47 protein-coding genes and 1 pseudogene (1 of these 48 only partly in view) are annotated in these 57,671 nt (G+C 70.0%); 23 read left to right on the top strand and 25 right to left on the bottom strand.

Annotated features, from left to right (window positions below; translation table 11 throughout):
* Nucleotides 1-231: pseudogene (locus BMW85_RS05730) on the top strand (ATP-binding protein); its annotated part reaches 303 nt to the left of the window's first position; the annotation flags it as partial.
* Nucleotides 232-408: 177 nt separating this feature from the next.
* Here BMW85_RS05730 and lysA read toward each other — a convergent pair.
* Nucleotides 409-1,626: a diaminopimelate decarboxylase gene (gene lysA / locus BMW85_RS05725; protein WP_091077806.1), complete on the bottom strand. Its 1,218-nt coding sequence runs from the start codon at nt 1,624-1,626 to the stop codon at nt 409-411.
* A 122-nt stretch (nt 1,627-1,748) separates the two neighbouring features.
* Between lysA and BMW85_RS05720 the strand changes: the two genes are divergently transcribed.
* The 5 genes from BMW85_RS05720 to BMW85_RS05700 are packed head-to-tail and all read left to right on the top strand — an operon-like array spanning nt 1,749 to nt 6,535.
* Complete coding sequence (locus tag BMW85_RS05720) at nt 1,749-2,618, top strand: ABC transporter substrate-binding protein (protein ID WP_177240507.1); 870 nt, start codon at nt 1,749-1,751, stop codon at nt 2,616-2,618.
* On the top strand, nt 2,615-3,451 hold the full coding sequence (locus BMW85_RS05715; RefSeq protein WP_091077804.1) for an amino acid ABC transporter permease: 837 nt from the start codon (nt 2,615-2,617) through the stop codon (nt 3,449-3,451). The genes BMW85_RS05720 and BMW85_RS05715 overlap by 4 nt, the downstream gene beginning before the upstream one ends.
* 2 nt (nt 3,452-3,453) lie before the next feature.
* Complete coding sequence (locus tag BMW85_RS05710; protein WP_091077801.1) at nt 3,454-4,206, top strand: amino acid ABC transporter ATP-binding protein; 753 nt, start codon at nt 3,454-3,456, stop codon at nt 4,204-4,206.
* Nucleotides 4,203-5,780, top strand: coding sequence for an N-acyl-D-amino-acid deacylase family protein (locus BMW85_RS05705; protein ID WP_091077799.1), 1,578 nt, complete (start codon nt 4,203-4,205; stop codon nt 5,778-5,780). Before BMW85_RS05710 ends, BMW85_RS05705 begins: the two co-directional genes overlap by 4 nt.
* Nucleotides 5,777-6,535: a serine hydrolase gene (locus BMW85_RS05700; protein ID WP_091077797.1), complete on the top strand. Its 759-nt coding sequence runs from the start codon at nt 5,777-5,779 to the stop codon at nt 6,533-6,535. The genes BMW85_RS05705 and BMW85_RS05700 overlap by 4 nt, the downstream gene beginning before the upstream one ends.
* A 70-nt stretch (nt 6,536-6,605) precedes the next feature.
* Here the strand turns inward: BMW85_RS05700 and BMW85_RS05695 are convergent, their stop codons facing one another.
* From BMW85_RS05695 to BMW85_RS49290, 4 genes are all read right to left on the bottom strand, one after another.
* Nucleotides 6,606-7,529: a LysR family transcriptional regulator gene (locus tag BMW85_RS05695; protein ID WP_091077794.1), complete on the bottom strand. Its 924-nt coding sequence runs from the start codon at nt 7,527-7,529 to the stop codon at nt 6,606-6,608.
* A gap of 158 nt (nt 7,530-7,687) precedes the next feature.
* Nucleotides 7,688-8,488, bottom strand: a complete 801-nt coding sequence (locus BMW85_RS05690; RefSeq protein ID WP_143082104.1) for a hypothetical protein — start codon at nt 8,486-8,488, stop codon at nt 7,688-7,690.
* 46 nt (nt 8,489-8,534) lie between these two features.
* Nucleotides 8,535-9,473, bottom strand: coding sequence for a WD40 repeat domain-containing protein (locus tag BMW85_RS05685; protein WP_091077789.1), 939 nt, complete (start codon nt 9,471-9,473; stop codon nt 8,535-8,537).
* Nucleotides 9,474-9,801: 328 nt separating this feature from the next.
* Entirely contained in the window at nt 9,802-9,963 is a 162-nt protein-coding gene (locus BMW85_RS49290; protein ID WP_177240506.1) for a hypothetical protein, read from the bottom strand.
* 680 nt (nt 9,964-10,643) lie between these two features.
* Here BMW85_RS49290 and BMW85_RS05680 point away from each other — a divergent pair.
* Entirely contained in the window at nt 10,644-12,305 is a 1,662-nt protein-coding gene (locus BMW85_RS05680) for an endonuclease/exonuclease/phosphatase family protein (protein ID WP_177240505.1), read from the top strand.
* A gap of 369 nt (nt 12,306-12,674) precedes the next feature.
* Here BMW85_RS05680 and BMW85_RS05675 read toward each other — a convergent pair whose 3' ends face one another.
* Nucleotides 12,675-12,968, bottom strand: coding sequence for a hypothetical protein (locus BMW85_RS05675; protein ID WP_143082103.1), 294 nt, complete (start codon nt 12,966-12,968; stop codon nt 12,675-12,677).
* A 51-nt stretch (nt 12,969-13,019) separates the two neighbouring features.
* Entirely contained in the window at nt 13,020-13,184 is a 165-nt protein-coding gene (locus BMW85_RS49285) for a hypothetical protein (protein WP_177240504.1), read from the bottom strand.
* 193 nt (nt 13,185-13,377) lie between these two features.
* Between BMW85_RS49285 and BMW85_RS05670 the strand changes: the two genes are divergently transcribed.
* Entirely contained in the window at nt 13,378-13,935 is a 558-nt protein-coding gene (locus tag BMW85_RS05670; RefSeq protein WP_091077783.1) for an AAA family ATPase, read from the top strand.
* A gap of 31 nt (nt 13,936-13,966) precedes the next feature.
* Here BMW85_RS05670 and BMW85_RS48115 read toward each other — a convergent pair whose 3' ends face one another.
* The gene (locus tag BMW85_RS48115; RefSeq protein ID WP_143082102.1) at nt 13,967-14,305 is read right to left on the bottom strand and encodes a hypothetical protein; all 339 of its coding nucleotides are present in this window, start codon (nt 14,303-14,305) and stop codon (nt 13,967-13,969) included.
* A gap of 183 nt (nt 14,306-14,488) precedes the next feature.
* On the opposite strand from BMW85_RS48115, the gene BMW85_RS05665 reads away from it, so the two are divergent.
* Nucleotides 14,489-15,085 carry a hypothetical protein gene (locus tag BMW85_RS05665; RefSeq protein WP_143082101.1) on the top strand — a complete coding sequence of 199 codons (597 nt, stop codon included), beginning with the start codon at nt 14,489-14,491 and terminating at the stop codon, nt 15,083-15,085.
* On the top strand, nt 15,078-15,404 hold the full coding sequence (locus tag BMW85_RS05660) for a transcriptional regulator (RefSeq protein WP_091077777.1): 327 nt from the start codon (nt 15,078-15,080) through the stop codon (nt 15,402-15,404). The genes BMW85_RS05665 and BMW85_RS05660 overlap by 8 nt, the downstream gene beginning before the upstream one ends.
* A 144-nt stretch (nt 15,405-15,548) precedes the next feature.
* On the opposite strand, the gene BMW85_RS05655 is transcribed toward BMW85_RS05660, so the two are convergent.
* The 3 genes from BMW85_RS05655 to BMW85_RS49280 form a co-directional block, all read right to left on the bottom strand.
* A complete protein-coding gene (locus BMW85_RS05655; protein ID WP_218155680.1) occupies nt 15,549-15,983 on the bottom strand; it encodes a YdeI/OmpD-associated family protein in 435 nt (144 codons plus the stop codon).
* Between the two features lie 11 nt (nt 15,984-15,994).
* A complete protein-coding gene (locus BMW85_RS05650) occupies nt 15,995-16,408 on the bottom strand; it encodes a VOC family protein (protein WP_091077775.1) in 414 nt (137 codons plus the stop codon).
* A gap of 105 nt (nt 16,409-16,513) precedes the next feature.
* Nucleotides 16,514-16,759, bottom strand: a complete 246-nt coding sequence (locus BMW85_RS49280; RefSeq protein ID WP_091077772.1) for a carboxymuconolactone decarboxylase family protein — start codon at nt 16,757-16,759, stop codon at nt 16,514-16,516.
* Between the two features lie 422 nt (nt 16,760-17,181).
* Between BMW85_RS49280 and BMW85_RS05635 the strand changes: the two genes are divergently transcribed.
* On the top strand, nt 17,182-18,072 hold the full coding sequence (locus tag BMW85_RS05635) for a LysR family transcriptional regulator (protein WP_091077768.1): 891 nt from the start codon (nt 17,182-17,184) through the stop codon (nt 18,070-18,072).
* Between the two features lie 551 nt (nt 18,073-18,623).
* On the opposite strand, the gene BMW85_RS05630 is transcribed toward BMW85_RS05635, so the two are convergent.
* The 7 genes from BMW85_RS05630 to BMW85_RS05600 form a co-directional block, all read right to left on the bottom strand.
* On the bottom strand, nt 18,624-19,262 hold the full coding sequence (locus tag BMW85_RS05630) for a hypothetical protein (protein ID WP_143082100.1): 639 nt from the start codon (nt 19,260-19,262) through the stop codon (nt 18,624-18,626).
* A gap of 5 nt (nt 19,263-19,267) precedes the next feature.
* Nucleotides 19,268-21,211 (bottom strand): M48 family metalloprotease, encoded by a 1,944-nt coding sequence (locus BMW85_RS05625; RefSeq protein WP_091077764.1) that lies wholly within the window; start codon nt 21,209-21,211, stop codon nt 19,268-19,270.
* Entirely contained in the window at nt 21,208-21,663 is a 456-nt protein-coding gene (locus tag BMW85_RS05620) for a hypothetical protein (protein ID WP_143082099.1), read from the bottom strand. The genes BMW85_RS05625 and BMW85_RS05620 overlap by 4 nt, the downstream gene beginning before the upstream one ends.
* Nucleotides 21,664-22,004: 341 nt before the next feature.
* The gene (locus BMW85_RS05615; protein WP_091077760.1) at nt 22,005-23,036 is read right to left on the bottom strand and encodes a LacI family DNA-binding transcriptional regulator; all 1,032 of its coding nucleotides are present in this window, start codon (nt 23,034-23,036) and stop codon (nt 22,005-22,007) included.
* Between the two features lie 36 nt (nt 23,037-23,072).
* Nucleotides 23,073-25,586, bottom strand: coding sequence for a glycoside hydrolase family 3 C-terminal domain-containing protein (locus BMW85_RS05610; protein ID WP_091077757.1), 2,514 nt, complete (start codon nt 25,584-25,586; stop codon nt 23,073-23,075).
* Between the two features lie 12 nt (nt 25,587-25,598).
* On the bottom strand, nt 25,599-26,321 hold the full coding sequence (locus tag BMW85_RS05605) for a DUF305 domain-containing protein (RefSeq protein ID WP_177240503.1): 723 nt from the start codon (nt 26,319-26,321) through the stop codon (nt 25,599-25,601).
* Nucleotides 26,322-26,503: 182 nt separating this feature from the next.
* The gene (locus tag BMW85_RS05600; protein ID WP_091077753.1) at nt 26,504-27,844 is read right to left on the bottom strand and encodes a DUF1996 domain-containing protein; all 1,341 of its coding nucleotides are present in this window, start codon (nt 27,842-27,844) and stop codon (nt 26,504-26,506) included.
* A gap of 240 nt (nt 27,845-28,084) precedes the next feature.
* Here BMW85_RS05600 and BMW85_RS51810 point away from each other — a divergent pair, with 240 nt between their 5' ends.
* Together BMW85_RS51810 and BMW85_RS05590 are read left to right on the top strand one after the other, a co-directional pair.
* A complete protein-coding gene (locus tag BMW85_RS51810) occupies nt 28,085-31,783 on the top strand; it encodes a discoidin domain-containing protein (RefSeq protein WP_281249548.1) in 3,699 nt (1,232 codons plus the stop codon).
* 28 nt (nt 31,784-31,811) lie between these two features.
* The gene (locus tag BMW85_RS05590; RefSeq protein WP_091077750.1) at nt 31,812-34,370 is read left to right on the top strand and encodes a discoidin domain-containing protein; all 2,559 of its coding nucleotides are present in this window, start codon (nt 31,812-31,814) and stop codon (nt 34,368-34,370) included.
* Nucleotides 34,371-34,411: 41 nt separating this feature from the next.
* Here BMW85_RS05590 and BMW85_RS05585 read toward each other — a convergent pair whose 3' ends face one another.
* Nucleotides 34,412-35,632 carry an ROK family protein gene (locus BMW85_RS05585; protein WP_245774644.1) on the bottom strand — a complete coding sequence of 407 codons (1,221 nt, stop codon included), beginning with the start codon at nt 35,630-35,632 and terminating at the stop codon, nt 34,412-34,414.
* 249 nt (nt 35,633-35,881) lie between these two features.
* Between BMW85_RS05585 and BMW85_RS05580 the strand changes: the two genes are divergently transcribed.
* The 4 genes from BMW85_RS05580 to BMW85_RS05565 are packed head-to-tail and all read left to right on the top strand — an operon-like array spanning nt 35,882 to nt 40,476.
* Nucleotides 35,882-37,189, top strand: coding sequence for an ABC transporter substrate-binding protein (locus tag BMW85_RS05580; RefSeq protein ID WP_091077746.1), 1,308 nt, complete (start codon nt 35,882-35,884; stop codon nt 37,187-37,189).
* On the top strand, nt 37,186-38,202 hold the full coding sequence (locus BMW85_RS05575) for a carbohydrate ABC transporter permease (RefSeq protein ID WP_245774643.1): 1,017 nt from the start codon (nt 37,186-37,188) through the stop codon (nt 38,200-38,202). The genes BMW85_RS05580 and BMW85_RS05575 overlap by 4 nt, the downstream gene beginning before the upstream one ends.
* Complete coding sequence (locus tag BMW85_RS05570; RefSeq protein WP_091077742.1) at nt 38,195-39,049, top strand: carbohydrate ABC transporter permease; 855 nt, start codon at nt 38,195-38,197, stop codon at nt 39,047-39,049. The genes BMW85_RS05575 and BMW85_RS05570 overlap by 8 nt, the downstream gene beginning before the upstream one ends.
* Nucleotides 39,050-39,078: 29 nt before the next feature.
* Nucleotides 39,079-40,476 (top strand): GH1 family beta-glucosidase, encoded by a 1,398-nt coding sequence (locus tag BMW85_RS05565; protein ID WP_091077739.1) that lies wholly within the window; start codon nt 39,079-39,081, stop codon nt 40,474-40,476.
* 13 nt (nt 40,477-40,489) lie between these two features.
* Here BMW85_RS05565 and rox read toward each other — a convergent pair whose 3' ends face one another.
* A complete protein-coding gene (gene rox / locus BMW85_RS05560) occupies nt 40,490-41,917 on the bottom strand; it encodes a rifampin monooxygenase (protein ID WP_091077737.1) in 1,428 nt (475 codons plus the stop codon).
* A 364-nt stretch (nt 41,918-42,281) separates the two neighbouring features.
* Between rox and BMW85_RS05555 the strand changes: the two genes are divergently transcribed.
* On the top strand, nt 42,282-42,974 hold the full coding sequence (locus BMW85_RS05555; protein WP_091077734.1) for a DUF998 domain-containing protein: 693 nt from the start codon (nt 42,282-42,284) through the stop codon (nt 42,972-42,974).
* A gap of 69 nt (nt 42,975-43,043) precedes the next feature.
* Here the strand turns inward: BMW85_RS05555 and BMW85_RS05550 are convergent, their stop codons facing one another.
* The 3 genes from BMW85_RS05550 to BMW85_RS05540 form a co-directional block, all read right to left on the bottom strand.
* Entirely contained in the window at nt 43,044-45,869 is a 2,826-nt protein-coding gene (locus BMW85_RS05550) for a glycosyl hydrolase family 95 catalytic domain-containing protein (protein ID WP_218155679.1), read from the bottom strand.
* Between the two features lie 121 nt (nt 45,870-45,990).
* On the bottom strand, nt 45,991-47,400 hold the full coding sequence (locus BMW85_RS05545) for a lectin (protein ID WP_245774642.1): 1,410 nt from the start codon (nt 47,398-47,400) through the stop codon (nt 45,991-45,993).
* 267 nt (nt 47,401-47,667) lie between these two features.
* The gene (locus BMW85_RS05540; RefSeq protein WP_218155678.1) at nt 47,668-48,357 is read right to left on the bottom strand and encodes a FadR/GntR family transcriptional regulator; all 690 of its coding nucleotides are present in this window, start codon (nt 48,355-48,357) and stop codon (nt 47,668-47,670) included.
* Between the two features lie 238 nt (nt 48,358-48,595).
* Between BMW85_RS05540 and BMW85_RS05535 the strand changes: the two genes are divergently transcribed.
* Genes BMW85_RS05535 through BMW85_RS05520 form a run of 4 tightly spaced genes read left to right on the top strand, consistent with a single transcriptional unit; the run spans nt 48,596 to nt 52,823 of the window.
* The gene (locus BMW85_RS05535) at nt 48,596-49,843 is read left to right on the top strand and encodes an ABC transporter substrate-binding protein (RefSeq protein ID WP_218155677.1); all 1,248 of its coding nucleotides are present in this window, start codon (nt 48,596-48,598) and stop codon (nt 49,841-49,843) included.
* 4 nt (nt 49,844-49,847) lie between these two features.
* Nucleotides 49,848-50,810, top strand: a complete 963-nt coding sequence (locus BMW85_RS05530) for a carbohydrate ABC transporter permease (RefSeq protein WP_218155676.1) — start codon at nt 49,848-49,850, stop codon at nt 50,808-50,810.
* Nucleotides 50,810-51,637 (top strand): carbohydrate ABC transporter permease, encoded by an 828-nt coding sequence (locus BMW85_RS05525; RefSeq protein ID WP_091077720.1) that lies wholly within the window; start codon nt 50,810-50,812, stop codon nt 51,635-51,637. Before BMW85_RS05530 ends, BMW85_RS05525 begins: the two co-directional genes overlap by 1 nt.
* A gap of 1 nt (nt 51,638) precedes the next feature.
* A complete protein-coding gene (locus BMW85_RS05520) occupies nt 51,639-52,823 on the top strand; it encodes a mandelate racemase/muconate lactonizing enzyme family protein (RefSeq protein WP_091077717.1) in 1,185 nt (394 codons plus the stop codon).
* Here BMW85_RS05520 and BMW85_RS05515 read toward each other — a convergent pair.
* Both BMW85_RS05515 and BMW85_RS05510 read right to left on the bottom strand, forming a co-directional pair.
* Nucleotides 52,814-54,316: an arabinofuranosidase catalytic domain-containing protein gene (locus BMW85_RS05515; protein WP_091077714.1), complete on the bottom strand. Its 1,503-nt coding sequence runs from the start codon at nt 54,314-54,316 to the stop codon at nt 52,814-52,816. The genes BMW85_RS05520 and BMW85_RS05515 overlap by 10 nt on opposite strands.
* Before the next feature lie 183 nt (nt 54,317-54,499).
* On the bottom strand, nt 54,500-55,237 hold the full coding sequence (locus BMW85_RS05510; RefSeq protein ID WP_218155675.1) for a FadR/GntR family transcriptional regulator: 738 nt from the start codon (nt 55,235-55,237) through the stop codon (nt 54,500-54,502).
* Between the two features lie 331 nt (nt 55,238-55,568).
* Between BMW85_RS05510 and BMW85_RS05505 the strand changes: the two genes are divergently transcribed.
* On the top strand, nt 55,569-57,671 hold a 2,103-nt coding region (locus BMW85_RS05505; RefSeq protein WP_483869903.1), incomplete at its 3' end, for a right-handed parallel beta-helix repeat-containing protein.

The raw sequence follows: 57,671 nt of genomic DNA, 5'->3' as shown, positions 1-57,671 counted from the left end.
ATCTGCCGCTCCGACATCATCGTGGTCGACGACATCGGCCTGCTCCCGGTCGGCCACGAGACCGCCGAAGCGTTCTATCGGCTGGTGGACGCCGCCTACGAACGCCGCAGTCTGGCCGTCACCAGCAACATCCATCCCTCCGGTTTCGACACGATCATGCCCAAGACCATGGCCACAGCAACCGTCGACCGGCTCATGCGCCACGCCCACATGGTCGAGACCAGCGGCTGAACTGTTGGATGAGCTTCCGAGTTGCCGGGACGGCCTGCGGCACGTGCGCCCGGCGAGCGATCCTCGATCGTGAAGCCGGTTCGGGTCGGCGTCCGCCGGATCGCCGGCGGGAGACGGCTGCGCGCGAGGACGACAGCGGCGGCGAGGGAGCCCTCAAGCTGCCCCCAGTCACATCTGTCACACATACAACCTGAGCAGGTCCTCCTCGGTCTCCCTGCGGACGATCACCCGGTCCGTCCCCTCGAACACGGCGATCACGGGCGGCCTCGTCACGTGGTTGTAGTTGCTGGCCATCGAGCGCTGGTAGGCCCCCGACACGGGCACGGCGAGCAGGTCTCCCGGGCGCAGGTCGGCGGGCAGCGGGATGTCGCGCACGAGGTGGTCGCCGCTCTCGCAGTGCTTGCCGACCACGTCCACCCGTTCGAGCGGCGCGTCCGAGGCGCGGGAGGCGAGCGCGGCGGTGTACGGGGAGCCGTACATGGCGGGCCGCGGGTTGTCGCTCATGCCGCCGTCGACGCTGACGTAGGTCCCCTTGACGGTGCCGACCCGGTAAAGGGCGACTGTGGTGGGCCCGGCGATGGAGCGGCCGGGTTCGACGGCCAGGTCGAGCCCGCCGACCTCCTTGCGCAGGGCCGCGACCACGTCGGACGGGGTGGGCGGCTCCGGGTCGCCCGGCCGGTAGGCGACGCCCAGCCCGCCGCCGAGGTCGAGGCGGGTGACGCCGACGCTGCCGGCGAAGTCGGCCATGCGCCGGGCCGCCAGGGCGAAGCCCTCGGTGTCGAAGAGCTGGGATCCGATGTGGGAGTGCAGGCCGTACAGCTCGAGTCCCGGCGTGTCCCTGACGGCGCGTACGGCGCGCAGCGCATCGCCGTTGGACAGGGAGAAGCCGAACTTGGAGTCCTCACCGCCGGTGGCGATGGCCTTGTGGGTGGCGGCGTCCACGCCGGGGGTGACGCGGATCATGACCCGCTGGCGGGCGCCGAGCGAGGTGAGCCGTTCGAGCTCGGTGAAGGAGTCGACGACGATGCAGCCGACGCCCCACTCCACGGCGCGGCGCAGCTCGTCGAGGGACTTGTTGTTCCCGTGGAAGACCACCCGCTCGGGCGGCATGCCGCCGGCCATGGCGACCGCGAGCTCGCCGCCGGTGCACACGTCCAGGGACAGCCCCAGGTCGGCGAGCCAGCGGACCACCTCGGGGCACAGGAACGCCTTGCCGCCGTAGTGGACGTCGCCGTCGGGCAGCGCGTCGAGCCAGGCGCGGCAGCGGGCCTCGAAGTCGGCCCGGTCCAGCAGGTAAGCGGGAGTTCCGTGGCGTTGTGCGAGCTCCGTGGCGGACAGGCCGCCCAGGTGAAGCTCGCCGCTGGTCCAGGTGGCGGTGCGGGGCCAGATGGTCATGGCCGCACACCCTAAGGACTGAGTCGTCCAGATCTTCATGAGCATCGAAGAATGTGAGGCTCAGGGCCAGAACCCTGCACGTTCGTTGGGCTCCCCCCGCGCTGGCCGTCACCATGTCCGCCATGCGAAAACACCTGGTCATCGCGATGATCGCAGTCTGCGCCCTGTCCGCGGGCTGCGGCAGGTCCACCTCCGACACGGCGGCGCGCACGGATCCCTCGGCCGCGGGCAAGAGCGCCAAGGAACTCGTGCCCGACCAGGTCCGGAAGTCGGGCGAGCTGCGGATGGCGACCTCTGAGGGCTATCCGCCGATGGAGATGTACAAGCCGGGCACGCAGGAGCTGACCGGCGTGGACATCGACCTGGCGGCGGCGATCGCCGGACGGCTCGGCCTGAAGGTGACGACGACGAACGCCGCCTTCGACGGGCTCATCCCCGGCCTCCAGGCGGGCCGCTGGGACATCGCCATGTCCTCGCTGAGCGACACCGAGCAGCGCCGCAAGGCGGTCGACTTCGTCGACTACTTCAACGCCGGCGGCTCGATCATGGTCAAGAAGGGGAACCCCGAGGGCATCAAGACGCTCGAGGACCTGTGCGGCAAGAAGGTCGTGCTGGCCAAGGGCAGCTCGAACCTGGACATCGGCCTGCGGCAGAACGACAAGTGCGCGCAGAAGATGCAGATCATGCAGAGCGAGGACGCCCCCACCGGCCTGCTGACGATCGACTCCGGCCGCAGCGTGGCCACGATCGTCGACTCACCCGTCGGCCACATGTACGCCAAGGAGACCGGCAAGTACGACGTGCTGCCCGAGCAGTACGACGCCGGCCCGTGGGGCATCGCGATCGACAAGCGCAACCCCGCGCTGCGCGACGCGGTGGCCAAGGCGCTGCAGGAACTGGTCGACAGCGGCGAGTACAAGCAGATCCTGGACAAGTACGGCACGGCCGCCAACGCGCTGCCGAAGATCACCATCAACACCGGCGCGTCATGACCGAACTCCCCGTCAATGCCGTCGCGCCGCGGCGGCCCGGCCGGATGGTGGCCGGGGCCGCCGCGGGCCTGGTGCTGATCTGGCTCGCCTACACGATCACCGTGAACGAGAACCTGCACTGGGACGTGGTCGTCGAGTACCTGTTCGACGGCCGGGTGCTGGGCGGGCTCGGCGTGACGATCGCGCTGACGCTCCTGTCGATGGTCCTCGGCGTGGCGCTGGGCGTGCTCGCGGCGGTGATGCAGCTGTCGGACAGCCCGGTGCTGCGCGGCGCGGCGGGGCTGTACACGTGGTTCTTCCGCGGCACGCCCCTGCTGGTGCAGCTGATCTTCTGGTTCAACATCGGGCTGGTGTTCCCGGTGATCGGGGTCGGGATCCCCTTCGGCGGGCCGATGTTCGTGGAATGGCAGGCCAACACGCTGGTGACGCCGTTCGTGGCGGCGGCGTTGGGTCTGACGATCAACGAGGGCGCCTACATGGCCGAGATCGTGCGGGCGGGCATCCGCTCGGTGGATCCCGGGCAGCGGGAGGCGGCCGAGGCGCTCGGCATGTCGCACAGGCAGATCCTGCGCCGGGTGGTGCTGCCGCAGGCGATGCGGGTGATCATCCCGCCGACGGGCAACCAGTTCGTCTCGATGCTGAAGACGACCTCCATGGTGTCGGTGATCGCGGGCGCGGAGCTGCTGACCGTGGCCCAGCGCATCTACCTGGGCAACTTCGAGGTGATCGCGCTGCTGATCGTGGCGTCGATGTGGTACCTGGTGCTGACCAGCGTGGCCAGCGTCGGCCAGCACTTCCTGGAGAAGCGGTTCGCGCGGGGTGAGCGGTCGTGAGCATGGTGCGCATTCAGTCCGTCCGCAAGCGGTACGGCTCACTGGAAGTACTCAAGGGCGTCAGCCTGGACGTGCCGGAGGGCGGCGTCGTCTGCGTCGTCGGCCCCTCGGGATCCGGCAAGTCCACCCTGCTGCGCTGCGTGAACCGGCTGGAGACGATCGACTCCGGCCGCATCTGGGTGGACGGCCGGCTGATCGGCTTCCGCGAGCACGGCGACCGGCTGCACCTTCTGCGGCCCGACGAGCTCTGCGAGCAGCGGCAGAAGATCGGCATGGTGTTCCAGCGCTTCCACCTCTTCCCGCACATGACGGCGCTGCAGAACGTCATGGAGGGCCCCCGCACGGTCCTGCGCGCCTCGCGCGCCGCCGCTGCCAGGCAGGCGGGCGAGCTGCTGGAGCGGGTGGGGCTGGCCGACCGCGCCCACCACTACCCCGCCCAGCTGTCGGGCGGGCAGCAGCAGCGGGTCGCGATCGCCAGGAGCCTGGCGATGAACCCGAAGGTGATGCTCTTCGACGAGCCGACCAGCGCGCTGGACCCCGAACTGGTGCAGGAGGTGCTGGCCGTGATGCGGGACCTGGCCGCCAGCGGCATGACAATGATCGTGGTGACGCACGAGATGGGTTTCGCCCGGGAGGCAGGTGATCACTTGGTGTTCATCGACGACGGCGTGATCGTGGAGGAGGGACCTCCGCGCGAGGTGCTTTCCCGCCCGCGCCACGAGCGCACCCGCGCGTTCCTGGGGCAGGTGCTTTGAACCTCGACCTGTTGATCCGCGGCGGCCAGGTCGCCGACGGCACCGGCACTCCCTTGCGCCCGGCCGACGTGGGCGTGCGCGAGGGCCGCGTCGTCCTGCTGCCCCCCACGGGGGAGGCCGCGGCGCGGGAGGTCCTCGACGCCGCCGGCCTGGTGGTCGCCCCCGGCTTCATCGACGTGCACACGCACTCCGACGCCGCCACCCTGCTGGGTCCCGAGGCATGGGAACTGGCCGCCGCGCCTGTCCGGATGGGGGTGACGGTCGAGATCAGCGGCAACTGCGGGTCGGGGCTCTTCCCCGCGCTGCCCGAGCGGATCCCGGAGATGCGGGCCTCAAGCCGCGTCGGCTTCGGCGGCAACGTACCCATATTCGAGGACTTCGAGGGCTTCGCGGCGGCCCATGCGGATGCTCCCCGGTCGAACCACCTGGCCTCATTGGTGGGGCACGGCACCCTCCGGGCCGGGGTCGTGGGCTACGCGGACCGGGCGGCCACACCGTACGAGCTCGACGTCATGTGCGACCTGCTGGACCGGGCGCTCGCCCAGGGCGCGGCCGGCCTGTCGACCGGCCTGATCTACACGCCGGGCACGTACGGCGGCACCGACGAGGTGGTGGCGCTGGCCAGGGTCGCGGCGCGGTACGGCAGGCCGTACGTGACGCACCTGCGCGACGAGATGGCGCGCGTCGAGGAGGCGCTGGAGGAGGCGGTGAGGATCGCCCGCAGGAGCGGCGCGGCGCTGCACGTCTCCCACCACAAGACGGCGGGCAAGTACGCCTGGGGCCGCACCGAGCGCACGCTGGCCTACCTGTCCGAGCTGCGCGCCGGCGGGATGGACGTCACCTGCGACGTCTACCCCTACACCGAGGCGTCGACGTCGCTGTCGGCGATGCTGCCGCCGTGGGCCAACGACGGCGGAACCGGGGCCCTGCTGGAGCGACTGCGGAACCCGGCGCAGCGGGAGCGGATGCGGCGGGCGATCGCCGAGGGCGTGCCCGGCTGGGAGAACACGGTCGGCAACGGCGGCTGGGACCGCATCTCGGTGGCGTGCGCCGTGCGCAACCCGGAGGTCGAGGGGCGCACGATCGCCTCGCTCGGCGGCGATCCGGTGGACGCGGCGGCGGAGCTGCTGCTGGCAGAGGAGGGCGAGGTGACGATCATCAGCCACTCGATGCGGGAGGACGACGTGCGGCGGGTGCTCGCGTGCGACTTCTCGATGATCGGCTCGGACGGAGTGCCCAAGCCGGGACATCCGCACCCACGGCTGGCGGGCACGTTCCCGCGGGTGCTCGGACGGTACGTCAGGGAGCAGGGGCTGCTGTCGCTGGAGTCGGCCGTGGCGAAGATGACCGGCATGGCGGCGGCGCGTTTCGGGCTGCGGGACCGGGGCGCGGTCCGTGACGGGGCGCGCGCCGATCTCGTGCTGTTCGATCCGGCCACGGTGGCCGACGGGGCGACCTACCAGGATCCGCTGCAGCCGCCGGACGGATTGCGCGCCGTGGTGGTGGCCGGGCAGGTCGCGGTCCGCGACGGCGGCCTGACGGCGGCCCGCCCCGGAGGGGTGGTCACGCCGTGAGCGCCCCCAAGACCCTGGAGGAGATCGCCGCGGCCTGCCCGGGGACGCTGGCGGTGGCCGTCCGCGGCCCCGGCGCGCCGGGGCCGGCCGTCAACGCCGACGTGGAGCTGCCGCTGGCCAGCGTGGGGAAGCTGCTGCTGCTGGCGGAGGTGGCGATGTCCCTCGAAGGCGGCATCCTCGACGCCGAGGAGCCGGTGGAGCTGGTCGACGACGACTACTGCGGCGGGTCCGGCCTGCTGCTCGGGCTGTCGCAGCGGCGGTGGACGGTCGGCGACCTGGCGCTGCTGACCGCGGCGGTCAGCGACAACACCGCGACGAACGCGCTGCTGCGCCGCGTCGGCCTGGACCGGGTCAACGCGGCCGCCGCGGCGCTCGGGCTGACCAGGACGCGGCTGCTCGACCGCATCCGCGAGCCGCGCACGCCCGCGGACCCGCCGACGTTCGCGCTGGGGACGGCCCGGGAACTGGCTGGGCTGGCTTCGCTGGTCGGGGGCGGCGCGGGGTGGCAGGTGCAGCTGCGCGAGTGGATGCTGGCCAACACCGACCACGGCCTGGTCCCCGCGCTGCTGCGGCACGACCTGGAGGCGGCGTGGCTGGCCAACAAGACCGGCACCGATGAGGGGATCCGCACGGACGTGGGGCTGATGGGCGGGGTCGCGTACGCGGTCCTCGCACACGGTCCCGCAGGCTCCGAACAGGCCCTGGTCCACGCGGTACGGCAGGCGGGCCTCTTCATCGCCCGTCTACGACCCTGACGCCCCGGCCAGGCGGCGCCCACCGGACCCCTGTAACCCAGGTGGGCGTTGCGGGCGGGCGGGTGATGGGTCAGCGCAGGGTCGGTTCCAGGGAGTTGCGGAGCTGGGCGGCTGCCGTGCGGAGGTAGGCGAGAAAGGAACGCGCCGCCGGGTTGGGGTTGGTCGGTCGCCGCGCCACCCCGATCCGGCGGAACAGCTGCGGCGTGGCCAGGCGGCACACCTGCACCCCCGTCACCCCCATCAACCCCAGGCTGGGCACCAGCGCCACCCCGAGCCCGGCCCGTACCAGCCCGATCGTCACCTCGTAATGATCGCTGCGGCAGCGGATCCGTGGCGTGAACCCCTCCAGCATGCTGGCACGCTCCAGGATCGACACCGGGTGCTCGGCGCCGAAAGTCGTGATCCACGGCTCCTCGGCCAGATCGGCCAGCCGTACCCGGGAACGCTGCCCCGCCTGGTGACCGGTGGGGACCACGAGCAGCTGCGGCTCGTCGAACAGGTGCAGCACCTCCACCCCTTCCGGGCGCTGCCACGGGTCGAGCGCGTGATCGAACACCACCAGCACGTCCAGCGCGCCGCGCTCAAGGTCCGGCAGCAGCTCGTACGGCTGGCCCTCCGCCAGGTCGAGCGCCACGTTCGGGTAGCGGGCGGCGAAGCGCGACAGCGCCAGCGGCAGCAGCCGGTACCCGGCCGACGCGAAGAAGCCGATCCGCAGTTCCCCCGCGTCCATCCGCGCCTGGGCGAGCAGGTCCTTCTCGGCGGCCTCCAGGATGTCGGCCACCTCCTGGGCGCGCAGCGCCAGCCGCCTGCCCGCCTCCGTCAGGCGCAGGCTCTGGGCGTTGCGTTCGACCAGGCCGACGCCCGACTCCTCCTCCAGCTTGGCCAGCTGGTGGGAGACGGCCGAGGGCGAGAGCTTCATGGTTCTGGCCGCGCCGGCGATGCTGCCGGTGCGGAAGATCTCCAGGAGGACGCGGAGCCTGTTACTGCTGAGCACCCGCCCAGCCTAGGAGTGGCCTGACGGGCTCGCCCAGGAGGTGCTGCGTCCTTCCCACAGCCGGAACCGGTGTCGGCGTACATGCCAGTCCTTGAAGAGGGAGTGGCCGAGCGCCTGCAGCAGCCACTGCGTCGGCCATGAGGGGACGGTGCAGGAGGTCATCGGTGTTCGCATGGCGTGGGATCGGCGCCCTGCGGCAGCCGGGCCAGCTCTGCCGAGGTGAACGAGCGCCCGCCCAGGACGGCGCACAGATGCGCGGCCCAGTCCTGCGGTGCGGTGGACATGATCCGTGCCTCGTCGGTGCGGTAGAGCAGTTTCCCGCCCTCGCCGAACAGAGTGAGGTAGCCCAGGGAGCCGCCCAGCCTGCTGATGGAGAACGATGCGTTGTAGCGCAGTTCGGGATTCGAGCGGAGGAACTGGAGCAGATCGAAGGCATGGCCGTCGGCCGGACCAGGTGGTTCCGCCGGGGTCGGCTGTCCTGAGGTGGGAAGCGACCAGGCCGTCAAGGGTTTCTCGACGGTGGCGGTGTAGGTGATCAGTTGGGTCAGGTCGGGGCTGGCCGCGACAGGGACGAGTTCGCCACTGCCGGGAATCAGATGGTTCCTGGTGGCACGGCCGAGCGTGAGGTCCCAGCGTTCGACCTTTCTGGCCGTCCCCTCGATGATCAGCGCCGCGTCGCCGTCGACGTTCGGCAGCACGTCCAGTCCTTGGTCCACCTCCTGGGGGCTCAGGGCGGAAAGGCGCTCGCGCAGGTCCAGCCCGGGGGCCGTCTGCCGCAGCGGCGCGGTCTCCCAGACGGTGAGCACGCCCCGGGCGAAGACGACGAGACGGCCGCCGGCGACCGCGTGCAGACTGAGCGGCGCCTGCCCGTCCGACCCTGCGGGCAGGCGCGCCGAGCCGATCGGGCGCAGGTCGGGCACCGACATCATCACCAGGTCGCGTGAGTCGGCCCTGATCACGGCTATCTCCCGACGTCCGGTCAGCGCGACCACCCGCGTGGCCACCTCAGTGCCCGAGCCGCTGTTCGGCGCCGCCGGCCGTCCAGATGCTCCAGCGGTCGTCGCGGCCGGTGACCGCCGGGGCGTCGGCGTACCCGGCCGGCGCGCCGATGATCCGCCCAGCCCGCAGATCGATCAGGACGTTCTCCACGGACAGCAGCCTGCCGCCGTGGCTCAGAGTGCCCGGCCTGCTGACGTTGCCCTCGCAACCGCGGAAAGTGAGGGGGAAGTCGGCGATGCTCGCGCCGGTGCGCAGGTCCACGCCGCGCACCCGGATGCCGTCCCGGGTGGGGACGCAGCCGGCCGCGGTCGTGCCGTTGTGGGCGAAGACGGCGGATGCCGGAACTGTCCGGGCCGGTCGCGACTGTCCGGGCTCGAACACCAGCAGCCGGTGATCGCCCAGGGAGACCGACAGCAGGCCGTCCTCGGCGACCTGGAGCGTCTGCGCCTGACCGGGCAGTGAGACGCTACGCGCCTGACGCCGCCGCAGGTCCCAGACCTGAACCGTGCGCGAGTCCGCAGGCTGGACGGCCAGCTGCCGCCCGGCTGGGGCGAGGGCGAGCAGCGTCTTCCCGTTGGGAATCGGCAGCTTGTCGAGCAGCCGGTGCTCGCGAGGATGCCACAGCTCGACGGAGCCGTCTTCGGCGGCGATGGCCAGCACGCGGCCGTCGGCGGACAGTGCCGTTCCCGCCACCGGCGACGACAGCGCTATCTGCTTCGGCAGCGCTGAACGATGGTCCGGCTGCCAGATCTTGACCGCGTGGCTCTCCTCCTGGACGATCATCGCGCCGTCTTCGGTGGCGAGCAGGCGTTGTGAGGTGACGCCGGAGCCGGCCAGCAGACGGTCGGCGCTGGCGAAGTCGCTGTAGCGGTTGAACAGGGCCCGCTCAACCTTCGGCGCGCCGGGGTCGCTGCAGTAGGCGGCCACCGCCTCCAGGATCGCCAAATCAGGGTTCCTCTTCCAGACCTACGGCATTCCGGAGAACGATCAAATCGGGCGAGATGGCCGGCTCAACCACCATACGTGGGGAGGCCATTGGGAGACGATCAAGGCGTGGGTGCGAAGCCGTCCCTGATGACACCCAATCCATACGCTTGAGGTACGAGACCTGGTTACGTGCTGGAACCATGGAAGTCGAATGGCAGTATCCGGACACCGTCACGCATCGCCGCAGCTCGGGAGAGTCGCAATGGCTCGTCGGATGGCAACGGTCGCCGGCTGACTGACGGCGCCCGCGACGACGCTCTCGAGGCGACCGATTTCCGCCCTCCCATCAGACGGCAGACCAGTAATTTCCCGGCGCCGGGAAGGATTCGGCCTCCTGCACCAGCTGAGCACGCAACAAAATATCGAGCAAACCACGCAGATCGGCATGGATGACGGCGGAAATGACGTCGTGGCTGTGGCGGTGAGCTTCGGTGCTCTCCCTGGCCACCTCGCAAAAACCCTGTCGATCAGAGTTTGGCGAGGGGTTGCTCTTACGCCTGGCTCTGGTCGTTACTCGCCGTTCTCGGCCATCCCCGGAACAATGACGGAACAGGGCAGGAGCGTCCTGCTGGTGTCGCTTCCCTGCTCCTGGCGGACGCGTGGTGGGGCGAACGGACAATGGCCGTACGGCCGGCGCTGATGACGGCGACCATACGCATGGCACTCGATCGCGGCTGGCATCCCCGGCGAACCGGCAGCGCCTTCGAGCTTGCCCTGACCGATGAGGACCTGACCGAGCTGATGAACGGCCGACCTCCTGCCTATGACGTCCCTTTCATGCGGAGCTAGCTGGACGCTCGGAAATGGCACGCCAGGTCCGGCCGAGGGCCGCCGGAAAAGGGCCTGTATTACGGTCACGGCTTCGTCTCCTGCACCGCTGGGCGCACGAAAGACCTGGGCTGAACGGCATTTCGTCTCCCTTTGTCACTGACATACTTGATCCTTATGACGAGACCGAAAAGGCGGCTACTGATCGCTGTCGCCGTATTACTGCTGCCCTGGGCCGTACCGGCTGCGGCGTCAGCGGCCAGCTTCGTGTATTCCTACCGCTGCGACGGGAAGATCCTGACAACGCCGGGCCCGGAGCAGGTGGGAAAGCTCTGCACGATCCTGGCGAACGGACCGGCGGTGGCCGGTCAGGTTCACGAGATCAGGATGGCCATCAGGCAGCGGACCCTGGGGTATGTGTGGATGCGGGCCACGCTGTACACGACGAACGGCAAGGCGGAGTCACATCCCTTCGTGGTGCCGCAGGGCGAGTTCGAGCTCGACGCCAGCGACGCGGTCTTCGCCCAGGGACAGGCGGGCACCCAGGTACGGCTCATGACCTGGAACCTCCTCGGCGGAGGCACGCTCGACGGCAAGGACTACACCGGTGAGAACCTGAAGCAGCTGATCGAGTACGTCAACGAGGTCAATCCCGACGTCTTCTTCGTCGTGGAGGCCTACGGCTCGGAGACCGCCATCCTCCAGGGGCTCAATGCCGGGCGAGCCACGACCGACCTTTACAGCTCGGTCCCGATCACGGTGGCGGAAGAGGCGAAGTACCGCAATCTCTGGCTCTTCACCAAGCTGAAGGTCGTCCAGCGCTACACCGAACGGCCGGAGATCACCGACTTCCACTTCGGCGGCGCCAAGTTGCAGTTGCCCAACGGCAAGCACATCCACGCCTTCACCGTCTGGTCCCGGCACGAGGACTCGGTCTTCGCCCCCATGCACCACGCCGTGGTGAACGCCCAGTTCGGCAAGCCGATCTCGCCGTCGATCAACACGATCCTCAGCTACGACGACACGAAACGTAACGCGCAGGGCCAGGCGATCTTGCAGAAAGTGGTGCCGTATTACGTCAAGGACGACGCCCCCGTGATCATGGGCGGTGACTTCAACGCGTGGTCGTATCGGGACTGGACCGGCCAGTTCGCCAAGGCCCGCGGACACGCCGGGCTGACCGTGCCATGGACCTACACCAAGCAGTACGTCGACGCCGGTTTCTACGACGTCTTCCGCTACATCAACGCCGACGCCGGGCTCTATCCGGGCCGCACCTGGAGCACGAAGAGCGGCTTCGGCGCCGCCCCCGCTCGCATCGACTACCTGCTCTTCCGTGACAACAAGGCGCAAATGCGCGTGCTGGGCGCCCGCACCGACGTGCGCCGCCTGCCCCGCCACCAGGGCGGCTACCTGGACCAGGAATACCCGTTCTACTCCGACCACGGCGCGGTCATCGCCGACGTGCTGGTCACCGGAACCGGTCCGGGCCCGAATCGTCCCATCGTGATGGAAAAGCCCGAGTACGCGCCCGGGGCCTGGCCCGCGCCGCCGGCGGGAACCCCGATCCCACCGGCGGAACTGTCCGCCACGGCCAGCACGTTCAAACCGCACGTGGGAGACCCCCGACTCGCGGTCGACGGTGACCCGTTCACCTACTACCACTCGTGGTATCCCGACGCGGTCGATCCCACGGTGAGCCCCGCCCAGCCGCACTTCATCACGGTGGACATGGGGCAGGAGCGCACGCTGTCCGCGGTCCGATTCGTGCCCAAGCTGGCCGCCGTCTTCTCGGCTGCCCAGAATCCGGTCGTCAACATGACCGGCACACCGCTCAGAGGTGTGCTGGAGATCAGCGCCGACGGCACCTGGTGGGCGCAGGTGGCGAGCGTGACCTGGCCGCGGATCACCGGGCCGAACGACGTCCACCTCGATGGCGTCAAAGCCCGCTACCTGCGACTGCGCGTGGACAACGGAATGGGCGGCGCCACCGCTATCGCTGAGATCACTCCGTACGAATGACGTTGGAAGAGGTGTTGGTCCGCTGGTGAGAGTCGCCACACAGCTCAGATGAGCGGCGTCGCCGCAGGCCACGGTGTGGGACTGCGCCACGCTCCGGGTTGCGCACCGTCCGTGTGGCGCGATCCCTACCGGCAACCTGACCGAGGCCGGCTGCAATGTGGAGGGCTCCACCCTGAAGCAGCACGGCGTGGTCAAGGACTACACGTGCAGGCACCATCGCATCAGTTCGACAGTAAGCAAGGTCCGCAGGGGGAGTCCATGCCCTCGGGCCAGGACTCCCCCGGAGGGGTCGGGCATTTCAGGCGGGCTGCGGTGCGGAGGCTGGCTTGCGGACCCATGCCGACGGCCTCTTCCTGGTCAGTCGCCTGGTCAGTCACGGACCCGGTTGAAGACCCTGGCCCTGGTCAGCGGGTGAAGAAGCCGAACACGGTCTGGTAAGGCGGAAAGCCGGCGGGCACTGTCGCACTGTGGCCAGCAGCGTCGCGCCCTGCCGATCGCGTAGGCGGCGAGCCCTTCGGCCAGCGCCACCAGGGCCAGCGCCGTGGCGTGTGGGTCGAGGGCGGCGGGGATGTGTCCGGCCTGCTGGTCGCGGGCGATGAGGTCGGCCATCTGACGGTGGAAGTCGGCGTACACGACGTTGCGCCTGCCGACGATTCCATCCACGGGATCGGGGACGGTGCGCAGCGGGGCTGCTTGGTTCAGGGCTTGATGTGCTTATCCCAAGGGCAGCAGGTGCTTGTTCTCCTCGTCGGCCTTGATGCGGCCGATCAGATCCCGAACGTAGGTGGTCACACCTTCGATCTCATTCGCCGGGAACACCCGTGCCGCCTGCGCCTGGCCGAGGCGGCGGACAGGTGTAGGGTGATGGTCGGCTCGCACCGGTCTGGCCGCATTCCCGGTCCCGCGCGGGCCTCCGGGTGTCCCTTCCTCGGGCTCTCTCTCGCAGTGCTTCTCCTGTTCCCGCATACCCGCGTGTGCCGCCACGCCTCGCCGCGATCCTGCGCGTTGCCTCCCGGTATCCGCCCGTGCCATCAGCCTCCTACACCACGATCGACGGAGGGACCACACCACGATGAAGCGTTACATTCTCACCGGCGCCCCCGGCTCCGGTAAGAGCACGATCCTGCGACGGCTGGCGGCACTGGGGTACGCGACCGTCGAGGAGGCAGCCACAGCCGTCATCGCGGCCCGGCAGGCGGCCGGTGAGGCCGAGCCGTGGACGAGGCCGTCCTTCATCGACGAGACCGTGGTCGTGCAGCGTCGCCGGCAGGTCAGGACGCCGGTCGGCGGACCCGATGTGCAGTTCTTCGACCGCTCTCCCGTCTGCACCCACGCGCTGTCGGAGTTCATCGGCCATCCGATCCCGCCGGTCCTGACCGCCGAGATTGAGCGCATCGCCCGGGAGCGGATCTACGACCGACACGTGTTCTTCGTCCGGAATCTGGGCTTCGTCGAGCCGACCGCGGCTCGCCGGATCAGTTTTGAGGACTCGCTACGGTTCGAACGCCTCCACGAGGACACCTACCGCGCCTTCGGCTTCCGGCTGATCGACATACCGGCCGGGCCGCTGCCCGGCCGCGTGCGCAAGATCAGGGCCGCGATCGGCCGACTGCAGGCCGCCGGCGTTTGAGTCCGCGAACGTGTGCCGCTCGAATATTGAGTTACGTGGCCTGAGCGGTGTGATGGTATTCGTTGATCGTGCATGTTGCGACGGCTTCACGGCGGATGGATCGTAGTTCGTCGAGGTCGGTCACGTGCCGGGTGGGCTGCGTTTCGATGTCCGGAGGCGTTGGTTCCGGGACTGAAGCGGCCGGTGCCCGTTGTAGTGGATCAGGTACTCCTGGAGCACGACGCAGTCGGCGGCTATCGTGCTCGATGAAGACCAGCACACACAGCCGCCTGAGAAGCACCGTTTCGACTTTGGACAGATTGGCGCGGACCAGCACGGTTGGCAGGCCGAACAAGCCCTTCACCAGCCGGTGGACAAGCAATGACGACACCCGGCGATGGTCGCGGCCGCCGCTCTGATCGCGGAGCGAAACCCCAGCTCATCGCATAAGACCGTGTTTTCGAGCGGGGCAGGCGGACGCAGGGTCCGCAGAACTTGCTGGCGCAGAGCGCTTTGTAATGCAAAGTGCTCTGCGCTACCGTGAAGATCGATGTTGCCGAGAACGGAGGCACGCGTGCAGTACCATCCCGTGCACGATCTAGAACGAGTCCGCTTCGTCACAGCGCATTACGAGATGCTCCAAGGACTCGTCGTCCTGCCCTTGCTGACGGTCCTCGGCGTTCTGTTCGTAGTGGACCCCCGCTCCGGCAGCCAAGGCGATGCGGTGATCTGGTGGGGCATGGCCACGGTGGGGCTGATGGCGGCACTCGCCGCCATACCGGTGCTGAGCGGTTATTACCGGCGCAGGTACGGCGCGGTCCGGGCTCAGCGGGAGCAAGGGCGCTCGGCTCTGGTGGCCACGGGCGTGGTGTTTGCCGCGGTCGCCGTCTTGCACAAGTTCACGCCCGTCTTGCCGTTCAGCCCGGAGGCGGTGGCCGTGGGGGCGGGAGTGCTGGTGGCGGGCCGGCGGCTGCGTCCGCTCGCACCTCCGTTCCTCCTGACGGGCGTCGCCCTCATCGTGGGTGGGCTGCTCCCCTTCCAAGGTGCCGGGCATCCCCTGTCCGATTTGTCGATCCTGCTGGGAGTGTGCTGTGGCGCTGCCGTTCTGCTGGGGGTTTGGAGCCACCTGCTGCTCAGGCGAGTGCTAGGCGGGAACGAGTCCGGTGAGTGAGCCCTTTCAGGAGTTGGCCAACCTGGACAAGCTCGTCCATGAACCTGCCAGGCTGGCCATCACCGCCGCCCTGGAATCCTGCAGGGAGGCCGATTTCCTCTACCTGCAGCGTGTCACGGGCCTGTCACCGGGCAATCTCTCCTCCCATCTGACCAAGCTCGAGAACGGCGGGATCGTCCAGGTGCGCAAGGAGCTTGCAGGCAAGCGGACTGAGACCTGGATCCAGCTGACCGCGAAGGGAAGAGCAGCGGTGATGGAGCACTGGCGCCGCCTGGAACGGTTGCGCCCCAGAGGCGGCCCGGACCGGCCTTCCACGTAATCCGTCGAGTGAACGTCTCTTCGGCGGACATCGCGCGCTGGACAGGGGCACACCAGTCTCCGCCGAACCCGGGGCCATTCAAGGTAACCCCCAGTGCGGATGATCCAGCTCAGGACGGCACGGCAAGCCGATGGAGTTTCGGGCTCAGTCCCGCAGAGTGGCGATGGCCTTCTCGATGCGCCGCCGGCGTGTTTCGGGCTTCTTCGCGCTCTCGATGGCGCGCACGTGTTCACGCTTGCGGCTGTCGGTGAGATCGTCGTAGGCGGCGCGGGCGGCCGGGTCGTCGTCGAGGGCTCGGGCGAAGTCCATGGGTTCGACGACGACGCGCGGCTCGGTGTCGAGTTCCAGCTCGACCTCGACCTCCTCGCCTGTCGCGACACCGGCGGCCTGCCGGTTGGCGTTGCTGACGCCGAGCAGATGACGGCCGCGCAAGATGGCGACGCGGCTCTTCCAGCGATGTTCGTTGACGGTGATCGTCACCGGCGGTCGCGCGCCCCCGCCGAGCGCCTCGACCACCTCGGGCGGAACTTCCAATCCCCGCATGGGCTCGGGAGGCTCGACGATGGTGCGAAACTTCACAACGTGCTCCTTTACTCCGCGTAGGGCTGGTCCTTGGCCTGCTCGCTGTAGCCGAGACTCCAGATGTAGCCGTCCGGGTCGGCGAACGTGCCGCCGTACCCGCCCCACGGCAGGGCGCCGGCGGGCTTGAGGATCGTGGCGCCGGCCTTCTCCGCCTCCGCCATCACCTCGTCCACCCGCGCCTCACTCCGCACGACGTAGGTGAGCACCAGCCCGCTGAAGCCGCTGCCCTCCGGGCTCGTGCCCGCCAGGCCGGCCAGACCCTCGCGGCCGTAGAAGCCGACGGGCGAGGCGCCGTCCGACTCGAAGAACACCGAGATGCCGTAGTCCTGCTTGACCTTCCAGCCGAGCCCTTCGGTGTAGAACCGCTTGGCCCGGTCCATGTCCCGGACGCCAAGAAGGATCGAGCTGACGTGTGCCTTCATGTCTTGCTCCTTATGTATGGAAGGTAATGCGGTGCATGGGTGTGCGCCGCTGAAACCGATCGCGAGCGCGATGCTCACTACTCCTCGCCCTGCCTGAGGACGGTCCTAGCCCCACCTCTGGCCGGCCGGCTCCTTGACGGTGGCGTTGAGGCGGTTGAAGAGGTTGGTGATGCCGATGCTCATGAGGAGGCCGGAGATCTCCGCCTCGGAGAAGTGGTCGGCGATCTCGTCCCAGAGGGAGTCGGGGACGGCCTCGCCGGAGCGGTCGGCGACCCGGGCGACGTGCTCGGCCAAGGACAGTGCGGCCCGCTCGGCGCTGGAGAAGTACGGGGCCTCTTGCCAGGCGGCCACGGCCGCGATCTTGTCCTCGTCGGCGCCGGAGGTGGCCGGTGAGGCCGGTAAACCGGTCCATGCCGATCTCGGGGTGGGCCAGTGCCGCGCCGATCGCCTCGATGACCTGGTCGATGGCGGTGCAGGGCTGTCTTGAGCAGGTCCCAGCCGGCCGCGGTGCGCAGGACCGCGCGGGGGCGCCGTCGACCCGAGCGGTGACCCTGGCCAGGTACTCAGCCGCGCGACGCAGCGCGTCATGCATCGCGTACATCGTCGTCATGTCGAGCGTCGCGCTCACGGCCTTCTCCTTCGGGGGTCAGCTCCGGCACCACCCTCGTGTGCGGTTTCGGACGTCTCCTACCTTGGAGCGGTCGCGCGGCGGCATCAACGCGAGATTTCGTATGATTCGATAACGTGGGACTTATGAGGTAAATGAGGATTAAGTGGAGATTCGGGATATCGAGATCTTCCTGACTCTGGCCGAGGAGTTGCACTTCGGCCGGACCGCCACCCGGCTCCACGTGTCCCAGGCCAGGGTCAGCCAGGCCATCAGCCAGCAGGAACGCCGTATCGGCAGCCCGTTGTTCGACCGCTCCAACCGCCGCCAGGTCCGCCTGACCCCAGTCGGACGGCAGTTGCGCGACGACCTACGACCGGTCTACTCGGGGCTGCAGCAAAGCCTTGAACGCGCCCGGATGGCCTCTCGAGGCATCACGGCGCGCCTGCGCGTGGGCATGCTGCCCTTCAACGTCCACGACTTCCACCCGTACTGGCAGGCATTCCGCGCGCGGCACCCGCAATGGGAACTTCAGCTACGCCGCGCCCCCTTCATCGATCCGTTCGCCGCTCTCCGCGACGGGGAGATGGACGTCCTGATCGCCTGGCTGCCCGTGGAAGAACCCGACCTGACCGTAGGCCCGTCGCTGCTCACCGACCGCCGGGTGCTCGCCGTCTCCGGCGCCCACGAACCGGCCGGACGGTCCTCGATCCCGCTGGAGGCGCTCGGTGACTTCCAGCACGCCATCGCAACCGACATGCCGGACTACTGGCAGGACAGCTACCTGCCCTCCCACACCCCGCGCGGGCAGACGATCGAACGCATCGCCTTGATCACCGACGCCGACGAACTGATCGATCTCGTCGGCACCGGCGAGATCGTCCACACCTTTCCCGCCCATGTCACCCGGTATTGGTCGATGCCCCACCTCCGCTGGCTGCCCATCCCCGACATGCCGCCCCTGACGTACGCCCCGGTGTGGCAGACCGAGACCGAGAACGACCTTGTCCGCGCCTTCGCCCAGACCGTCCACGACCTGGGCGCCACCACCGGATGAGCAACGCCGCAACCGCGAGTTCGGCGAGACACCCTGGTCAGCCCTCTGTCAGCGCTGTCGGCTGGGTCCCTGACCGTCATGTTCGCCGCGTTTCGATCGTGGAGTGCCGCAGGAGGCGCGCATCGCCGATGGGGGAGTCGCCTCCTGGTCGTGGTCGCGGCGCGATCAGGTGGCCGCCACCGTCGCCACCGTCACCGTGCGCCCCGGGAAGGCTGCTCACCCGGCCGATGGCCGCGGCGAACGGAAGTGGAGCGGCCTGCGGCAAGTCTGTCAGGTGGGGTTGGCACTCAAGCCCGGCCAAGCGCCCTATGACCCGCGGCGCGGCGAACATGGCATCCTGTCAGACCTTCGCGTACGAAGTGCCCGAGGTCACGCCGTTCACCGCCCGCCGAGGATGGCGTCGACCGCCGACGGTCGAGCCGGAGCGGAACGAGCATGTGCCGCTGGCGCTGCCGAGGCGTCCGGCGGAATCGGTGCTGTCCGTCGCGGCGCTGTTCGAGCTCGAACGGATCGGAGCCGGCCGGCTGGCTCTGGATGGGTCTCGTCCGCTGTCAGCCGGCCACCTTGCGCATCTTGGCTCCGGCCCGGTCCGCGATCGCCTGGGCGGCGTTCGACGAGGGCTTCTTGAAGCCGAGCTGGGAAAGGATCATGAAGGTTCCCCGGACCCTGGCCAGTATCAGGATCTCACCGTACGTCCACGTGCCGTTGGACTTGGCGGTGACCCAGATGGCCTTGCTCCGCGAGCCGACCTTGGTCATACGAATGGGCGTGAGCGTCACCGTGATGACCGCAGGATCCCGGCCTGTGTAGGTCTGGCTGAAGGAGGAGCAGCCGCTCAGGACGTTGAGGATGCGGGTGAAGTCGTGGTCGGCCGTGGCCTCATTGGGATACCGGCGCAGGTTCTCCAGGACCCAAGGACCGAGATCACCCTTGGCGAAGACGGCTCGGGCGTATTCGACGCCGCGGAACCTGGGTGTGCTGAACTCCAGCTCGTCCATGGTCTTCGAGCAGGCGGGGTTGCTGCTGGCGCTGTATGCCTGGTATTCGGCGGTCCAGGCGTAATAGCCCTTCGGCAGATCGGCGGTGGTGAGGAGGCCACGGCTCAGCGGCGGGAGCGTGCTGGCCTGGGCGGTGCCGGTGAGGAGGGCGAGAGTCATGCTGGCGACGAGGAGCAGCCGACCGAGTGGCATCTGGTTCACCAACCTTCAGTGGGAAACGGGGGTGGGAGATCGGACACGGCTTTGTCGTGGTAGCGGTTCAGGTGGTCGCAGCGCCTGACGAAGGCGGTCCAGGCCAAGGCCGCCAGGTCCTGCGACCCGGTGCTCGCGCTGCGCAGGAACATCTCGCCGATCTCGTTCAGGAGCGTGTCATCAGCGGCGCGGAGCAGCCGGCCGAGCCGTTGCCTCGCGCCATGATCGCCGGGGTTGCCGTAGACACCGACGCCGGAGATGTACAGGCCGAGGCAGATCGCTCCGGCCTGGGTGGAATCAGGCAGGGCCGCTTGCCGGACGGTGGCCGTCACCTGGATGGGGTTGGAGGACAGAGCCAGGTACGACGGCAGCAGAGCCGCGGCGATCACCGTGGCCGCCACCGCATAGAAGGGCGCCCTGCGGGCGAGCGGCCACAGAGCCAACAGGGCGATCACAGTGAGCGCCGAGAGCACGACTGCGACTTGAGGAGTGATCACTAGGGCGGCGACGCTCTGCGGGCTCCATCGTTCGGACGCCGCCAGCCGCGCCGCGACGAACCACATGCCCATGACCACCCCGAAAAGCACCGCGGTGAAGGGGGCCGCGTACCGCCACGCGCGGGGCCCCGACCGTGGGAGCCAGGCAATGGCAGCCAGCGCCAACCAGCCGAAGACCGCCGTGGTCAGGAGGAGAATCGCGGCCGCCATCCAGATCGCCGTACCGGGCGGGATTTGACCAGGGCCGATGACAGCTGCCTGGTCGGGCGCGCCGGCAAGCCACCGGCTCCACTGCACGCTCGTCCTGGGCGCCAGGACCGCCCCCACCAGCAGCCCGGCCCCGAACGCGAAGCCTGCCGCGAGCGCCCGCCCTACGGCGAATGGCCGGACAAGGGCGCCCCGCCACACGCCGAGCCCGGCGACCCCCGTGACCGGCATGGCGACCACGAAGCCGGCGGCCCAGTACGCGACCAAGGGAGGCACGGGGAGGACAGTGTGCAGGATCACGCCTAATTCGGTGACGATGACACCGGCGGCGATCCCCGCCGTCACAGCCTCGGCGATCGAGGGGCGCAGCAGCCTCCCGGGATCGCGCAGCGCCTTGAGCCGCTCGTCGAGCCGCGGGTGGAGCCGCAGCAGCCGGCGCTGTTCCTGGCGGCCCGTGGACAGCAGGCCGAGGATGTCCTCGCGCCTGAACTGGCCTGCGCGCAGGTCCGCGTCGTGCTCGCGGGTCCTGATCACGGCCGTGAAGGTCGTTGTGACCAGCAGGCAAATCACCGCCGTACGCCAGGCGACGGCGAGCGCGGGGGCCAGGTCGAGCGTGGTGGTGGCAGACCATACCATCGGCACGGCCGCCAGCAGCGCGAAGCCGGTGACAGCGAACAAGCCGAGGTAGGTACGGTCCACGTCCCGATTGCGCAGGTGACCGAGTTCGTGGGCAAGCGTCGCGGTGACCAGGGAAGGGTCGGTCTTGGCGTAGGAGCGGATGGAGCGGGCGAGCATGATGCGATGGTGCGGGCGTCTACCGTACGTGAACATCCAGGGCAGCATGCCCCGATCGCTGAGCATGAGCACGGGCGGACTGCGCAAGTCCGCGGCCTCGACAGTCTGCTGGAAGGCGACGGGCCACGGTTCGAGCCGCTTCGCGCCGTACCGGAGGGTGATCACGGACGGCGCGGCCACCTGGGCCAGCAGCACCAGCATCGCCACAAGAGCGGGACCGGCGAGTGGAACCAACGCCTGCAGTACGAGGATCCTGGTCGAGCAGTCGAGGAAGTCGGCCACTTCGGGCAGCTGAGCGCACGCCCGATTCGCTGCGCCCCAGTTGTCCCGCGCAAGCACCAGGAACCAGTAGCCGGCGAAAAACGCGCCCGCCCCTACGGTGAGGAACAGCAACCGCAGCCGGGAGGTGCTGGGCGGGGGCAGGGCAAATGGGTCGGGGGGTGCGCTCACGGTCCCTGAGACTCGCTTTCGCGCTGGAGCTCCCCGGCGACCGCGTCGCTGAGGAGCTGTGCCCGCTCAGGTGACATTTTGATCGCACGGGCGCGAGACAGTATGGCCGCACGGATCATGCGGCGCTGCTCGTCGTTCAGCGTGAGCGGTTCAGTGAGGGCTTGCCGCTTGGCCTTGCGCCTGGCTCTCCACCCGAACACGCCGCGGGTACGCTCCGTGATTTCCTCTTTGAGCGCCTCCAGTACGGCTCCGCCGACGAAGGAGACAACGATCGGCGCCCAGCCGGCGACCTCGGCCAGAATTCCCGAGCCGAGAAGCCGTTCCCCCGCGTGCTCAGGGTCGGGATGGTCGACATAGGCGGCCCAAAGGTCGGGCAGGAGCTCCACCTCGTCGGGCTTGAGCCTGGCGACCACTGCCTCGATGAGTTCGTACGTGGTGCGCTGTTCGGACACAAGCACCCCCTGCGGGAAGGCGGGCCATTCCGGAGCTATCCGCTACGTGGTCCTGCCGGAGTACGCTTCACGAGGGACGATCCGCCGAACGCACAATTTGATACGTCGCTATCTCCACCGAATTCTGCGTATTGACGAGGGCTTCGGGAACGATCATCCGCAGCCCCAGTGCATGGCTCGGACTGCTGCGGAAGAGCAGCGGCCCCGCCTCGCCGCGAGCAGTCGGCGAATACGGGGCCGGATGCTTGATCCGACTGTCAGCTCTTCGGCGAGATGCGTTTCCCGGGCCCGTCTGAGCTTCCTGGCCGAACCGCAGGGCCGCGGACACCACCCATCTGCTGTCAGCCGGAGGCGCGGACGATCAAGGCGGGCTCGAAGATGACGGACCTGGGCGTACGGCCCGGCTCGTCGATGTGGTCGAGCAGGAGGCGCGCCATCTCGGCGGCCATGTCCTCGACCGGGTGCCGGATGGTCGTGAGGGGTGGGCGGCAGGCGGTCGCGGCGCTGCTGTCGTCGAAGCCGATCACCGCCACGTCCTCGGGGACGGAGCGTCCGTGGTGGCGCAACGCGTGCAGCGCGCCTTGGGCCATCAGGTCGTTGGCGACGAACACGCCGTCGAGGTCGGGTCGTTCGGCCAGGAGCCGTTCCATGGCCCTTTCGCCGCTGTCGTAGGTGAAACCGCCCTCGCTGTAGGGGACGTAGGCATGTCCGTGCCTGGCCATCGCGTCCTGGAATCCCGCCAGGCGTGCCTGGGCGGCGGGCACGTCGAGCGGGCCGCAGACGCTGGCGACGCGGCGGCGCCCCAGCTCCACGAGCCGGTCGGCGGCCAGGGCGGCGCCGGCCCGGTGGTCGAGGTCGACGTAGCTGATCGGGACACTGCCCGTCGGCCGGGCGAACAGCACCGCGGGCACCTCCGCCTCGACCAGCTCCACCGGCAGCGGGTCGGCCGCGTGCGTGGAAACCAGCAGCGCGCCGTCGGCATCGCCCTGCCGCAGGTACGACACGACCTCCGCGCGGCTCTGTTCGGTGTCGGCGAACATCAGCACCGGGTGGATGCCGCGCGGCCGCAGAAAACTGATGATCCCGGCGACGACGCGGCCGAAGAACGGGTCGGTGAGGATGGGGCTGGGTGACGGGTCCTCGTCGCCCCCCGCCCCGGACAGCACCAGGGCGACCGCGCCGGTGCGCCTGGTGACGAGGGAACGGGCGGCGCGGTTGGGGACGTAGCCGATGGTGGCGATCGCCTGGAGCACCGTCGCCTGGATGTCAGGATCGACGTTGCGGATGCCGTTGATCACCCGGGAGACGGTGGCGCGGGAGACGCCGGCTACCCGTGCCACGTCTTCCAGCGTAGGAGAGCCCCCTTGTTTCACCCGCTCTTTATAACATGCGGGTTGGAGAGCGCTCTCCTAGCTGTATGAGACCGTTATGACCGCCTCCAACGGGAGATCGGCGGCCGAGCGCCCGGCGAGCACCGACACCTCGCCCTCGGCTGTACGCCAGGCGCCCGCCCAGTGCTGGAAGGCCCTGGCCGGCACCTCCACGACCGCCTCCACCCGCTCGCCGGGACCGGCCGTCACGGCGGCGAACCCCGCCAGCCACCGAACCGGCCGCTCGTGATCCTGCGGCCTGGCCAGGTACACCTGGACCACCTCGCGGCCCGCCCGCCGGCCGGTGTTGCGCAGCGTGACGCGCACCCGCACCGGCCGATCGGGCGCGACCCGCTCCGGTGCCCACAACCCCTCGTACGCCCAGGTCGTGTAGCCCAGACCGTGCCCGAACCAGTACGCGGGCGAGTCCTGCTCCCGCAGCCAGCCCCGGTAGCCGAGGTGCGGGCCTTCGGCGTACTCGAGCACGCCCTGCTCCGGCACGGTCGGAGCCAGGGCCCGGTCCGCCCAGGTGGTGGGCAGCCGCCCGCCCGGCTCGGCCCGGCCGAGCAGCACGTCCGCCAGGCCGTTGCCGCCCTCCTCACCCGGGAACCAGCTCACCAGGATGGCCGCCGCCTCCTTCCGCCACGGCATCGCCACGGGACCGCCGGAGTTGACCACCACGACAGTCGCGGGGTTGGCCGCGGCGACGGCGCGTACCAGCTCGTCCTGGCCCTCGGGCAGCGCGAGCGTCTCCCGGTCGACGCCTTCGCTCTCGGCCTGCTCGGTGGTGCCCACCACGACGATGGCCACCTCGCATGAGCCGGCCAGCTCGACCGCGGCGGCCAGCTCGGCCGCCGCGTCCGCGGGAGCCGGGGCGGCGGCCAGCACGCAGGCCCGCCCGCCGCCGGGGACGAGCTCGCGGCGCATGACGATCTCGACCTGGCGGCCCGCTTCGAAGGTGACGCGTTCCGTACGGTACGGCGGAGCCAGGTGCACGGTGGCGGGGTCATCGGTGTGCCGGGGGACCGTCTCGTCGATCATGACGCGGCCGTCCACGGTCAGCTCCAAGCGGCCCCATCCGGCGGCGGCCACGTCCCATGGGCCCGCGCGGTCCGGCAGCACGAGGGCTCTGACCTCGACGGCGGCGGCCCGGTGGATCGGTCCTTCCGGTTCGGGAAGACGGCCGGTGAGGCGATGCTCGGCGTGAATCTCGGCGCCCGCGGCGTCGAGGAGGCGGACCAGGAGCCCGGGCTCGCCGGTACGCGGATTCCGGGCGTTGGCGACGTCGAGCGAGGCGGGCAAGCCGCCAAGGGCGACGCCGGTGGCGTGGTGCACCTCGGCGTGGCCGTTCAGCGCGGTGCGCAGGCCGGCGAGCGGAGTGACGAGGGATTCAGGGTAGACGCCCGCGCTCCCGCCGCCCTGGATACGGGGCCTGGCGGCGTGCGGCCCGATGACGGCGACGCGGGCCAGTCGGGCTGGGACGAGGGGGAGGAGGCCGCCCTCGTTGCGCAGCAGTACGGTCGAAGCGGCGACCGTACGGCGCAGGAGAGCGCGATCCGGACGATCATCGACGCTCCCGGTGGTGGGACTGCCGGCGGAGGGGCTCAGGGCGGAGGGGGTGGTGAGGTCCCCGGCGGAGGGGCTCAGGGTGGAGGGGGTGGTGAGGTCCCCGGCAGAGGCGGAGGGCGCGGGGGAGCCGGGCAGCGCGCCGACGCGGGCGGCCAGCCGGAGCAGGCGGCGCACCTTGTCGTCGATCATCGGCTCCGGAACCTTACCGGCGCGGACGGCCGCCACCAGCGCTTCGCCCCACGGCCCGTCGGGGCCCGGCATGACCAGGTCCTGGGCGGCACGCGCGGAGGCGACGGCCGACCGCACCGCTCCCCAGTCCGACACCACCACCCCGTCGAACCCCCACTCGCCCTTCAGCGGCTCGGCCAGCAGCTCGTTCTCGGACATGGTGACGCCGTTGACCCCGTTGTACGCCGACATCACCACCCAGACCCCCGCCTGGACGGCTGCTTCGAAGGGCGCCAGGTACACCTCGCGCAGGGTGCGCTCGTCGACGCGGGCATCGAGGGTGAGCCGGTCGGTCTCGGAGTCGTTGGCCACATAGTGCTTGGCCGTGGCCGCGACCCCGCGCGACTGGATGCCGCGGATCACCGCCGCGCCGATGCGGCCGGTCAGCAGCGGATCCTCGGAGTAGCACTCGAAGTGTCGTCCGGCCAGGGGGGAACGGTGCAGGTTCAGGGTGGGGGCCAGGACGACGTGCACTCCCTTGCGCCGTGCCTCGACGGCCAGCAGTTCGCCCATCGACTGGGCCAGGCTCTCGTCCCAGGTGGCCGCGAGCGCGGTGGCGGAGGGGAGTGACAGGGAGGTCCGGCGCTCGTCCCATCCTTCCCCGCGTACGCCGGCGGGGCCGTCGGAGGTCACCATGGGTTCCAGTCCGATGGCGGGCTCGGCGGGCGTGCGCCACACGGTCGCTCCGGTGAGCAGCCGTACCTTGCTCTCCAGGTCCAGCTTGTCCACCAGGCGGTCGAGGTCGTCCGGGATCACACGCGTGTCCTTTCAGGAGGGAGAGCGCTCTACCGCCGCGAGGGCGGAGAGCTGGGTCGTACGGGTGCGTTCGATGGCGGCGGCCAGCGCCTTGATGCCGGGATCGGCGCCTGAGATCTGTTCCGAGCGGGTCACGGACCGCGACTGGCGCAGGTGGGCACGGAGATGGCCGTTGAAGAGCGTGTCGAAGGCCGGGCCTTCGGCAGTGCGCAGGCGGGCGAGTTCGGCGGCGGTGATCATCCCGGGCATGTCGTGCCCGGCGTGCGGGTTGTCGGCGGGCAGGCCGGTGGCGGGCAGGCCGGTGGCGGGCAGATCGGTGGCGGGCAGATCGGTGGTGTGGAGGGCGGTGACGTTGAGGGCGGCGCGCAGGCGGGCGAGTTCGGCGACGTGCGCGGCGCGCAGCCGACCGGCCAGCTGCCCCACGGCAGGTGCGTGGCCCCGGGAGGCGCCGAGGTCGAGCAGCGGCAGGACTCGCTCGTCCATCGGGATCATGAGCTGCAGCCAGGCGACATCGGTGGGGTTGACGCTCCCGCTCGTGACGGGGTGCGCGATTCGCGGGCCGTCCGCTTTCGTGGGTGCCGGTACGTGGTGCGCGTGCCGTGCCGCGGACTCGGAGTCGCCGCGGGCGAGGCAGCCGCCCATCAGCACCGCCGCCAGCGCGAGCAGCACCAGCGCCGCCGGCGCGGTCCGAGCCGACGACGTGCGCTTGTCAGCCGCGCGCGGTGCCCACGACAAGCGCTCGTCGGTCGCGCGTGGTGCCGATGACAAGTGCTTGTCGGTCGCGCGTGGTGCCGATGACAAGTGCTCGTCGGTCGCGCGTGGTGCCGTCGACGTGCGCTTGTCGGTCGCGCGTGGTGCCGTCCGCCCGCTCCGGTGGCCGGGGCGGGCGGGCGGGCCAGGTGTTTCCGCGGAGGACATCAAGGCAGTTCGAAGTCCTCGGTGAGCGCTGCTCCCCGGTGCGGCTTGTAGAGGTCGTAGCCGCGCGGGTTGCACTGCAGCCCGCCGTTGATGCAGTGGGTGACCAGCGCGTCGAGGATGCGCGGGTCGTCCCAGGCGTTGAAGAAGTCGTAGTGCCAGGTGTAGCCGCGCCCGCTGGCCAGGCGCGCCTGCGACAGGTCACCGCTCGCCGGGAAAGCGATCTTGAATTCCAGCATGGGCACCGCGACCGGGTGGCTCGACGGGCAGTAGCCGCCGACGGGGTAGGCCATGTGGCTCTTGTGGTCGGCGCTGTCGAGGTTGACGCCGTTCCAGCAGCTGGGAGCCTGGAAGCGCACGTTGACCTGGCTGCCGGGCACGCAGTACTGCGGGATGTCCCAGCTCTTGGACAGGTCGCCGCACTCGAAGCCCTCGACCGCGCCCGGGTGGGTGCGGAACTCCTCCTGGGTGGAGGTCGGGCTGCCGACGACGAAGCGCAGGCCCTGCGGGAAGGGCTGCACCCGCCAGTACTCCAGGATGCCGGACTTGTAGTAGATCACCTGGTTGCCTACGGGCTCGATGAGCTGGTTGCCCTTGTAGAAGCTGGGGAACCAGTAGGCGGACTTGTCGTGGTGGTTGGTGCAGGAGGTGTTGCCGCCCAGCAGCGAGGAGGACGTGCTGTGGGCGTTGGTGGTGGTGTTGCCGACGAAGGTGTGCATGTGCGACGCGCCGGGCAGTCCGGGGTAGACGATCGGGTCGTCGGGCCGGTTGGCGGTCAGCGAGCAGTTGGCCTGGAACTCGTGGTGGGTGACCTCGTCGGTGAAGGTCGGCTTGGGCCGGGGCGTGGTTCCGGCGCCTCCGGTGCCGTGCACCTCGAACTCCAGCAGCGAGTAGCCGTAGCCGGTGGCGCGGGCGGTGCCGTACATGCGTACGTAGCGGCCGGTGCCGCTGACGCTCCAGGTGTCGGTGCCGCCGTCACCGCCGGTCACGGTCTTCAGGTCCGTCCACGAGTTGCCGTCGGGGGAGGACTGGACCTTGTAGTCGCGCGCGTAGGCGGCTTCCCATGACAGCACGACCTTGCTGATGGTCGCCGGGGCGCCCAGGTCGACCTGGATCCACTGCGGGTCGGTCCAGGCGCTCGACCAGCGGGTGGTGAGGTCGCCGTCGAAGGCGGCGCCGGCCGCGTACGCGCCGCCTTCCGACGATGACGCCGAGGCGGCTCTGCCCAGGGACAGCACCGTGTCGGCGGCGGCGGGCAGGACGAAGGCCAGGCTGGTGGCCGCCACCGCGGAGACGATGGCGGCGGCTGACGCGAGGGCGGTCTTTCTTCGGAACACGGACATGGTCTCTCCTCGGGGGGCGGAGGCGTGGGAGAGCGCTCTCCTGTGAGGGTGAACGCCGGACCGGCGGCTTGTCAAGACGGCGAGAAATCGCACTTCCCGATTACGCGTCGGTGACCTGCGCATTTCGGCCCAGCGATGTTTTGGGCCTTGACGGGGGGCGCGTCAGGATGCAGTGTCACGGCACGGAGAGCGCTCTCCTCCTTCCCCTCGGCACTGCCCACCCCCTAGGAGAGAGTGAACGTGTTTCCCGTCCGACATCCCGGCCGGTTCCGGTTCGGCCTGGTCGTCGCCCTGGTGGCGGGCCTGGCCGGGCTCGGCCCCGCCCTGGCGACCCCCGCCCTGGCCGCCCCCGCCCTGGCCGCCCCCGTATCCGCTATGGCCGCACCGGCCCCCGTATCCGCCTTGGCTGCCCCCGCCGCCGTCATGGCCGCACCGGCCCCCGCGGCGGCATCGGCCGTAGCGGCGACCGCCGCCGGCCTGGCCCCATCGGCCGCTGCCGCACCGGCCGTAGCGGCGCCCGGCGCCGCCCTGGCTCCAGCGGCCGCTGCCGCACCGGCCGTAGCGGCGCCCGGCGCCGCCCTGGCCCCAGCGGCCGCCGTGGCCCCGACCCCATCGGCCGCCGCCGTGGCCCCGGCGGCTGCCGCCGCCATGGCCGAGGTCCTGCTGTCGCAGGGTAAGGCCGCCACCGCGTCCTCCGCCGAAGGCGCCGACACCTCCGCCGCCATGGCCGTGGACGGCAACGCCGGCACCCGCTGGTCAAGCGCCTTCAGCGACGCCCAATGGCTCCAGGTGGACCTGGGCGCCCCGGCCGTGCTGAGCAGGATCGTCCTCACCTGGGAAGCCGCCTACGGCCGCGGTTACAAGCTGCAGGGTTCCGCCGACGGCAGCTCCTGGACCGACCTGAAGACGATCACCGACGGTGACGGTGGCACCGACGCGCACACCGTGACGGGCACCGCCCGCTATGTCCGGATGCTCGGGACCCAGCGCGGCACCGGCTACGGCTACTCCCTCTGGGAGTTCCAGGTGTACGGCGAAGGCGGCCAGACCTCCGGCTGCGCCACCGCCAACGCCGCCCAGGGCAGGCCCGCCACCGCCTCCTCGACCGAGGGCGCCGCCTACGCGGCCGGCGCCGCCGTGGACGGCGACAGCGGCACCCGCTGGTCCAGCGCGGCCTCCGACCCGCAGTGGATCCAGGTCGACCTCGGCTCCAGCCGGACCATCTGCAAGGTCACGCTCATCTGGGAGGCCGCCTACGGCGCCGCCTACAAGATCCAGTCCTCGCCCGACGGTTCAGCGTGGACCGACCTGAAATCCGTCACCGGCGGCGACGGCGGCACCGACGCCCTCGAAGTGTCCGGCACCGGCCGCTATGTCCGAATGCTCGGCACCCAGCGCGGCACCGGCTACGGCTACTCCCTCTGGGAACTCCAGATCAACACCGGCGACCAGCCCGAGGAGCCGGGCGACTGGACCGAGGTGTGGCGCGAGGACTTCACCGGCCCGGCCGGCACCTCGCCGTCGGCCGCCAACTGGATCAGGCGCACCGGCACCTCCTATCCCGGCGGGGCCGCGAACTGGGGCACCGGCGAGGTGGAGACGATGAGCGACTCCACCGCCAACGTCAGCCTCGACGGCGACGGCCACTTGAGCATCAAGGCCGTCAAGGATCGCGACGGCAACTGGACCTCCGGCCGTGTCGAGACGCAGCGCACCGACTTCGAGGCCAGGCCCGGCGAGATGGTCCGCTTCAGCGCCCGGCTGAAGCTGCCCGACGTCGCGAAGGCCCTCGGCTACTGGCCCGGCTTCCGCGCCACCGGCGCCGCCTACCGGGGCATCTACACCAACTGGCCGGGCGTCGGCGAGAGCGACATCATGACGGCCGTCAACGGGGCTGACGAGTTCTCCAACACGCTGCACTGCGGCACCGCGCCCGACGGCGTCTGCAACGAGTACAACGGGCGGACCAGCGGCTTCGCCACCTGTGGTGGCTGCGCGACCGCCTACCACGAGTTCTCGCAGGTCATCGACCGCACGCTGAGCGATGAGGAGATCCGCTTCTATCTCGACGGCAGGCAGACCTGGGTCGTGCGGCAGAGCCAGGTCGGCGTCGCCGCCTGGCAGGCGGCCGTTCATCACGGCTTCTACCTCCGTCTGGACCTGGCCATCGGCGGCTCGCTGCCGAACGCCGTCGCCGGAGTCACCACGCCGTCGCCGGAGACCGCCTCGGGCGGCGCGCTGAGCGCCGACTGGGTGTCGGTCGCCCGCCGGTCGGGCGCCACGCCGACCCCGATGGCCGACGGACCGGTCCCCGCCGGGCCGAGCGTCGTCAGAGTGACCGGCGGCAACGGCAACTGGCAACTGTCGGTCAACGGCCAGCCGTACTTGATAAAGGGCTTGACCTACGGTCCGCCGCAGGCCGCGGCCGACGGCTACATGCGGGACCTGAAGGCGATGGGCGTCAACACCATCCGCACCTGGGGTGTGGACGACGCCGGCACGCCGGCTCTGCTCGACGCCGCTGCCAGGAACGGGATCAAGGTGATCGTCGGGCACTGGCTGAACCAGGGCGCCGACTACGTCAACGACACGGCCTACAAGACCACCGTGAAGAACGAGATCGTGGCCCGGGTCAACGCGCTGAAGAACCGCCAGGGCGTGCTGATGTGGGACGTCGGCAACGAGGTCATCCTCACCATGCAGGACCACGGGCTGCCGGCCGACGTGGTGGAGCAGCGGCGGGTGGCGTACGCGAAGTTCGTCAACGAGGTCGCCGTGGCCGTCCATGCCGCGGACCCCAACCACCCTGTCACCTCGACCGACGCCTACACGCACGCCTGGACCTACTACAAGGCCCACTCGCCCGCGCTCGACCTGCTCGCCGTCAACTCCTACGGGGCCGTCCACACCGTGAGGAACGACTGGATCGCCGGCGGATACGGCAAGCCGTACATCGTCACGGAGGCCGGGCCGGACGGCGAATGGGAGGTCCCGAACGACGTCAACGGCGTCCCCGACGAGCCGACCGATCTGGAGAAGGGCCAGATGTACGCAGCCAGCTGGAACGCCATCAGCGGCCACACCGGGGTGGCGCTCGGCGCGACCATGTTCCACTACGGCCTGGAGAACGACTTCGGCGGCGTCTGGCTGAACATCACCCCGGGCGGCTGGCGCCGCCACGGCTTCCACGCCCTCCAGCAGGCCTACACCGGCGGGCCGACCGGCAACACCTCGCCGCGCATCACCTCGATGACGGTCGGTTCGCAGACCGCGGTCCCCGCCGGCGGCACGTTCACCGTCGACACCCAGACCACCGATCCCGACGGGGACCTGATCCGCTACCACGTGATGCTCAGCGACAAGCACATCACCGGCAACCGCGGCTTCCGGCACGCCCGCTTCACGCAGACCGCCCCGGGCCGGCTCACCGTGACCGCGCCCGAGCAGCTCGGCGTCTGGAAGGTCTACGTCTACGCCTTCGACGGGCACGGCAACGCCGGCATCGAGCAGCGTTCGTTCCGGGTGGTGCCGCCGGTCGTCGACGGCACCAACGTGGCCCGGGGCAAGCCGACCACGGCCTCGTCGTACCAGGCGAGCGGCGACGGCGGCCCGTTCACCCCGGACCGTGCCACTGACGGCAGCTTCAGCTCGCGGTGGGCCAGCGAGTGGGCCGATCCGCAGTGGATCCGGGTCGACCTCGGCGCGCTCACCCCGATCAAGCACGTCCAGCTCGGCTGGGAGGGCGCCTACGCCAAGGCGTACCAGCTCCAGACCTCCGTCAACGGCACCGACTGGACCACCGTGCACGCCACCACCACCGGGGACGGCGGGTTCGACGGCATCGACCTGAACACCTCCGCCCGGTACGTCCGGCTCAACCTGACCGAACGCGGCACGACCTACGGCTACTCCCTCTGGGAGTTCGGCGTCTACCGCTAGCGAACCCCTCCACCTGAAAGCGGATGCCATGCAACTCAGACCGACAAAGGCCGCGATCGCGGTCCTGGCCGGCCTCCTCGCCGTGCCCCTGATCACCGCCCCCGCGTACGCCGAGGACCCCCTGCTCTCCCAGGGCAAGACCGCGACCGCCTCCTCCGTCGAGCACGCCGGCACCGCGCCGGCCCTGGCGGTGGACGGCGACGACGGCACCCGCTGGTCCAGCGTCGCCGGCGCCGACCCGCAATGGCTCAGGGTGGACCTGGGCGCCTCGGCCCACCTCAGCAAGGTCGTGCTGAACTGGGAGGCGGCCTACGCCACCGGCTACCGGATCCAGACCTCGCAGGACGGGACGACCTGGACCGACCTGAAGACCGTGACCGGCGGCGACGGCGGCGTCGACTCCCTGGACGTGACGGGCGACGGCCGCTACGTCCGGATGCTCGGCACCGCCCGCGCCACCGGCTACGGCTACTCGCTGTGGGAGTTCAAGGTCTACGGCACCACGTCCGGCGGCGGCAGCGGCGGTGAGTGCGGCGCGGGCAACGCGGCCCTGAACCGGCCCGCCACCGCGTCCTCGACGGAGAACGCCGGCACCCCGGCCAAGAACGCCTTCGACGGCGACACCGCGACCCGCTGGTCCAGCGCCGCCGCCGACCCGCAGTGGCTGCGGGTCGATCTCGGTTCGGTGCGGGAGATCTGCGAGGTCGGCCTGAGCTGGGAGGCCGCCTACGGCAGGGACTTCACGATCCAGTCCTCGGCCGACGGCACGAACTGGACCACGCTGAAGACGGTGACCGGAGGCACCGGAGGGACCGCTTCTTACCAGGTGACCGGCTCCGGCCGGTACGTACGCGTCCACGGGACGGCCCGAGGCACCGGCTACGGCTACTCGCTGTGGGAGGTCGCCGTGCGAGTCAAAGGCGACGGCGGAGGGGAGGACCTGCCCGGCGGCGGCGACCTGGGCCCGAACGTGAAGGTTTTCGACCCGTCCATGCCGGCGGCCACGATCCAGGCGCAGATCGACCAGATCTACCAGCAGCAGGAGGCCGCGCAGTTCGGTCTCGGCCGCTACGCGCTGATGTTCAGGCCCGGCAGCTACGACGTCAACGTCAACACGGGTTTCTACACCTCGGTCCATGGCCTGGGCCGTAACCCCGACGACGTCACCGTCAAGGGCGTGAGCGTCGACGCGGGCTGGTTCAACGGCAACGCCACCCAGAACTTCTGGCGCTCCACCGAGAACCTGTCCGTCGCCCCCTACGACGGGACCAACAGGTGGGCGGTCTCCCAGGCGGCGCCGTTCCGGCGGATGCACATCAAGGGCGCGCTCAACCTGGCGCCGTCCGGGTACGGGTGGGCGTCCGGCGGTTACATCGCCGACAGCAAGATCGACGGCCAGGTGGGGCCGTACTCCCAGCAGCAGTGGTACACCCGCGACAGCACCATCGGCGGCTGGGTCAACAGCGTGTGGAACATGACCTTCTCCGGCGTCCAGGGAGCACCCGCCAACAGCTTCCCGGAGCCGCGCTACACGACCCTGGACACCACCCCGGTCAGCAGGGAGAAGCCGTACCTCTACCTCGACGGCGACGGCTACCGGGTGTTCGTGCCGGGCAAGCGCACCGACGCGCGCGGCATCAGCTGGGCGAACGGCCCCACCCCGGGCACGTCCGTCCCGCTCGCCGCCTTCTACGTCGCGAGGCCCGGCGTCACGGCCGCGACCTTGAACCGGGCGCTCGCCCAAGGTCTGCACCTGCTGTTCACACCAGGCATCTACCAGCTCGACCAGACGATCGAGGTGAACCGGGCGAACACCATCGTCATGGGCCTCGGCCTGGCGACGCTGGTCCCGCAAGGCGGGATCACGGCGATGAGGGTCGCGGACGTGGACGGGGTGAAGCTCGCCGGCTTCCTCATCGACGCCGGTCCGGTCAACTCGCCGACCCTGATCGAGATCGGCAGGCAGGGCGTGCACACCGACCACTCGGCCAACCCGGTCTCGCTGCAGGACGTGTTCGTCCGCGTCGGCGGCCAGTTCGCCGGGAAGGCGACCGCCGGCCTGGTGGTGCACAGCGATGACACGATCATCGACCACACCTGGATCTGGCGCGCCGACCACGGCGACGGCGTCGGCTGGAACGTCAACACCGCCGACTACGGCCTGCGGGTCCACGGCGACGACGTGCTGGCCACGGGCCTGTTCGTCGAGCACTTCCAGAAGTACAACGTGCAGTGGTCCGGCGAGCGCGGCCGGACGATCTTCTTCCAGAACGAGCTGGCCTACGACCCGCCGAACCAGGCCGCGTTCATGAACGGCTCCGTCAAGGGCTGGGCCGCCTACAAGGTCGACGACTCGGTCAACGTCCACGAGGGCTGGGGCATGGGCAGTTACTGCGTCTTCACCAGCGATCCGACGATCGAGGTGGACCACGGCTTCGAGGCTCCCGTGAAGCCCGGGGTGCGCTTCCACAGCCTCCTGGTGGTCTCCCTCGGCGGGAAGGGCCGCTACAACCACGTCATCAACGACACCGGCGCCCCGGCGTACGGCACCGACACCATCCCGTCCACGGTCGTCTCCTACCCCTGACGGCGGGCCCGGCCGGTGCGGGGAACCGCACCGGCCGGGGCTCAGACCTGGGCGCCCGCCACCGCGCGCCACCCCGTCCGCTCGGGCACCAGGTCGGCCTCGGCCACGGGGGCGTCCCGGCGTCCGCCGCGGGCGAAGAACTCGGCCAGCGGCAGTGTCGCGGCGCCGACCGTGACGGCGTCGGGTCCGAGCCGTCCCGGCTCGATCACGACCTGCCCGGCCGGGTGGCGCAGCGCGTAGGCGGTCGCGTGGCCTCGCACGGCATCCAGCATGTAAGGGGCGAGCTGCAGCCCGGCCCAGCCGCCGAGCAGGATGCGCTCGGGGTTGTAGAGGTTGATCAGGTTGGCCAGGCCGGCGCCCAGGTACTCGGCGGTCTCGTCGAGGACCGCCACCGCCACGGGGTCAGGGGCGGCGCCGTCCTGGGGAAAGGCGGCGGCGATCATCGCGGTGACCGCCGACTCCTCGTCGGCGTCCGGGGGGAGCGCCCCACCGGCCTCGCGCCAGCGCTGGATCAGCGCCTCGGCCCCGGCGTACGCCTCCAGGCAGCCCCGCGAGCCGCAGCGGCAGCGCCGGCCGCGCACCTGGACCACGGTGTGTCCCCATTCGGCCGCGCTGCTGTGGGTCCCTCCCATGATCGTGCCACCGGTGACGACGCACGCGCCCACTCCGGACCCGAACAGGACGATGGCCGCGTCGCTGGCGCCCTGCCCGCCGCCGAACCACATCTCGGCCCGGCCGAGCGTCTTGGCGCCGTTCTCGATGAAGAGCCGGGCTCCGGGCGGAAGGGCGACCGACGTGCGCAGCAGGGACTCCAGGGGGACCGCGTCCCAGCCGATGGTCTGCCCGTGCACCACCGCGCCGTCGCCGGAGCCGCGCTCCACGATGCCGGGCACGCCGACGCCGACGCCGAGAAGCAGCTCGTCAGGAACGTCCGCGCGGGCGACGACGGCGGCCACGCCGTCGGCGATGTGCCGGACGACAGATGCCACGTCGTGGCCTCTGCCCTCCAGGGGACGCTCGTAGCGGGCGAGTTCGGTGAGGCCGAGGTCGAACAGTTCGACCCGCACCCGCGTCTCCCCGACGTCGACGCCGATCAGGCAGGCGCAGCCGGGACGGACGCGCAGCAGGTTCCGGGGGCGCCCGCCGTCGGAGTCGACCGTGCCGGCATCCTCCACCAGCCCTTCGCCCGCCAGCTCGGCCACGATGGTGCTGATCGAACCCGAGCTCAGCCCGGTGGCCGTGCCCAGCGCCTGACGGCTCATCGGGCCGTTGAAATACAACTGTTGCAGTACCGCTCCACGACTGTTTCTCCGCAGGTCGCGGACGGTCTGCCTACTGGGCTTGGCCATGCGGCTCCTCTCTGGGGGCAATCTACCGGTTCGCGCCCTTGACGGCCGCATCTCTCAGGTATTAACTCAAGCCCTGAATTAAGGTGTGAAGGTACTTCTCCGCAGGAGATCGTCCCAGACAGCACCCCCCATCCCAGGACTCCCTCGAAGGGACGACCCGTCATGCAGAAATTACGAGTCGCAGCAGCCGTCCTCGCTCTCGGCACCCTCGCCGCCTGCGGCAGCGGGAGCACCGGCGCCGGCGAGACCGGCAAGGGGACTCCGAAGACACTGACCTACTGGGCGTCCAACCAGGGCCCCAGCATCGAGGCGGACAAGGAGATCCTCACGCCCGAGCTGAAGAAGTTCGAGCAGCAGACCGGGATCAAGGTCGAGCTGGAGGTCGTCCCCTGGGCCGACCTGCTCAACCGCATCCTGGCCGCCACCACGTCCGGCCGGGGGCCCGACGTGCTCAACATCGGCAACACCTGGTCCACCTCCCTCCAGGCCACCGGCGCCCTGCTGCCCTGGGACGCGGCCGCCTTCGGCAAGATCGGCGGCAAGGACCGCTTCGTGGACTCCGCCCTCGCCTCGGCCGGCGCGGAGGGACAGGACCCGGCCGCGGTCCCGCTGTACTCCATGGCGTACGCGCTCTACTACCACAAGAAGGCGTTCGCGGACGCGGGCATCGACAAGCCGCCGGCCACCTGGGACGAGCTGGTCGCCGCCGGCAAGAAGCTCTCCACCGGCGGCAAGTGGGGCCTCGGGGTCGAGGGCTCGAACCTGTCCAACAACATCCACCAGGTCTTCGTCCTCGCCAAGCAGCACGGCGCCGACTTCTTCGACGCCTCGGGCAAGCCTGCATTCACCTCCGACGGCGCCGTCGCCGCCGTGAAGCAGTACATCGACTTCATGGCCACCGACAAGATCGTCGCCCCGGGCAACGCGGAATACGCCCAGAACCAGTCACTGCAGGACTTCGCCAAGGGCGACACCGCCATGATCCTCTGGCAGACCGCCGCCACCACCCTCGAGTCCCACGGCATGAAGCCGGAGGAATGGGGCGTCGCCCCGGTCCCCGTGCCCTCCGGCGCCCCCGGCACCGGCCAGAACATCAACTCCATGGTCGCCGGCATCAACCTGGCCGTCTTCAAGAACAGCGACAACCTTGACGGCGCCCTGCAGTTCGTGAAGTTCATGACCGGCGACGAGGAGCAGAAGATCCTCAACAAGACCTACGGCTCCATCCCGCCGGTCAAGACCGCCCAGCAGGACGCGGCCTTCAACACCCCCGACCTCGCCGTCCTGCGCGACACGCTCGCCACGAGCGCCGCCGCGCTCCCGAGAGTTCCGGAGGAGTCGCAGTTCGAGACCGCGGTCGGCACCGCCGTCAAGGAGCTGTTCGCCGACGCGGCCCAAGGGCGTGAGATCACCACCGAGCTGGTCAAGGAGCGCCTGACCAAGGCTCAGCAGCAGATGCCGACGAAGTGAGCCGTCGCGACATGGCCACCGCCACCCAGGATCCGACCCTGCCGGGCCGCCGCACCGCGCGGCCCGGCGGGGCAGGCAGCCGGCGGACACGCCGCCGGAGCCCGCGCCTGCGCCGGGCCAGCCTGCCCTACCTGCTGCTGCTCCCCGCCGCGCTGCTGGAGCTCCTCGTGCACCTGGTGCCGATGCTCACCGGCATCCTGGCGAGCTTCAAGGAGCTCACCCAGTTCTACATCCGGGACTGGAGCGCCGCGCCCTGGCGCGGACTGGAGAACTACCGCGTCTCGGTCGACCTCGACGCCCCCGTGGGCCAGGACCTGCTCAACTCCTTCTTCGTCACCTGCGTCTTCAGCGTCCTGGCGGTCGGCATGTGCTGGCTCCTCGGGACCGCCGCCGCGATCTTCATGCAGGAGAACTTCCGAGGCCGCGGCCTGCTGCGGGCCGTCTTCCTCACCCCGTACGCGCTGCCCGTCTACGCCGCGGCCATCACCTGGGCGTTCATGTTCCAGCGGGACAACGGCATGGTCAACCACGTCCTCGTCGACCAGCTCGGCCTGCTCGACGAGCGCCCCTTCTGGCTGCTGGGCGACAACAGCTTCGTCGCGCTCGCCGTCGTGGCCATCTGGAAGACCTGGCCGTTCGCGTTCCTCATCGTCATGGCGGCTCTGCAGAACATCCCCAAGGAGCTGTACGAGGCCGCCGCGATCGACGGAGCCGGCATCTGGCAGCAGATCCGCAAGATCACCATGCCGTCCCTGCACCCGATCAACCGGGTCCTCGTCCTGGTGCTGTTCCTGTGGACGTTCAACGACTTCAACACGCCGTACATCCTGTTCGGCGACTCCGCGCCGGCGCCCGCGAACCTGATCTCCATCCACATCTACCAGTCCTCGTTCGTCACCTGGAACTTCGGCACCGGATCGGCCATGTCGGTCCTGCTGCTCCTGTTCCTCCTCGTGGTGACGGCCGGGTACCTCCTGGTCACCTCGCGCGGAAGGAAGACCGCCGATGTCTAGCGCGCCGACCGCGCCTCCGCGGTCCTTCCTGTGGGCACGGGCCGTGTTCCTGACCCTGCTGTCCGGGTTCGTGCTCGTGCCGGTGTTCGTCATGGTCAGCAGCTCGCTCAAGCCGCTGCAGGACGTCTCGGGCCGCTTCCGCTGGCTGCCCAGCGGCCTGACGATCAGGCCGTACTTCGACATCTGGGACACGGTCCCGCTCGCCCGCTACTTCGCGAACTCCGTCGTCGTGGCGGGGGTCGCGACCGTCCTCTCGGTGATCATCGCCATCTTCGCGGCGTACGCGGTCAGCCGCTACGACTTCCCCGGCAAGCGGGTCTTCACCGTCACCGTGCTGTCCACCCAGATGTTCCCGGGCATCCTGTTCCTGCTGCCGCTGTTCCTGATCTACGTCAACATCGGCAACGCGACCGGAATCGCCCTGTACGGCTCGCGCGGCGGCCTCATCCTCACCTACCTGACCTTCTCCCTGCCGTTCTCGATCTGGATGCTGATCGGATACTTCGCCTCGATCCCGCGGGCCCTGGACGAAGCCGCGGCCGTCGACGGCTGCGGGCCCGTCGCCACGCTGTTCCGCATCGTCATCCCCGCCGCGATCCCCGGCATCGTCGCCGTCGCCGTCTACGCCTTCATGACCGCCTGGGGAGAGGTGCTGTTCGCCTCGATCATGACCGACGACACCACCCGCACGCTCTCCGTCGGCCTGCAGGGCTACGCCACGCAGAACGACGTCTACTGGAACCAGGTCATGGCCGCGTCACTGACCGTCAGCGTGCCGATCGTCGCCGGATTCCTGCTCCTGCAGCGTTACCTCGTCGCCGGCCTCACCGCCGGAGCCGTCAAGTGACGCCCGCGCCGCCTCTCGGAAGGACCTCTGTGACCCACCCCATCGACCTCGCCGCCCTGCCCCGGGACTTCGCCTGGGGCGTGGCCACCTCGGCCTACCAGATCGAGGGAGCCGTGGCGGAGGACGGCCGATCCCCGTCGATCTGGGACACCTTCTCCCACACCCCCGGCACGATCGACAACGGCGACACCGGCGACGTCGCCTGCGACCACTATCACCGCTGGCCCGAGGATCTCGCCCTGATGAAGGAGCTCGGCGTCACCTCCTACCGGTTCTCGCTCGCCTGGCCGCGGATCGTCCCCGGCGGCGACGGCGCCGTCAACCGGCGGGGCCTCGACTTCTACTCCCGCCTCGTCGACGCCCTGCTGGACGCCGGCATCACCCCGAACGCCACCATCTACCACTGGGACCTGCCGCAGACCCTCCAGGACCGCGGCGGCTGGCCCGTGCGCGAGACCGCCGAGCACTTCGCCGCCTACGCGGCGGTCGTCGCGGACGCACTCGGCGACCGGGTGCGGCAGTGGGCCACGCTCAACGAGCCGCTCTGCTCGGCCTGGATCGGCCACCTCGAAGGCAGGATGGCTCCCGGCGTCACCGACATCACCGCCGCCGTCCGCGCCTCCTACCACCTGTTGCTGGGCCACGGCCTCGCCACCCAGGCGGTGCGCGCCGCCGCGCCCGGCGCGCAGATCGGCATCGTCAACAACCTCTCCACCGTCGGACCCGCCACCGGCTCCGACGCCGACCTGGCCGCCGCCCGCCGCATGGACGGCCACACCAACCGCTGGTGGCTCGACCCTGTGCACGGCCGGGGCTTCCCCGCCGACCTGCGTGAGACGTACGGCGTGGACCTCCCCGAACGTCCGGGCGACCTGGCCACGATCGCGCAGCCGCTGGACTGGCTGGGCCTGAACTACTACTTCCCCATGACGGTCGCCGACGACCCCGGCGGCCCGCCCCCCTTCGCCCGCCAGGTCCCGAGGCCGGGCGCGCCCCGCACCGGCATGGACTGGGAGGTCGACGCCGGTGGCCTGGAGAGCCTGATCATGCGCCTGACCACCGAGTACGGCGCCCGCCGGATCCTCGTCACCGAGAACGGCTCCGCCTATCCCGACACCGTCGGCCCCACCGGCGTCGCCGACCCGGAACGCATCCGCTACCTGGAGGACCACCTGGCCGCCTGCGCCCGCGCCGCCCGCCGGGGCGCCCCGCTCGCCGGTTACTACGCCTGGTCGCTGCTGGACAACTTCGAATGGGCCTACGGCTACGACAAGCGCTTCGGCCTCGTCCACGTCGACTACGCCACCCAGCGCCGTACGGTCAAGAGCAGCGGCCGCCGCTACGCGGAGGTCATCCGCGACCACCGCCTCGCCTCCGCCGTACTCAGGGAGCATGAGCGCCTGGAACGGGCGGCGCGCCGTCCATGACCGGTGATCCCGGTCACCTGGAGGGAGCGCCGAACCAGCGTGGCAGCACGCCGGCCAGCTCCGCCTGGTCCTCGCCGGCCCACGCCACGTGGCCGTCGGGGCGCAGCAGCACGGCGGGGACGTCCAGCTCGGCGCCGGGATCGACGACGTGGTCCACGCGGTCCGCCCAGCCCTCGGCCGAGAGCCGGCCGGTCCGGTCGAGCAGGAGGCCACGGCCGGAGCGCGTCAGCTCGTAGAGGCGGCCGCGCTTCAGCCGGACGTCCCTCAACCGCCGCCCCACCAGCTCGGAACCACCGCCGAGGTCGTAGCGGACACCGATGGCGGTGACCTGCTCGATGAGGTACGTGGTCACCTCGTCGAACTCCATCAGCCGTGCCAGCAGCCGCCCCACCGACCGGGGTCCCGGCTCGGCGGACATCAGGTGCATGCGCACCCGCGTGTCGTCCAGCACGGCGGCGGCCACCGGGCGGCGTTCGGCTTCGTAGGTGCCCAGCAGCTCGCCGGGCGCCCAGCCCGCGACCTCGGCGGCCAGTTTCCACCCGAGGTTGAACGCGTCCTGAATGCCGAGGTTGAGCCCTTGCCCGCCGGCCGGCGGATGGATGTGGGCCGCGTCGCCTGCCAGGAGCACCCGGCCGTCGCGGTAGCGTTCGGCCAGTCGGGCGGCGTCGCCGAAGCGGGACAGCCAGCGAGGCGCCCGCACGCCGAAGTCCGTGCCCGCGACCGCCCTGAGCCCCTGCCGGAACTCCTCCAGCGTCGGCGGCACGGCACGGTCCTCGGCCACGCCCAGGGCGGGCACGATCACCCGGTACATCCCGTCGCCCAGCGGCAGCAGTCCGAAGCGCGGCTGGGTCTCGCGGATCCGCGCGACGGCGGCGGCGATCGCCTCGGGATCCTCGTCCGCCCTCATCTCGCCGAGCAGTGTGTCCAGTCTGCTCGGCTCGCCGGGAAAGCCGACGCCGAGCAGCTTGCGCACCGTGCTGCGCCCGCCGTCGCAGCCCGCGAGGTAGCGGGAGCGCAGCCGCGTGCCGTCGCTCAGTTCGGCGGTCACGCCGTGCTCGTCCTGGCTGAGGCCGGTCAGCTCGGCGCCCCGCCTGATCTCCGCGCCCAGCCCGGCGGCGTGCTCGGCCAGCAGTCGCTCGGTGACGGTCTGCGGGATGGCGAGGAGGTAGCCGTGCGCGGTGTCCAGCCCGGCGGGCGCGGGCCGGTCGGCCCCCGCGAGGGAGGCGCGCAGCGGGTGCCGCCGGCCGTGCGCGAGGAAACGCTCCAGCAGGCCGCGCTGGTCCATCACCTCGATGCTGCGCACGTGCAGGCCCTGAGCCTTGGCGTACGGGGCCGGCTCGGCGTCCTTCTCCAGCACGAGCACCTGCGCGCCGTGCAGCCGCAGCTCGGCCGCCAGCATCAGGCCGGTGGGCCCGCCACCGGCGATGACCACGTCGAACATGTACTGCCCCCCTGTGTTGTACGACTTCCGGTCCGGCAGTCTGCGGCATGACCCGGGCCTTGCCGCAAGTCCCGCCGCGGAGCACGTCCACTTCATCAGCATTGACTTATATAAGCCGATACTGAAATTATGGGCCCGCGCACGCGTACGACGTGCTCGGCGGCGCTGTAGGCACCCCAAGGAGGTCGGCATCCTGCTGGAACATCTTCGCCAGTTCTGGAGCCGGCGCCTGGACGCGCTGGGCGCCGAACTCGCACGTGCCCGGCGCGAGCGCCACCACCCGCCTGACGAGACGCCGTCCCCGGAGGGACGCACCTCGCCGACCGGATCACCGCCCCCCAGCGGGCACCAAAGGAGCAGACCGATGAGGAAGAACCTCACCGCCACAGCGGCCGGCGGCACGACACGGAGGCTGCTGATGTGCGGCGTCGTCGCCGGCCCCCTCTACATCATCGCGGTCCTGCTGCAGATACTCACCAGGGACGGGTTCGACATCAGCCGCTACCCGGCCAGCATGCTGAGCAACGGCGACCAAGGGTGGATCCAGATCGCCAACTTCGCGGTCAGCGGCCTGCTGTTCGTGGCGGGAGCCGTCGGCCTGCACCGGGCTCGCGGTCCGGCGGGCTGGGACGGCACATGGGGGCCGCGGCTGGTCGGCGTCTTCGGCGCCGGGATGATCGCCGCCGCCTGCTTCTCCGCCGACCCCGCCGACGGCTTCCCGCCGGGGACGCCCGTCGGCCCGCCCACGAGCATGAGCACGCAGGGGATGCTGCACTTCCTCGTCTCCGGGGTCGCCTTTCTCGCGCTGATCGCCGCGTGTTTCGTGTTCGGCCGGCGGTTCGCGGCGGCCGGCCGTCGCGGCTGGGCCGCCCTCAGCATGGTGACCGGCGCGCTCTTCGTGGCAGGCTGGATCTCGATCTTCGTGGTGCAGGGCTCCAGGGTGGCCAATGTCGCCTTCGCCCTCGCCATCGCGCTCGCCCTGGCGTGGGCGTCGCTCGTGGCGGCGTACCGGCTGTCCTCGACCCGGCGCGACGGCATCGCCCTGACCGTGGTCTGACCGGGCGGCTTCGCCGCGACCGGGGGCCGGTTGCGGCGAAGCGCGTGAAGGTCTGCGAGCGTCGTCGGGTCACACGCCCGTGATGGTCCACTGGTTGTTGGTGCTGTTGTTCGGCGTCCACATGGCCACGGTGGAGCCGGAGGTGCCGTTGCCCATGCCGTCGAGGGCCGTGCCGGTGCCGCGGTTGATGATCTGGTAGCGGTCGTTGCCCGTGCTGTTGAGTCGCCACTGCTGGTTGTTGCCGCCGTCCCACGCGGCCTGCCGGGCGTTGGCTCCGTTGGCGGTGTTGCCCCAGCTGTCGGCGACCATGCCGTTGGTGCGGTTGACGATGCGGTACCACCCGCCGCCCAGGGCGACGAGCTGCCACTGCAGGTTGGTGCTGCCGTCCCAGTTCCACTGCTTGAGGTTCGACCCGGAGGCGACGTTGCCGCCGCTGTCCAGCGCCAGGCCGGTGGTCGCGTTCGTGATCCGCACGTAGGTCGTGGGCGGGGGGCCGGCGGATCCGGTCATACGGTACGTACGGCCGGCCTGGCCGCTCAGTCTGATGACGTCGTTCTCGGGTTTGGTGACGCTGACGGCATCGCCGGTCGCGGCGTCGACCACCTGATAGGTCCCGGTGAAGATCCGGCCGCGCACGTTGACCGTGCCGTCACGGTCGAACCTGATGAGGAACTCGGTGTTCCCGCCGGAGCTCCAGGTCGCGTCCACGGTGTAGCCGCCGCGCCCGCGAAGACCCTGCACCTTCCCGCTCGGCCAGGCCGCCGGGAGCGCCGGCAGCACGTGGAGCTCGCCGTTGTGGCTCTGCAGCAGCATCTCGGCGATGCCGGACGTCGCGCCGAAGTTGCCGTCGATCTGGAACGGCGGGTGCAAATCGAACATGTTGGGCGCGAGCCGGGCGGTCGTCACGAGGGCGCGGATCAGGTCGTGCGCCCGCGTGCCCTCCTCCATCCGCGCCCAGTAGTTGATCTTCCACGCCAGCGACCAGCCCGTGCCGTCGTCGCCGCGCAGTTCGAGGGTCCGCCGCGCGGCGGTGTACAGCGCGGGGGTGCCGCGCTTGGTGATCTGGTTGCTGGGGTGCAGGCCGTAGAGGTGGGAGATGTGCCGGTGGTTCTGCTCGGTCTCGACCCAGTCGTACAGCCACTCCTGGATGTTGCCGCGTGAGCCGACCCGCATCGGGGGGAGCCGGTCGCGGGCGGCCAGGACCTGCGTACGGAAGCCGGCGTCGGTGCCCAGGAGTTCGCTCGCCCTGGCGCAGCCGTTGAACAGGTCCCGCAGGATCTGGTTGTCCATCGTGGGTCCGGCGCAGATGCTGACGCCCGAGTGGTGGGTCAGTTCGGGGGAGTTCGACGGGTTCGTGACCAGGTATTTGAGGGTCGGTTCCTCCACGAGAGTCTCCAGGAAGAACTGCGCGGCCCCCTTCATGGCCGGGTAGTACTGCCGGAGGAAGTCGAGATCGCCGGTGAAGAGGTAGTGGTCCCAGATCATGGTGGCCAGCCAGGCGCCGCCGGTCTGCCACATGCCCCAGGTAGCGCCGTCGACGACCGAGCTGCCCCGCCAGCCGTCGGTGTTGTGGTGGGTCACCCAGCCGCCGGCGTTGTACTGCACCCGCGCCGTGCGGGCGCCGCTGACCGTGAGATCGTTGACCATCCTGAACACCGGCTCGTAGCACTCCGACAGGTTGGTCGTGTCGGCCGGCCAGTAGTTCATGGGCAGGTTGGCGTTGAGTGTGTACTTCGAGTCCCAGGACGGGGTCAGCGAGTCGTTCCAGATGCCCTGCAGGTTGGCGGGCTGGGTGCCCGGCCGCGAGGAGGAGATCAGCAGGTAACGGCCGTACTGGAACAGCAGCGCCGCGAACTGCGGGTCGTTGCTGCCGGCGTGCTGCGCGATCCGTACGTCGGTCGGCTGGTCGGCCGCCGCGGTACGGCCGAGGTCGAGCGTCGTGCGCCCGAACAGCCGCTGGTAGTCGGCGACGTGCCGGCCGCGCAGGTCGTCGTAGGTCCGGGTGACGGCGGCGTCGAGATGGCGCCGGGCGATGCCCTGATAGTCGCCGCCGACATCCTTGTAGTTCACGTAGCCGGAGCCGATGGAGATCAGCACCGTCACGCTGTTGGCGGACCTCACCTGCAAGGTGCCGCCCGAGCTGCTGACGCTGCCGCCTTCGGCGACGGCCCGGGCCAGCGCCAGGAATTTGACCTTGCCGGCCAGGCCCCTCTGGTCGCCGGAGATGCCGTCGAGCGCCACCGTCGTGCCGTCCGGGCTGGACCGCGTCGTCCGCTGCGGGCTGCCGAACGTCGCGGAGAACGTGATCGAGCCGGGCTTGTCGGCGGTCAGGCGGATGGCGATCACCTGATCAGGCGCGCTCGCCAGCACCTCGCGCCGGTACCGTACGCCGTTCTGCAGGTAGGTCACCGTCGTGGTGGCCGTGCTCAGGTCCAGGATGCGGTTGTACTCCGAGACCCCGGTGGCGCTGCCGAAGGTCAGTCGCAGGTCGCCGACGGGCTGGTAGGCCAGCTGCGCCGAAGGGTTGCCCAGCATGTTCTGGTCGACGAGGGTCTGGGCCTGGCTCCACTGGTTCTGGAAGACCAGTTGCCGGATCTGCCCCAGCGCCGCCGCGCCCTTCGTGTTGCTCTGGTCGTACGGGCCGCCGGCCCAGATGGTGTCCTCGTTGAGCTGCAGCCGCTCGGTGTCGACGTTGCCGAACACCATGGCGCCCAGGCGGCCGTTCCCGATCGGCAGCGCGCGCAGCCACTCCGTGCCGGCGCTTTCGTCGTACCACAGGGCCAGGTCGTTCGCGGCCCTCACCTCCGCGGGCGCCACCGAAGAGGCCCGGGCCACGGCCGTCCACTGCAGGGGCAACAGCGCGGCGCCGGCTCCGGTCACGCCGAATCTCAGCACTTGTCTACGCGATACATCGGCCATTTCGCTTCTCCAAGCCCATGGGGGTGGACGTGCCTGGGTGTTGGTGGCCGTCGCCGGGGCGATCGACTCGTCCCCGGCGACGACGCGTGGTCAGATGTCAGGCGCGGGCCCACTTCTGGTTGGTGGCGCCGGTGCAGGTCCAGATCTGCACCTTGGTGCCGTTGGCGGTGCCGTATCCGGACACGTCCAGGCACTTGTTCGCGCCCACCGCCGTGATGGTGCCGTCGGTGTTGAGGCGCCATTTCTGGTTGTTCTGACCGTTGCAGTCCCAGATGATCACGCTGGTGCCGTCGGCGGTGCCGGCGCCGTTGACGTCGAGGCACTTGCCGCCGTAGACCCGCAGCTCACCGGAGCTGGTGGAGGTCCACTGCTGGTTGGACTGGCCGTTGCAGTCCCAGATCTGCGCCTGCGCGCCGTTGGCCTGCGAGGCTCCGTTGACGTCCAGGCACCGGCCCGACGCCGCACCCTTGAGCGCGCCTGACGTCGGCGGACTGACCGTGGCGGTCGGTGTCGGGTTCGGGTCGCCGCCTCCGAACTGCGTGAAGAAGTTCCACACCACCGGCCTGGTCCAGGAGTTCTCGCCGGGCTCGAAGTCACCGGGCTTCCCGTCCACGGGACCGGGGGTGTGGCCGGCGTCGAACGCCGCCCATGCGACCGGATAGCCCGCCCGGCATCCCGAGTAGTTGGTGACGACGTGCGTCAGGCTGCCCTGCGCCGGCTCCGGCGGGTTCTGTGCGGTGCAGCCGTTGTTCCTGACGAACCTGTCACGCAGCGAGCGGCCCGCGGAGATGTTGAGCACCGGATCCCTGAGGCCGTGCAGCCCGATGTACGCGATGGGCTCGTTGCCGCCGCTGCACCCGCTGAGCTGGCCGCCGGAGTAGACCGCCACGGCGCGGAAGACCGTCGCCCTGGCGCACGCGAGCGCGTAGCTCATGCCGCCGCCGTAGCTGAAGCCCATGGCGAAGCGCTGGGAGGTGTCCACACAGAGGTCGGCCTCGATCCGCCGGATCATGTCGTCGACGAAGGTGACGTCCTCACCGCCCGAGTTGGCCCAGCCGTTGTTGAAGCCCTGAGGCGCGACGAAGATGGCGGTGTTGTTCGACAATGCCCTGAGCCCGTAATAGGACCAGGGGTATCCGCTGGTTCCGCCGCCGTCGACATCGTTGGCGGTGCCGCCATTCCAGTGGAATCCGAAAATCAGCCTGTACTGGGTGTTGTTGTTGTAGTTATCCGGAATTCTCAGGATAAAGTTACGGTTTTTCCCGCTGGTCGTGATCGACTGCGAACCGCTTCTCAGCGTCGGGGTCCTGCCGCATCCCGCGGTGCCCGCGAGGGCGCTCTGTTGCGCGGGGCGCGGGGGCGCGCTGTCGCCCAGGGCCGCGTGCACCGTGGCCAGGACGACGAGCAGTACAGCGGACGCGATAGCGGTGAAGAGGTATCTGAGCCTCGACATCACGCGAATTCCTTTGCCGTTCTCGGGGGGTGAAACACGCAGAAGGAAAGCCATTTCCACCGCCTTTGTTAGCGCTAACTCAACGCCGACTCAAGGGGATCTCCTTTCTTTCCTGAGGCTGGAGGCGATGGTGCAGCGGAGCAAATATGACCGTGACAAGACCTGTCAAGACTCGGCCTCCGCGACGTCGAGAACCCGCGCCTGAGACGACCCCGTCGCTGCGGCGCCTGACCAGGAGAAGCGGCCGCGGCCACCGCTGACGGGCCGCGGTGAAACTTTCACAGTCCGCGATCGAATCGGTTCCGAGGGCGCGGACGGGCGCTAACGCCGCAGCCGTACGGGGTCGGCCGGGCCGCTGCGGCGCACGATCCAGGCCTCGGTGATGTGATTGAACATCGCCTCGGCGGCGCCCGCGGGATCGTGGGCGGCGATGCGCTCGTAGATGCGGCGGTGGCCGAGGTTCGACGCCACGCAGAGCGCCCGCTCGGTCCGGCCGAGGTAGCGGGCGGTGCTGAGGACCTGGCTCTCCAGCGCCCGTACGACGCCACGGGCGATGCGGTTCCCCGACGCCTGCATGATCGTGTCGTGGAAGGCGCGGTCGCTCTCGGCGTACGTCATCGGGTCGTCCACGAGCTCGTCCATCCGGTCCACCAGCGCCCGCAGCTGCTCCACGGTCTCCGGCCCGGCCACGCGGGCGGTGACGTTGGCCATGTCGGACTCCAGCACGCGCCGGGTGACGACGAGGTCGTCGAGAATCGCCAGGCTCTCCTCCGCGGCGATGGTCGCGGCGAGAACGAGCTCGTCGAGCATGTCCCACATCGACGGCGGGGTCACCATGGTGCCGGCGCCCTGGCGGACCTGCACCAGCCCCTTCTCCTGCAGGATCTTCACCGCCTCCCGCACGACGGTGCGGCTCACGGAGAAGGCTTCGCAGAGCGCGGGCTCGGGGGGCAGCGAGGTGCCCGGCGGGTGCACCCCGCGAACGATGCGCTCCACCAGCTCGGCTGTCACCGCTCTGGCGAGACTGGCGGGTCGTCGTACCCAGGCCGGTTGCGCCGGGACGCCGCCAGGCGCTTCCTGCGATGCCGTCATTGATCCCTCCGGTGGCCTGGCACGTGGCGGCGCCACCGCGTCAGTATACGACAGTCCCTATTGACGTTATACGTCATACGAATTATGTTTGCGCCTGGTCCAGCGGTCCTTGGGAAAGCGGGCAGCGATGAAGCAGCGAGCATTATGGTCGGCCTTGATGGTCATGGCGCTGGTCTCGGCCGGTTGCGGGAGCGCGGCCAGGCCCCAGTCACCATCCGGGGACTCGGCGCAGGAGCAGCAGAAGCTCTTGGTCTGGGACTGGAAGTCCGGTGAGCCGGCCGCGGCCGACTACATCGAGAAGGCCAAGGCCGACTTCGCCAAGCGGCATCCCGGGCTCACCGTCGAGTTCGTCGCCCAGCCGTTCGACCAGTACTACACCCTGCTCGGCACGGCGATCCAGGCCGGCAAGGGGCCCGACGTCATGCTCTTCAACGGGGGAGGGCAGATCCGCGACCGGGTCGACGCGCTCCTCCCGCTGGACCAGTACGTGGCCGAGGACAAGAGCCGGCTGGCGGGCTGGGACGCCTTCAGCAAGGACGGCAAGACCTACGCCGCGCCGGTGACCCTGCAGGGGCACCCGATCTACTACAACAAGGCGCTCTACGAGAAGGCCGGCCTCGACCCGGCCGACCCGCCCAAGACCTGGGACGAGTTCGTGAGCGGCTGCGCCGCAGTCAAGAAGGCGACCGGGGCCACCTGCTTCGCGCTCGGCAACAAGGAAGGCGCCGGAATCCAGTTCTTCCTGTCGGGCCTCGGGTCCGGCGTCCTGACGCCCCAGGAGTACGACGACTGGATCGCCGGGAAGCGCGACTGGACCTCTCCGCACGTGCGGCGGATCTTCGAGCTGTGGAAGGAGGCCGGCGACAAGGGGCTGAACAACGACGGCGCCAACTCCACCGCGATGTTCACCGACATCTTCCGGGTCTTCGAGACCGGTAAGGCCGCGCACATCATCGGGCTGATGTCGGACGTCGGGCACTGGAAGGACTTCGGGGAGTTCCTGCCGCCCGACAAGATCGGCGTCATGCAGGCCCCGGTCGTTACCGATGGAGCCACCCCGAGCCTTCCGTACGACGGCGGCATCGGCTACGCGGTCGCCAAGTGGACGAAGGACCCCGCGCTGGCCGCCGACCTGGTGCGCTCCCTGACCTCGACCGACGCCCTGACGGCGTTCTACGCGAAGGCCGGCGCGATCGCGTCCGACACGACGATCGACTTCGCGCAGGCCGGCCCGGCCGTCGCCGCGATCGCGTCCGAGATCAAGACCGGCAGACCCGCGCTGCACGTGGCGCTGTCCTCCAAGACCCTGGATCTGATGGGCAGACTGTCCCAGCAGCTCCTGAGCGGTTCGACCACCGTGGACAAGGTCGTGGAGCAGCTGGCCGCCTCCGACCGGGCGAGCTGACCGCGTGCCGATCGAAAGCCCGTCGCGGTTGGTCCGCCCGGCCGGCTCCGGGCGGGCCGGCGCGGCGACCGTCACGCACCGGGGACGCCGCCGGGACGCCCGTCGGGGGCGGGCGGAGCGCATCGCCCCCTACGTCCTGGTGGCCCCGGCCGTACTGATCATCGTGGGGCTGCGGCTGTGGCCGCTGGTCCTCGGGGTCAACTTCTCCTTCACCGGTGACGGCGAGCTCAACGGAACCCCGGTCGGCCTGAGCAACTACCTGGAGCTGGCCGGCGACCCGTTGTTCCGCACCTCGCTGCGCAACGTCGGGCTGCTGGTGCTGCTGCTTCCCGTGGCGGTGGCGATCCCGGGTCTGCTCGCGACCTTCATCTATCTGCGCGTGCCGGGTCACCGGGTCTACCGCAGCGTCTACTTCTTCCCTGCCGTGCTCTCGCCGGTGATCGTCGGCGCGATCTTCAACCTCCTGCTCGGGTACGACGGCCCGTTGAACGCCCTCCTCGGGACGGTCGGCGTCGGCCCCGTCGACTGGCTCGGCGATCCGGGCGTCGCCATGTTCACGGTCGTCGGCGTGCACATCTGGGCGACGTTCGGGATGGCCCTGGTGGTGTTCCTCGCCGGGTTCAGCACCCTGGACGCCTCGCTGCTGGACGCCGCCCGCGTGGACGGCGCGTCGCTCCGCCGGACGATCTGGCACGTGATCATCCCGAGCCTGACCCGCACCATCCAGTTCGTCTTCGTGACCACGATGATCGGGATGCTGACGTCCATGTTCGGCCTGCTCTTCGTCATGACCAACGGCGGTCCGGAGGGATCGACCTACCTGCCGGAGTTCTACATCTGGCACCAGCAGGGACAGATGAACCAGCCGGCGCTCGCCTCGGCCGCCTCGACGGTTCTCTTCGTCGTCATGCTCGTGGTGGGGCTCCTGCAGATCACCCTGCTCCGCCGCTCGGGGAGGCAGGACTGATGGCCGGCAGGCGTTTGGTCAGGTGGGTGGCCGCCGTCCCGATGGCGCTCCTCGCGCTGGCGACGATCTATCCTCTCGTGTTCACCGGCAACGTCGCGATGAAGACCCGCCGCGACTACATCCTCGACCGGTTCTCCCCGGCGGGCTCCCTGAGCTGGGACAACCTCGCCGAGGCGTGGGCCGGCGCCGGAATGGCGCGCTACTTCGTCAACTCGTTCGTCGTCGTGGCGTTCGCCGTGGCCCTGCTGCTGCTGTTGGGGTCGATGGCGGGGTTCGCGCTGAGTCAGCTGCGGTTCCGCGGCTCTTCGATGGTCTTCCTGGGCTGTCTCGCGGGACTGTTCGTGCCGTTCCAGGTGATCATGGTGCCGCTCACCAGGATCATGGCCGACCTCGGGCTCATCGACACCTATCCGGGACTGATCCTGGCCTACGTCGCGCAGTTCCTGCCCTTCACCGTCTTCCTGATGACCAGCCACTACCGGACCATCCCCGCGGAGATCGTGGACGCGGCCAGGATCGACGGGAACACGGTGTACGGCGTGTACCGGCGGATCATGCTTCCGCTGGGCGTTCCCGCGCTGCTGTCGGTCGGCATCCTCGACGCCCTGTTCTGCTGGAACGACGTGCTCATCTCCCTGCTCATGATGCCGTCGCCCGAGCATCGCACCCTCATGATCGGGGTCAACGCGCTGCGCGGACAGTATTCCGACGACGTCCCCGGCTTCGCCTCGGGAGTGCTGATCGCCGCCGTACCCGTACTGATGATCTATCTGTTCCTCCAGCGCCAGATCGCCGACGGCGTCACGGCCGGTTCCACGAAGGGCTGACATGCGGATCACGGGGTATCGGACCGCGACGACGGTCCAGGAATGGGGCCGTCCCGTCGGCGACGCCAACGGCGTCTTCGCCGACGGAGTCGTCTCGGTGCCGCTCGTCATGGTGGACACCGACGAGGGGATCACCGGCATCGGCCTCGGGCCGCACGTGGAGATCGACGCCGTTTTCGCCGCGATCGAGGGCGAGGACCCGCGCGGCGTGACGGCGCTCTACGACCGCATGCTGCGGCGGACCTTCAAGGCCGGCCACGTCGGCGCCGTGTTCGGCACGATCGGCGCACTCGACACCGCCCTGTGGGACATCAAGGCCCAGGCGGCCGGCGAGCCGCTCTGGCGGCTGCTCGGCGGACGCGACCGGCGGGTGCCCGCCTACGCCTCAGGCATCGACATCGGCCTGACCGACGACGAGCTCGTCTCGGTCTACCAGGTCTACGCCGAGCGCGGTCTGCGCGCGGCCAAGATCAAGGGCGGCCTCGACATCGAACGTGACCGGCACCGCCTGACCCTGGTGAGGGACGTCCTGACCGAGGCCGGGCACGGCTCGCGGCCGGGCCTGATGCTCGACGTGAACGAGGTCTGGACCCGCAAGCAGGCGGTCCGGCACGTCTGCGAGCTCGAACGCAGCCTCGATCTCACATGGATCGAGGAGCCGGTCCGCCGGTGGGACGCCGAAGGGCTGGCCGTGGTCGGTCGCGGGATCCGCGCCTCCGTCGCCACGGGGGAGAACCTCACCGGACTCGAGCAGTTCCGCCCGCTGCTGGCCGCGGGGGCCGTCGACATCGTCCAGACGGCCGTGGTCTGGGGGGTGACCCACTTCCTCCGGGTGTCCGCGCTGGCGCACGCCCACGACCTGCCGGTCAGCCCGATCGGGAACGTGCCGGTCGCGCTGCTGCACGCCGCGACGTCGGTGCCGAACCACCTGGCCAGCGAGTTGCAGGACCTGCACCCGCCGGTCGGGCTCTCGCTCGACCTGCAGGTCGAGGACGGCGCGTTCGTCCTCGGGGACTCGCCGGGCCTCGGCATCACGATCGACGAGTACGCGATCAACGCCTACACCCGCCGGCCGGATGCCAGGGCCGCGGACGGCCCCCACATCCGGCCGGAGCACGCCGGGCGACAGCTGCTGGCGGTCACGGACGGCTTCGATCAGACCTGGCGTCAGGTGCCTCAGCGGTAGCCGGCGGCGATGATGTCGGCCTGGACGGCGTTCTCTGTGGCGTCGGTGGGATAGCCGGCGACCATGGCTCCCTCGTAGAAGGTCCCGGCGCTGAGGTTGGCGCCGCCGTCGGGCTTGCAGCAGTCGCCGCCGCTGCCCAGGATGATGGCCCCTTGCTTCTTCATCGGGCTGTAGCCGTTGGGGAGCGGCCCGTCGTAGAGGGTGTAGAGGCTGCCGGACTGCGCGTTGCTGCCCTTGATGGCGAACCGGCTGGTGCCGTTGTTCTTCAGCGTGGCGGTGACGAACTTGTGGGGGAAGGCCCGCTGGTTGGTGTTCCAGGACTGGCTGCCGCCGGGGTAGAGCCCCCATTCGAGGTCGGCCTGGACCCAGGGGCCGCTGCCCTGGCAGCCGCCGAACCAGCACTGGACGCTGAAGTTGATGGCGTCCATGGCGCCGGCGGCGTCGGCCTTCCTGGTCGTCTCGCTGTTGCCGTAGTCGAAGCAGCAGCCGCCGTTGACGTGGGTGCCGCTGGTGACCATGTACATGCCCTCGGGCGCGCTGCCGGTGGGCACGCCGGTCAGGTGGCCGTCCCGCCAGTAGCTGTTGCCGGGGTTGATGTAGAGCGAGTACGCCTTGCCGCCGCCGACGGTGAGCGACTCGGTGGTCGCGACCGCGGGCCTGCTCTGAGGGGAGCCGGGGACCACGCTGGAACCCTGGTACCACAGGTCGTTGCCCCGACCGGACTGGTCGTACACGACGGTGATGACGCACGTGGTGCCGGCGCAGAACGAGTCCTGGGCCGCCGCGTTGGCGACACCGCCCGCGGTCAGCACGCCGATGTTCCTGGTCGTGCTGTCGGAGGAGCGCCTGACCTGGTAGAGGTTGCCGTTGTACGAGCCGTAGAGCGCCCGCGTCGTGCTGTGCGCGGCCACGCACGGCGTGCCGCCGGAGGCGTAGATGTCGCACGCGCGCGCGCCGGGCGGCGGCGGGGTCGTCGTCGGAGTGGACCCGGCGCCGGTGGTCCACTTCTGGTTGGCGCCGCCGTGGCACGCCCAGATCTGCACTTTGGCACCGTTGGCGGTGCCGTTCCCTGACACGTCCAGGCACTTGTTCGCGCCGACCGCAGTGATGGTGCCGTCGGTGTTGAGGCGCCATTTCTGGTTGTTCTGGCCGTTGCAGTCCCAGATGATCACGCTGGTGCCGTCGGCGGTGCCGGCGCCGTTGACGTCCAGGCACTTGTTGCCGTAGACCCGCAGCTCGGTCGCGGCCGTTGAGGTCCACTGCTGGTTGGGCTGGCCGTTGCAGTCCCAGATCTGCGCCAACGCGCCGTTGGCCTGCGAGGCTCCGTTGACGTCCAGGCACCGGCCCGACCCCACGCCCACCAGCGGCGTGGTCGCCGCCGAGGCCGGCGCCGACCAGGTCAGTACGGTGGCCAGGAGGGTCGCCAGCGCCGCCACCACAGCCGCGACGACGGCCGCCCGGGAGCCTGGCAAGGGAACGGATGAAGGCTGCATGTCGTACTCCTTGGAGGCAGGGTCAGACGGAGACAGCCGCGGTGTCCGGCGAAGCACATATGACGGGCGGACCGGCTGTCAAGGCTCGGTCCTGTCCGGCGGCCTGCCGCAGGCGCGCTCATCGGTGACGCTGGTGGCCGGGCTCCATGAAACGTTCATCCGTCGCCGGTGCGGACGGCCGGATCACTGGGACGAGAAGAGGCGCTGCTGGATCTCTCTGCGGTAGTCGTCGAGGGTGTTGTCGATGTGCGTGGCCGCGGCCTGGGCGGCCGCTTCCGGGTCGCCGGCGTGGATGGCGCGGTAGATGGCGTCGTGCTCCTCGACGGCCTTGGCGGCGTGCCCGCCCACCGAGCCGCTCAGCCCGATGAGGTTGGACTGCGCCTGCAGCCTGCGGGCCTCTCGCACCGCCACCTGGAGGAACATGTTGTGCGAGGCCGTGGCGATGGCGGCGTGAAAGGCGTTGTCGCCCTTGACGAACAGGTCTTCCTGCCCGGTCTCGAAGCCGTGGCGGCACACACCGGCCGCCTCCTCGATGGCCCTCAGCTCGGCGGGGGTGGCGCGGCGGGCGGCCAGCCTGCTGGTCTCCATCTCCTGCGCCCGGCGGAATTCGAACAGCATGTAGACGTGGTCGAGGTCGGTCGGGAGGAAGAAGGAGGCCCAGCGCCCGGTGCCGAACATCCCCTCGCCGTCGGCCACGTACAGGCCGCGGCCCTTCTGGGCGCGCACCCGGCCGAGCGCGGAGAGGATCTTCACCGCCTCGCGCACCACGGTGCGGCTGGTGCCCAGTTGCCGGGCCAGCTCGTTCTCGGTCGGCATGCGGTCGCCGGGACGCAGGCCGAGCCGGACGATCAGTTCGAGTACCTGCTCGGCCGCCACCTCGTAGCCCGGCCGGTATCCGCTCTCGTGGGGGGTGTCGGTCACTGTGCTTCCTCCTCGCCGTTCCTGCAAAGTATGGCTGATGAGGTCGCCCTCCCAGGCTCGGAGGCCGGGCCGATGAGTAGGACACATATGAACGGTTCATGCGAGGCCGATCGGCGCCGGCGGACGCGGTGCGGGAATTCACGCTGGTCAATAGCCCGAATCGGCTAACCAGGGCAAGATGCACGGTGTGCAAAGAGTGAAATAAGCGGGCTTAAGGTCTTGACGGGTTTCGAGACTCACAACGTAATGGGAGGCGAAGGCCCTCGGAAGGGCGTCACCTGCCTGAGCAGAGCGTGACCCGGCCACACCCGCACCCCCCGAAGGAACCACTGTGCAGTCAGCTTCGCCCGTCACGGCGCTGAGACCGTTCCTCATCGGCATCGTCGCGGCGCTGGCCGCGACGTTCGCCCTCGTCGCCCCCGCCACCCCGGCCCTCGCGGCCACCACGACCCTCTACGCCTCACCCACCGGCACCGGCACCGCCTGCACGTCCGCCCAGCCGTGCTCGTTGTCCGCGGCGCAGACGGCGGTACGTTCGCAGAACGGCGCCATGTCCGGGGACATCGTCGTCGAACTGGCCGACGGGGTGTACCGGCTCTCGGCGCCGCTCCGGCTGACCGCCGCCGATTCCGGGAACAACGGCTACACCGTCAAATGGCAGGCCGCCGCAGGCGCGCACCCCGCCATCAGCGGAGCCAAAGCGGTCACCGGATGGACCGTGGCCGACTCCGGGAAGAACATCTGGCGCGCCAACGTCGGCACCGGCATCGACACCCGGCAGCTGTACGTCAACGGCGCCGTCGCCACCCGGGCGCGCACGACCGTGAACCGGTCCGACTTCACCGCCACCACCACCGGTCTGAGGTTCGGCAACAGCGCCCTGAGCTACCTGAACAACCTCGCCGACCAGAGCCGGGTCCAGATGGAGAGCGTGGGTTCGTTCACGGACCGCTACGTGACGGTGCAGAGCATCAGCGGGAACTTCATCACGATGCAGCAGCCCGGCTGGAACAACAACACCTTCGGCTACGACACCTTCACGCAGCCGCACCGGGCGGGCCCGCTGTACCTGGAGAACGCCTACGAGTTCCTGGACGCGCCGGGAGAGTGGTACATCAACCCCGGCACCGGCGTCCTCTACTACATCCCGGCCGCCGGGCAGAACATGAGCAACGTCAACGTCGAGCTGCCGGTTCTCCAGTCCCTGGTGAACGTCGGAGGCACCTACGACGCACCCGCGCACCACATCACGTTCAGCGGGATCACGTTCACCGGCACGACCTGGCTCGGAGCCAGCGGCAACCAGGGCTACGCCGACCAGCAGACCGGCGCCTACATCGCGGGCACCTGGAGCTGGCCCGCCGACAGGCTGACCTCCTGCCAGGAGGGCTGCCAGCAGTTCGAGGCCGCCCGGCCGCACTGGCAGCAGATGCCGGCGGCCGTGCAGGTGTCCGCGGCCAACAACGTCACCTTCACCGACTCCCGGTTCGTCAACCTCGGTCAGACCGCCGTGGGCATCGGCAACGACGCCAACGCGCACGCCAGCGGCGTCGGCCTGGGCGCCGGCGACATCACGGTCACCCGATCCGAGATCGCCCAGAGCTCGGCCGGCGGCGTCGTGGTCGGCGGCGTGCGCGCCGACGCGCACCACCCCAGCGACCAGCGGATGGTCAACCGGAACATCACCGTCAGCAACAACCGCATCCACGACCTCGGCCTGGACTACCGGGGCATCGTCTCGGTCCTGACCACCTACGTCACCAACACCGACGTCTCGCACAACGAGGTCTACAACCTGCCGTACACCGGCATGTCGATCGGGTACGGCTGGGGCGCCAACGAGCCGGGCGGCAGCAACCAGTACGCCAACCGCGGCCTCTACAACTACCAGCCGCGCTACACCACTCCCACCACCGCGTCCGGCAACAAGCTCATCGGCAACTACGTGCACGACGTCATGCAGCAGATGACCGACGGCGGCTGCATCTACACGCTGTCGTGGAACCCGAACGCGGTGATCAGCGGCAACCACTGCCTGCGCACCAACGGCTGGTTCGGGATCTACTTCGACGAGGGCTCCAAGTACTACACCGTCACCGGCAACGTGCTCTCGAACACCGGGACCTGGGCCACCGCCAACTACTGGGGCGGCGAGAACATGGGGAACTTCACCGTCACCGGCAACTGGTCGACCAACGGCAGCACCAACGTGACCAACGGCGACCGCGGCAACGTGGTGAACAACAACGTCACCGTCACCAACGGCGCCTGGCCCGCGGGAGCCCAGGCCGTGATGGCGTCCGCCGGCCCCGGTGGCCAGCCGTCGGGGAACACGGGGGCGCTCAAGGGCGTGGGGTCGGGCCGGTGCCTGGACGTCAACGGCGCCTCGCAGGCCAACGGCGCGTTGGCGCAGATCTGGGACTGCAACGGCCAG

This window comes from Nonomuraea wenchangensis (assembly GCF_900111685.1).
Taxonomy (GTDB): Bacteria; Actinomycetota; Actinomycetes; order Streptosporangiales; family Streptosporangiaceae; genus Nonomuraea; species Nonomuraea wenchangensis.
The sequence above is the reverse complement of the archived record's forward strand: the minus strand, read 5'-3'. Positions and strand labels throughout refer to the sequence as shown.

Coding starts and splice junctions, on each gene's coding strand:
- lysA (WP_091077806.1), bottom strand. CDS start 1,626: ATGACCATCTGGCCCCGCACCGCCACCTGGACCAGCGGCGAGCTTCAC.
- BMW85_RS05720 (WP_177240507.1), top strand. CDS start 1,749: ATGCGAAAACACCTGGTCATCGCGATGATCGCAGTCTGCGCCCTGTCC.
- BMW85_RS05715 (WP_091077804.1), top strand. CDS start 2,615: ATGACCGAACTCCCCGTCAATGCCGTCGCGCCGCGGCGGCCCGGCCGG.
- BMW85_RS05710 (WP_091077801.1), top strand. CDS start 3,454: ATGGTGCGCATTCAGTCCGTCCGCAAGCGGTACGGCTCACTGGAAGTA.
- BMW85_RS05670 (WP_091077783.1), top strand. CDS start 13,378: ATGAAGCGTTACATTCTCACCGGCGCCCCCGGCTCCGGTAAGAGCACG.
- BMW85_RS05650 (WP_091077775.1), bottom strand. CDS start 16,408: ATGAAGGCACACGTCAGCTCGATCCTTCTTGGCGTCCGGGACATGGAC.
- BMW85_RS05630 (WP_143082100.1), bottom strand. CDS start 19,262: ATGCCACTCGGTCGGCTGCTCCTCGTCGCCAGCATGACTCTCGCCCTC.
- BMW85_RS05600 (WP_091077753.1), bottom strand. CDS start 27,844: ATGTCCGTGTTCCGAAGAAAGACCGCCCTCGCGTCAGCCGCCGCCATC.
- BMW85_RS05590 (WP_091077750.1), top strand. CDS start 31,812: ATGCAACTCAGACCGACAAAGGCCGCGATCGCGGTCCTGGCCGGCCTC.
- BMW85_RS05585 (WP_245774644.1), bottom strand. CDS start 35,632: ATGAGCCGTCAGGCGCTGGGCACGGCCACCGGGCTGAGCTCGGGTTCG.
- BMW85_RS05580 (WP_091077746.1), top strand. CDS start 35,882: ATGCAGAAATTACGAGTCGCAGCAGCCGTCCTCGCTCTCGGCACCCTC.
- BMW85_RS05570 (WP_091077742.1), top strand. CDS start 38,195: ATGTCTAGCGCGCCGACCGCGCCTCCGCGGTCCTTCCTGTGGGCACGG.
- rox (WP_091077737.1), bottom strand. CDS start 41,917: ATGTTCGACGTGGTCATCGCCGGTGGCGGGCCCACCGGCCTGATGCTG.
- BMW85_RS05555 (WP_091077734.1), top strand. CDS start 42,282: ATGAGGAAGAACCTCACCGCCACAGCGGCCGGCGGCACGACACGGAGG.
- BMW85_RS05545 (WP_245774642.1), bottom strand. CDS start 47,400: ATGGCTTTCCTTCTGCGTGTTTCACCCCCCGAGAACGGCAAAGGAATT.
- BMW85_RS05535 (WP_218155677.1), top strand. CDS start 48,596: ATGGTCATGGCGCTGGTCTCGGCCGGTTGCGGGAGCGCGGCCAGGCCC.
- BMW85_RS05525 (WP_091077720.1), top strand. CDS start 50,810: ATGGCCGGCAGGCGTTTGGTCAGGTGGGTGGCCGCCGTCCCGATGGCG.
- BMW85_RS05520 (WP_091077717.1), top strand. CDS start 51,639: ATGCGGATCACGGGGTATCGGACCGCGACGACGGTCCAGGAATGGGGC.
- BMW85_RS05515 (WP_091077714.1), bottom strand. CDS start 54,316: ATGCAGCCTTCATCCGTTCCCTTGCCAGGCTCCCGGGCGGCCGTCGTC.